Origin of the sequence: Stutzerimonas kunmingensis, from assembly GCF_021432085.1 — a bacterium.
Classification (GTDB): domain Bacteria; phylum Pseudomonadota; class Gammaproteobacteria; order Pseudomonadales; family Pseudomonadaceae; genus Stutzerimonas.
Genome location: NZ_CP090366.1, coordinates 2,148,128 through 2,204,624 on the forward strand (window position 1 = coordinate 2,148,128; position 56,497 = coordinate 2,204,624).

Sequence of the window (56,497 nt, forward strand, 5' to 3'; positions counted from 1 at the left end):
CTGGGACAACTCCGAAGGCGGGCCGACGCCGCTGTTGCTGTTCGGCTGGCCGGACATGGAGGCCGAGGAAACGCGCTACAAGATCGAGATTCCCTATCTCGCCAGCCTGATCCTCAATCACAGCCTGACCGAACCGATTCCGGCGCTGAAGGACTTCCCGCCCGAGGACCGGCCGAACTCGACGATCGTGTTCTGGACGTTTCGCATCATGGTCGCGCTCGGCCTGCTTATGATCGTCACCGGTATCTGGAGTCTGCTGTTGCGGCGGGGCGACCGGATGTACAGCTCACGCGCGTTCCTGCGGCTGGTGTTGCTGATGGGGCCTTCCGGGCTGATCGCCATCTTGGCTGGCTGGTACACCACCGAGATCGGGCGTCAGCCCTGGGTGATATATGGCCTGATGCGCACCGCCGATGCCGTATCCAATCACGGTGCCGGCCAGCTGGGGCTCACTCTGGCGATGTTCGTGGTCGTCTACTTCGCCGTGTTCGGGGTGGGCATGGTGTACGTCCTGCGCCTGGTGCGCAAGGGCCCGGTGATCAGCGAAGGGCGCGAGAAAGGTACCGGTGGGCCCGGCGAGGCGCGCACGCCGATGCGACCGATCTCCGCGGCGGACGAAGCCCTTCCCGAGGGACAAAGCGATCAACTGGGCGAGAGGAACTGAGCCATGGGTATCGATCTTTCACTGATCTGGGCGGTGATCATCATCTTCGGCATCATGATGTACGTGGTGATGGACGGTTTCGATCTCGGCGTCGGCATCCTCTTTCCCTTCGTGCAGGACGCCTCGGAGCGCGACGTTATGATGAACACCGTCGCGCCGATCTGGGACGGCAACGAGACCTGGCTGGTACTCGGCGGTGCCGGGCTGTTCGCCGCGTTTCCGCTGGCCTATTCGGTGGTGCTGTCCGCGCTGTATCTGCCGATCATCTTCATGCTGATGGGGCTGATCTTCCGCGGCGTGGCGTTCGAGTTCCGCTTCAAGGTCGTTCGTGAGCGGCAGCACGTCTGGGATAAGGCGTTCATCGGCGGATCGTTGGTGGCGACGTTTTTTCAGGGCGTGGTGCTCGGCGCGTTCATCAGCGGGTTGCCGGTAGAGGGCAGGGCCTACGCAGGCGGTGCGCTGGACTGGCTGACCCCCTTCTCGTTGTTCTGTGGCCTGGCGCTGATCGTTGCCTATGCGCTGCTCGGCTGTACCTGGCTGATGATGCGCACCGCCGGCGACCTGCAACGGCGCATGCACGACATCGGCATTCCGCTGGTGTGGGCGGTGCTGGTGGTTACCGGCATCGTCAGCCTGTGGACGCCGCTGACCCATCCGGATATCGCCGAGCGCTGGTTCAGCATGCCCAACCTGCTGTATTTCATGCCGGTTCCGGTGCTGGTGCTGCTCTGCGCGTTCGGACTGCTGCGCTCGATTCAGCGCTACGCCAACTACACGCCATTCCTGCTGACGCTGGCGCTGATCTTCCTCGGCTATAGCGGTCTGGGCATCAGCCTCTGGCCAAACATCATTCCGCCGTCGGTGAGCATTTGGGAGGCGGCCGCACCGCCTCAGAGTCAGGGCTTCACCCTGGTCGGAGCACTGCTCATTCTGCCGCTGATCCTGATGTACACGGCCTGGAGCTACTACGTGTTCCGCGGCAAGGTCAGTGCCGAGGATGGGTATCACTGATGGCTGATCTGGATAACAAGCCGCCTGCACAGCCTGAGCAGCGGCCGCTCTGGCAGCGCATGAGCTGGCTGGTGCTGATCTGGAGTGGAAGCGTGCTGGCGCTCGGCATCGTTGCCTGGCTGCTGCGTCTGGCCATGAATGCGGCGGGCCTGTCTTCACCCTGAAGGCGCGCCCCGCTTTGGGGCGTGCCGCTCGCGCATGCCCCGTGATCTGGCCGCGGGCGGGACTCGAAGCACGTCACGATTCCTTCATTTGCCGGTTGTAGCCTGCTGGCATGAACCTTGATGCACAGACAGGCATCAGGCCTTGGGCAACCGCAGACAATTGAGGAATCTAGCGATGGACGACTACCAGGACGAACTACTGGAATGGCACGCCGCTGAGCAGGATCACCCGGACTGTGCCGAGGATGCGGTCGAACTCTGAGCGCCGCTCGCATATGCGCCGTTTACGCGCCGCGCCGCTGCGCCCGGCGATAGTCTCCCGGCGTCTGCCCGCTCCAGCGCTTGAAGGCACGCTGAAACGCTTCGGCTGAGGAAAAACCAAGCAGCCAGGCGATCTCGCCGAAAGCGGATTCGGTGTCGCGAATGTAGGCCATGGCCAGGTCGCGGCGGGTGTCGTTGAGGATCGCGCGATAGCTGCTGTCTTCTTCGGCCAGCTTGCGGCGCAGTGTCCAGGCCGGCATTTGCAGACGTGCAGCGATCTGTTGCAGGTCCGGCTCCTGACCCTTGAGCATCGGTCCGAGAATCTGTGCGACCCGCTCGCGCAGACTGCGGGTGCGGGTGCGCCGTTCCAGTTCTGCTTCACACAGCTCCAGCAGATGCCGCCAGGTGCCGGGGCAATGATCCGGGTTGCGCAACGCCAGGCTGCGCTGATCCAGCTGCAACTGATTCGCTTCGGCGCCGAAGATTACCGGCCGGCCGAACTGCTCGTCGTAGCGCGAGGCGTAGTCAGGGGCTTCGAACTCAATGTGGATCGCCATCGGCACCAGCGGCTGACCGCTCAAGCGGCTGAGCTGCGAGATCCAGCTGGCGAGCACGGTATCGACGACGAAGCGGTTGTAGGCGTTGTAAGGGCTGATGGAATAAAAGCGCAGCCAGGCGCCTGACGCATCTTCGTGAAAACTCGAACTGCCGCGGTAGTTGGATGCGTACAGCGCCTCGTAACGGATCAGCGCCCGTGCCGCTTCGCGCACGGTGGGCGCCTGAGCGGCGGTCAGCCCAGCGAGGCCGAGGTGCCCGGGCTTGCGCAGGCGGCCCATCTCCAGGCCCAGAGCGGGATCGCCAGCCAGCTGGATTGCCGCATGCCCGAGCCGCATGTAACGGGGGATCGAGAGGCGGGCATGCGGCTCAGCGAGCCGCTCGCCATCCAGTCCGTAGGCCAGCAAAAGCGGCTGAGGGTCATGGCCGTACAGCTGCAACGCATCGTTAAGGCTGTGCAGAAAGCCGACCGACAGATCGCCCAGGCGCACCCGTTGCGCATTCATGGGGTGCTGCCGAGCCATTGATTGCGTACCTGGACCGGGACGCCGTGGCCCGGGGGCGCCGGGCGGCGCGGCGAGCCGAGTAGATTCCAGGGCAAGACGAGGGTATGCACGGCCATGTGCGGTCTTGCGCTGAGCGCGTCGGAATGTGTACTGCCACAGCTCGCCTGCGGATCTGCCAGCGCGCCGGGTACAGCCAGCAGTTTCGCTTCGGCAGGCGGTTGCTCGAGGTAGGCATCGCAGCCCAGCAGCACTGCCAGCGAGCCCGCAGGTGTTTCAATCAGCCGTCGACGCTCGGGGATGGGGGCAACGCTGTAACGGCGTTCGTAACGGCTCAACGCCTGCTTGTACTGCAGCGTTCCGAGAGGCTTGCCGCGACCGTCAAAGGTCAGGCTTACCTGGCGCAGCGGGCCATCGCCGATCATCAGCTGATCGTTCTCCAGATAGGGCTCCGGCAGCACGATCGAGCCAGCCACCAAGGTAACGCCGAACTCTCTGGCGAGGCCGCCGAAGACGTTCTGGTATTCCTCTGCCATCTGTCGGGCCTTGAGTCGCAACACCGCACCGGTACGCCGATCGTCGCCCTGATTATCCGGCAGTGCGCGCAGATAGCTGCCGGGATTGCTGAGCGCCATCCACTGCATCGCATCGCGCAGGGTACGGGCCTGCTGCACTTCCGGCTTCTCGCCCAGGGCGAACAGGCCAGTGCCAACGTGTTCGGGGAGCACCACGACGGTTCGCTCGCTGAGCATGCCGGCTTCGGCCGCCTGCTTGAGGTAGGTGCGAAACTTGAGTTGCAGCCGCTCGCGGCTCTGGTAGTCGGCTGGCTGCAGCCGCGTCTCGATGCCCAGCAGGTTGCCTGCGCTTCCGGCCTGCCCGTGGTCCTCGATGGGTAGCGTACGCAGATCGGACAGCAGTGGGCCGCTACGACGGTCTTGCGTCCAGTCGAGGTAGACGGCAAATGAGGCTGCCCCGAGGACGAGCAACAGCACGATATTGATTGAGGTGCGCATGTGAGGCAGGGCAGTGAGGGGTTGCGTCAGCGTAGGTAACGCGGCGCCTGTTGCCAAGCTTTTTGCGCAAAAGGATCAAAAAGTTGTCACTTTGGATCATTGAGTGCAGCACCTTCGCTGTTTATCGTCGCTGCATACCGACCGTAGCCCCATGAGGCTCGGCACTCGTCATGATGAGGATGCTTCGATGACCGCTTTCCCGAAACTGCTGGCTCCGCTCGATCTGGGCTTTACCACCTTGCGCAACCGTACCCTGATGGGATCCATGCACACGGGCCTGGAGGAAATGCCCAACGGCTTCGAGCGGATGGCGGCATTCTTCGCCGAGCGCGCTCGCGGTGGCGTCGGCCTGATCGTCACCGGTGGCGTCGGCCCCAATGAGGAAGGCTCGGTACGCGCCGGGGCGGCCAAGTTGTCCACGCCGGAGGAGGCCGAAGAGCACAAGATCGTTACCCAGGCGGTTCACGAAGCTGGCGGCAAGATCTGCATGCAGATCCTGCATGCCGGGCGTTACGCCTACAGCCCCCAGCTGGTGGCGCCGAGCGCTATCCAGGCGCCGATCAATCCGTTCACCCCGCGCGAACTGGACGAGGAGGGCATCGAGAAGCAGATCCGCGACTTCGTCAACTGCGCGAGCCTGGCCCAGCAAGCCGGTTATGACGGCGTCGAGATCATGGGTTCGGAAGGCTACTTCATCAATCAGTTCCTGGTGGCGCACACCAACCACCGCACCGATCGCTGGGGTGGCAGCTACGAGAACCGCATGCGCCTGCCGGTGGAGATCGTGCGCCGCGTGCGCGAAGCGGTGGGCAGCGACTTCATCATCATCTATCGCCTGTCGATGCTCGACCTCATCGAAGGCGGCAGTGTCTGGGAAGAGGTGGTGCAGCTGGCCAAGGCCATCGAGCAGGCGGGCGCCACGCTGATCAATACCGGCATCGGTTGGCACGAGGCGAGGATTCCGACCATCGCCACCAAGGTGCCACGCGCCGCGTTCACCAAGGTGACCGCGAAGCTGCGTGGCGAGGTAAGCATTCCGCTGATCACCACCAACCGGATCAATACCCCGGAGGTCGCCGAGCAGGTGCTGGCCGAGGGCGATGCGGACATGGTCTCCATGGCGCGGCCGTTCCTCGCCGATCCGGAATTCGTCAACAAGGCCGCCGCCGGTCACAGCGAGCGCATCAATACCTGCATCGGTTGCAATCAGGCCTGTCTGGATCACACCTTCAGCGGCAAGCTGACGACCTGCCTGGTCAATCCGCGTGCCTGCTACGAAACCGAGCTGAACTACATCCCCACTACCGCGGTGAAGAAGATCGCCGTCGTCGGTGCCGGGCCTGCGGGGCTCGCCGCCGCGACCATCGCAGCCGAGCGCGGTCATGAGGTGACGCTGTTCGATTCGTCCGCCGAAATCGGCGGGCAATTCAATGTTGCCAAGCGGGTGCCGGGCAAGGAGGAGTTCTACGAAACCCTGCGCTACTTCAAGAACCGCCTCGAAGAAACCGGAGTCGAGGTTCGTCTGAACACCCGCGCGACGGTGGAAGCGCTGCTGGCCGGTGGCTTCGACGAGATCATCCTGGCGACCGGGATCGCGCCGCGAGTGCCGGCAATTCCCGGGGTCGACCATCCGAAGGTGATTGGCTACCTGGATGCGATTCTGGAGCGCAAGCCGGTCGGCCAGCGCGTTGCGGTGATCGGCGCAGGTGGCATCGGCTTCGACGTGTCGGAATACATCACCCACGACGGCGAATCCACCAGCCTGGATCGTGAAGCCTTCTGGAAGGAGTGGGGGATCGATCTCGGGCTATCGGTGCGCGGCGGTATCGCCGGCATCCAGCCGGCTCCGCATGCGCCCAAGCGTCAGGTCTATCTGCTGCAGCGCAAGAAGTCCAAGGTGGGTAACGGGCTGGGCAAGACCACTGGCTGGATCCACCGTACCGGACTGAAGAACAAGCACGTGCAGATGCTCAATTCGGTCGAGTACTTGCAGATCGATGACGCCGGACTGCACATCCGCGTGGGCGAAGGCGAGCCGCAGGTACTGCCGGTGGATACGGTGATTCTCTGCGTCGGGCAGGAGCCGTTGCGTGAGCTGCAGGAAGGCCTTGAAGCCGCCGGCGCGCGGGTGCACCTGATTGGTGGCGCCGACGTCGCCGCCGAACTGGACGCCAAGCGCGCGATCAATCAGGGCTGTCGTCTGGCTGCGGCGCTCTAGGCCGTCGACACATCCGCAAAGAGGATCACGCATGGAAACTGCAATCGCGCTGCAACCGGGGGCTGCCAATAGCCTGCAGGCCTGGCACCGAATGGTCGCTGAGCGAGACCTGAGCCGGCTGCCGGAGCTGCTGCATCCGCAGGCGGTGTTTCGCTCGCCGATGGCTCACACGCCGTATGAGGGGGCAGCGACGGTGAACCTGATCCTCAACACCGTGCTGCAGGTTTTCGAGGACTTTCGCTACCACCGTGAGCTGGCCAGCGCCCAGGGTGCGGATGTAGTGCTCGAGTTCAGCGCCCGGGTGGGTGACCGTGAGCTCAAGGGCATCGATATGATCCGCTTCGATGACGAAGGGAAGATTGTCGAGTTCGAGGTCATGATCCGGCCCATGAGTGGCTTGCAGGCCCTGGGCGACGAGATGAAGCGACGTCTCGCTGCCTACCGCGGCAAGTGATTTAGCTAAGCTCATCGCAAATCCGCTGGGCGCCTGGTCGAACGGCGTCCGATGCGGCGACTCCCTGCCAACCGAGTCACATTGCCTGCGCGAACATTTCCCCTAAACTTGCGGCACCAACGGGACGACGGCATCGGATGGCCGCTCGTTTCGCTAATCGCTGGCTCGCAGTTGCGGGCGATAAAGGAAATCGAGCATGCAGAACAAACCGCAGATGGTCGAAGCCGTCCTGTTCTTCAATGAGGGCTCCATCTGCAAGGAAATGCTGTATCCCGAATTCGAAGCGGTGCTGGATGGGGTGGTCGCGCTACCGGAGTTCGCAGACCGCCAGATGCATGCTGTCTACGTAATGATCAATCCGCGGCTGCAGGTGCGCGCCGCGGTGTTTTTCTGTCTCGACTTCAATGATGACGGCTCTGCCGACGCCGGTTGGAACATTCCCCTGCGTCAGTTGGCCGAGCGTACCGGGCGTGGTCCGGACATGGGGGCCGGACCGATTCGCCTGGCCTGCCGCAGCCAGTGCCCGGTCTCCTGGCACCAGATGCACATGTGGGATCCCAAGGTCGGTCCCGAACGCAATGATCTGGTTGTGTTGCGCGAGACCATCAAGCGCAACCAGCTCGGCCTGCTGGTCGAAGAGGAGACGCCTCAGGCCGTACCTGCGGAACGTCTGCAGATGGTCGCCGAAGACACCTGGTATGCAGCCGAGGCCGGCAAGGACGCAGCTGCGAAACGTTCCGAAAGCCATGAGCGTGAACAGCGGCAGAAGGCTGCGCTGCTGATCAAGCAACAGCGCCAACGCATTACCAACCTCGAGCGTCTGCGCGAAGAAGACGCGCTCAAGCTCACGGCTGCCGCGGAGAAGGAACGCAAGGCACTGCAGGAGGAGATCCGCACGCTGCAGCAGCAACTGCAACAGCAGACCGAGCTGAACGCCAGCCTGCATGCGCAGATGACCGCCCAGGGCGAGAGTTTCCAGAAAGCGCGTGAGGAAATGAGCAAGCAGCTGCGTACGCTGGAGGTCAGCGGCCGGGTTGAGATCGGCGCCGCCCGGGAGCAGTTCGAGCATGAAGCCCAGGCCCGTATCGCGGCGGCGATTGCGGAGTACAAGGAGCAGGTGGCGATCCGCGATGTCGAGCTGGCCTACCGCAACGAACTGGATGCACAGCTGGAAGAGGAAATCCAGCGGCTCAAGACCGAGTGCGAAACGCTGCGCCACAGCGGTGACCGGGTGCTGGAGGAACTGTCTCGACAAGGGGTCGTGTTCATGGCCTACCACCCGGGTGCAGGGCATCTGACGATCGCATTGCAGGACCTGGCCCGCTACCGCGCCAATCCTCTGGCTTATGCGGCTGCCAAGTGCTTTGTCTCCGAGGAGCAGTACCGACAGTGGCTGGAGCATTATCAGAAGCCGGCCTGCGTCGCGGCGCTTTCCAGCGGTGAGCGTTGCGCGATGCCCCTGGACAAGATCGATGCGCCGAGTCGCTTCGTGATCGGCGAATCCAACTGCTGCGCCCGGCACCGCAAGGAAGACCGGCAGCGCACAGGCAGCTGAGCGGTTTGTCCTCGCTTCAATCCGATCTCGGCTTCGATACTCCGCTGATCCTGCAGCCGCTGTCATTGGACTGGCTCGCGCGCAGCGGGGTCGAGGTTGCGGTGCTGCGGCTCGATCTGCTGGATCCCGAGCTGTCCGGCAACAAGTGGTTCAAATTGGTAAGGCATCTCGATGCAGCGCGTTCTGTCGCTGCGCCGGGGCTGATCAGTCTCGGCGGCCCGCACTCCAATCATCTGCATGCGCTGGCTGCAGCCGGCCGCCGACTCGGCCTGCCTACTGTCGGCCTGCTGCGCGGCCATGAGCAGGTAACGCCAACGGTCGCCGATCTACGTGCCTGGGGCATGCAGCTGCATTGGCTCGGCTACGCAGAGTACCGGGAGCGCAATCTGCCTACCTTCTGGACGCCATGGCGAGCGCGATATCCAGGTTTCTACTGCATCCCTGAAGGTGGCGGCGGTTTGCCCGGCGCCCTGGGGTGCGCCGGACTCGTTCCGAGAGTGGAGTCCGCGCTCGCGTCGCTCGGCTGGAAGGACTACGACGCGCTCTGGCTGGCCGCCGGCACTGGGACGACGCTGGCAGGTCTGGTCATCGGCGAGGCAGGTAGGCATCGGGTGTTCGGCGCGCTGGCAGGGCCGCCTTCCCACGCCGTCGATGCCGGCGTGGCCAACTTGCTCGCGCAAGCCGGCGAGGCGTCCAGCGGCTATGAACTGCTGGACGCCAGTCGTGGCGGATTTGGTCGCTTCGACAGGGAGTTGGCGCAGTTCATTCTCGATACCGAGCGCCAGGGTGGCGTGCCGCTCGATCCGATATACACTGCAAAGACCATGATGGCATTGCGCCTTTATGTCGAGCGCGGTTATTTTCCCGCCGGCACGCGGCTGATATTCGTCCATACCGGTGGACTGCAAGGGCGCCGTGCTGCTCAGGCCCAGCTGCAGAAGCTGATTGACGGATAGACGTTTGGATTTTCTCGGATGAACAAACCGCTGCACCCCGATCAGCTGCGTAATCTGGTCCCGCTCAATGGCTTGTCGCCACGCCAGTTGTGGGAGCTTCGCGTGCGCATAGTGCCCCTCGCGCTTGCGCCTGGGCAGTTGCTCGACCTTGTTGATGAGCTGAGTTCGAAACGTCATTACCTGATGTCGGGCAGCCTGCTGTTGACCGATCACGACGGGCAGCCAACGCGGCTGGTGGCGGGCACATCGGCTGCTCTACACAGCCTTGCTGCGGGTTGCCTGCAGGAGGCAAGGGCGCTGGATGACTGCCAGCTGCTGACGGTGGACAGCGCGGAGTTGGAGCGGCTGCTTTCCTGGCGCCAAGCCCTGCAAGATGTGCTGCTGCAGCTGTCGATGGAGGGCGAGGACGGGGAGTGGCTGGAGCGCCTGCTGGAGAATCCGCTGTTCGCCCAGGTTCCACCGGCAAATATTCGCAGCATGCTCAGCCGCCTCGTGGAGATCGAAGTATCCGCCGGGCAAACCCTGCTACGTGAAGGGGAAGCCGGGGACTGCTGCTATTTCCTCAAGAGCGGCTGCGCGCAGGTCCTGAAGGCCGCCGGCAGCAGCGAGCAGCTGTTGGCCGAGCTGGAACCCGGAGCCTGTTTCGGCGAAGAGGCGCTACTCGAAGAGCGACCCCGCAATGCCAGTGTCGCGATGGTCGAGGATGGTCGGGTGCTCCGCCTGGCGCGGGCGGACTTTCTCGAGCTGCTCAAGGCACCGGTGGTTGGCGAAGTCGATCTGGATGGCGTGGCGGATCTGCTGGCGTGCGGTGCGCAGTGGCTGGATGTGCGTCTGCTTGATGATTACGAGCAGGGCCATGCCATGCAGGCGCTGCACATGCCGCTGCACCTGCTGCGTTTGAAAACCCGTCTGCTGGACCCGCAGCGGCCCTACCTTTGCTATTGCGAAAGCGGCAAGCGCAGCGCCAACGCGGTGTTCCTACTGACGCAGCTCGGCTTCACCGCCTATGCGCTGCGTGGTGGACTCGACGCACTTGGTACCGAGGACCGCGCTGCACTGCTTTGGGAGTGTGGCACGGGTTACCTGGCGCGCTCCGACGGCCGAATCGACCGCAGCCTATGATCCGCACCGCCCCATCCCGACCTTTGTCAGACGGCCGCCCTGCGAAGCGCAGTGTGCCGACGAATCTCGCGTCGGGCGCTGCGGGCCAGGCGCACGCTGAGCAATAGAGCTGCGCAGCTCAGGCCGGCGATCAGGCCTTGCCATAGGCCGGCAGGCCCACTGGCGGCGCCGAGGTGCTCGGTCAGGCCGAGCAGATAGCCCAACGGCAAACCGATCCCCCAGTAGGCGAAGAGGGTGTAGACCATCGTCATGCGGGTGTCCTGATAGCCGCGCAACGCGCCAGCAGCCGTGACCTGAACCACATCGGAGAACTGGAACAGCGCGGCGTAGAGGAACAGGCTGGCAGCGACGGCGACCACGGCCGGATCCGGGGTATAGATTCGCGCGATCTGCTCGCTGAACAGCAGCATGGCGCTGGCGGAAAAGCAGGCATATACCAGGGCGGCGCCGATCCCGACGCCGGCGACAAAGCGAGCGTCGCGTGGAGCGTTGCGGCCCAGCTCCTGACCAATACGCACGGTCACCGCCATACCCAGCGACAGTGGAATCATGAAGATCAGCGACGTGAAGTTCAGTGCGATCTGGTGACCGGCGACGACCGTTGCCCCGAGGGCGCCGATCAGTAGGGCGATCACCGAGAAGATGCTGGCCTCGGCAAACACCGCGACCCCGACTGGTACGCCGACCGAAAGCAGATGACGCAGCATCGGCCAGCGTGGCCATTCGAAGTGGGAAAACAGCTGACTGGCCTGATAGGCCGGTGCGCGCTTAACCCAGAGGCTCATCGCCACCAACATGAACAGCATCACCAATGCCGTGGAAACGCCGCAACCGACGCCGCCCATCGCCGGCACGCCGAACTTGCCGTAGATGAACACATAGTTCAGCGGAATGTTCAGCAGCAGTCCGAGGATACCGATCACCATGCTTGGCCGCGGATGGCCCAGCCCGTCGCTGAAACAGCGCAGCACTTGATACAGAGCGACAGCGGGAAATCCGCAGGCGACAGCGCGCAGGTAGTCCATGGTCGGCTCGACCAGGGCCGGTTCGACACGCATCAGATGCAGGACGGGCTCCGCGTTCCACATCAATGATGCACTGAGCACACCGATGCCGCCGCCCATCCACAACGCCTGGCGAACCAGCGGGCCGATTTCGCCATGCCGTCCTGCGCCGAAGCGCTGCGCGACGTTCGGCGTGGTCGCCAGGGTGATTCCGCAGACGAGCAGATAGACCGGCACCCAGATCGAATTGCCTAGCGCGACGGCGGCCAGGTCCTGCGGGCTTACGCGTCCGGCCATAACGGTATCGACGAAACCCATCGCCGTGCTGGCCAGCTGGGCGATCATCATGGGTAGGGCAAGGGCAAAGAGGGTGCGCAATTCGAGGCGGACCCGTCTGAGTCTGAGCTCAGTGGGCATTACTGGGCGTTCCGGTTGTATACAAGAAGCGCGCTAGTCTACGCCGCGTGGCTACGCTCAGGAAGGCGGCAAAGCAGTGGCAAGCCGTCTAGAATGTGCTCCCCCTCACCGGAGCCGTGCAATGCATATCCTTGCCGATGAAAACATTCCGCTGGTCGATGAGTTCTTTGCCGGTTTCGGCGAGATTCGCCGCATGCCCGGCCGCAGCATCAATCGAGCTGCACTGGAGAATGTCGACGTGCTGCTGGTGCGCTCGGTGACTCGGGTCGACCGCGAGATGCTGGAAGGCAGCGCAGTGCGATTCGTCGGGACCTGCACGATAGGCACCGATCATCTGGATCTGGATTATTTCGAGCAGGCCGGCATCGAGTGGGCCAGCGCACCGGGGTGCAACGCGCGGGGCGTGGTCGACTATGTGCTGGGCAGCTTGCTCGCGCTGTCGGAGGTGCGCGGTGAAGCGCTGGCCAGGCGGCGTTTCGGCGTGGTCGGTGCCGGTGAGGTGGGCGGGCGGCTGCTCGAAGTGCTGCGCGGGCTTGGCTGGGACGTGCGCGTCTGCGATCCACCGCGGCAGGTCCGCGAGGCAGGCGATTTCGTCTCGCTGGATGAGATCCTCGCGGAGTGCGATGTCATCAGCCTGCACACGCCGCTGACCCTGGGGGGCGACTGGCCGACCTTTCACCTGTTCGATCAGGCGCGACTGTCGAGGTTGCGCCCCGGTACCTGGCTGATCAATGCCAGTCGGGGTGCTGTGGTGGACAATGCCGCGCTGCGCGACCTGCTATTGCAGCGGCCGGACCTGGAAGCCGTGCTGGATGTCTGGGAAGGCGAGCCTCAGGTCGACGTCGCACTGGCCGGCTTGTGCCGTATCGCTACGCCGCACATCGCCGGGTACAGCCTGGACGGCAAGCTGCGCGGTACGGCGCAGATATACGCGGCGCTTTGCGCTGCGCGTGGTGTCGAGCCGGCTATCGAACTGGCGCAGCTGATGCCCGGCCCGGCACTCACCGAGCTGGCGTTTGCATCCTCCGCAGAGCCCGCCGAGATGCTGGCCACACTGTGCCGGGCCGTCTACGATCCGCGTCGCGACGATGCCGACTTCCGCCGCAGCCTGCTTGGCGATGAGGCGCAGCGTCGGGCCGGGTTCGATCTGCTGCGCAAACAGTATCCGCCGAGGCGCGAGATCGATGGCCTCAAGGTGCGGATCGGCGGGCACAACCCGGCGCTGGCTACGATAGTCGAGGCGCTTGGTGCGCGATTGCTGGGCTAGCCGGCGGTTCGAGTGCAGCCCGGATGCAATTTCCATCCTGCTCCGCTAGCATTACCCGTCCTCTGCCTTGTCCCCCGCGATGGTGTTATGAGTTATCAGGTTCTTGCACGAAAATGGCGTCCGCGCTCGTTCCGCGAAATGGTCGGCCAGACGCATGTGCTCAAGGCCCTGATCAACGCGCTCGACAACCAGCGCCTGCACCACGCTTACCTGTTCACCGGCACGCGAGGCGTGGGCAAGACGACCATTGCGCGGATCATCGCCAAGTGCCTGAACTGTGAAACCGGGGTCAGCTCGACGCCCTGCGGTGTGTGTTCGGTATGCCGGGAAATCGACGAGGGGCGCTTCGTCGATCTGATCGAGGTGGACGCCGCGAGCCGTACCAAGGTCGAAGACACCCGCGAGCTGCTGGACAACGTGCAGTACGCGCCGAGCCGCGGGCGCTACAAGGTTTACCTGATCGACGAAGTGCACATGCTCTCGTCGCACTCATTCAATGCGCTGCTCAAGACCCTCGAGGAGCCGCCGCCCCACGTCAAGTTCCTGCTGGCGACCACCGATCCGCAAAAGCTGCCGGTCACCATCCTCTCGCGCTGCCTGCAGTTCTCCCTGAAGAACATGCCGCCCGAGCGGGTGGTCGAGCACCTCACTCATGTGCTGGGCGTCGAGAACGTTCCTTTCGAAGACGATGCGTTGTGGCTGCTGGGGCGTGCCGCCGATGGCTCGATGCGCGATGCGATGAGCCTGACCGATCAGGCGATCGCCTTCGGTGAAGGCAAGGTGCTGGCCGCCGATGTCCGCGCCATGCTCGGCACCCTCGATCATGGTCAGGTCTATGGTGTGCTGCAGGCATTGCTTGAAGGCGATGCCAGAGCGTTGCTCGAGTCCGTTCGCCACTTGGCGGAGCAGGGGCCGGACTGGGCTGGCGTGCTGGCCGAAATCCTCAATGTGCTGCACCGCGTTGCCATCGCCCAGGCGCTGCCTGAGGCGGTAGACAATGGCCAGGGCGATCGTGATCGCGTGCTGGCGTTGGCTCAGGCGCTACCTGCCGAAGATGTGCAGTTCTACTATCAGATGGGATTGATCGGCCGGCGCGATCTGCCGCTTGCGCCTGATCCTCGCAGCGGTTTCGAAATGGTGCTGCTGCGCATGCTGGCATTTCGTCCTGCAGGCAGTGATGGCGCGCCGCGAACACCGCTAAAGGCACTGGGAATCAGCCCGGCCACAGCTGATTCCAAGCCCGCAGCGGTGGCCGATTCCGCTCCCGCTGGCGTGTCGTCCGCTCCATCCGCTGCGATTGCCGTAGCAGCTGCGCCAGAGCCCGCTCCCGTTGCGCCGGCCGTTACCATGCCAGTGAACGTGCCGGCTTCCACGCCCTCGGCAGTGACCCCGGTCGCCACTCATGTGGTGGAAGCGCCGCAGGCCGCGCCTGTCATCGATGTGCCTTGGAATGAGCCGCCTGACGTACCGCCCGTCGCGGTCGAGGCTGATGCTGTTTTACCCGAACCTGTGCCGGTGGACGGGGCTGCCGATCACGTGGCGTCCGTGGTACAGGTCGAAGAGCCGGATGATGACGAACCGCCGCTGACGGACGAGGACTACTTCGAGGTCGAGAACCAGGCCGAGGCCTATCTGGACGAACTGGAACACTCAAGGGATGAGCCGGAGCCCGTCGAGCCTCTGCCTGCGGTAGAGCCTGCGACCGGGCTGGCTGCCGAGTGGCTGGAGCTGTATCTCAAGCTCGGCTTGTCCGGTCTTACCGGCAGCATTGCCGCCAACTGTACGTTGATCGCCGTGGAAGGCGACCGTTGGCTGATGCATCTCGATCCTGCGCAGAGCGCACTATTCAACCCCACGCAACAGCGGCGACTCAACGACGCCCTGAATCAATACCACGGGCGTACGCTACAGCTCGAGATCGTGCTGCAGAAGCCGGAGCAGGAAACTCCTGCGCAGGCCGCCCAGCGTCGCCGTGCCGAACGACAGCGTGCCGCGGAACAGTCGATTCACGCAGATCCCCTGGTCCGGCAGCTCATGCAGCAGTTCGCCGCTGTGATCCGCGAAGGCACCATCGAACCCGTAGAACACTCCGAAACCTGATTAATTGAGGTGATTCCCATGATGAAAGGTGGCATGGCCGGCCTGATGAAGCAGGCGCAGCAGATGCAGGAAAAAATGCAGAAGATGCAGGAGGAACTGGCGAACGCCGAGGTGACGGGCCAGTCTGGCGCCGGGCTGGTCAGCGTGGTGATGAACGGTCGCCATGACGTCAAGCGCGTCAGCCTCGACGACAGCCTGATGCAGGAAGACAAGGAAATCCTGGAAGACCTGATCGCTGCCGCCGTCAATGACGCGGTACGCAAGATCGAGCAGAACAGCCAGGACAAGATGGCCGGCATGACCGCCGGCATGCAGCTTCCGCCAGGCTTCAAGATGCCTTTCTAACTCGAACGGCCAATCGGCGCGCATGGGCGCGCTTCTCGAAGGGCGGGGCATCGTCATTTACGCGCAGTAGACTCCGATGTCCCGCTTTCTTGCCTCTGGTCCTGCAAGCCGCCTGAATCCCTGGCACTGTGCTGCCCCTTTGCATAGCGACGCTTAATTTATGAGCTTCAGTCCCCTGATCCGCCAACTCATCGACGCCCTGCGCATTCTTCCCGGCGTGGGCCAGAAAACTGCACAGCGCATGGCGTTGCAGCTACTGGAGCGAGATCGCAGCGGCGGCTTACGCCTGGCGCAAGCGCTGAGCAAAGCGATGGAAGGGGTCGGCTACTGCCGGCAGTGTCGTACCCTTACCGAAGACGACCTGTGCCCGCAATGCGCCGACCCGCGACGCGACGATTCGCTGCTCTGCGTGGTGCAGAGCCCGGTGGACGTTTTCGCCGTCGAGCAGACGGGCTTTCGCGGGCGCTACTTCGTGCTCAAGGGGCATCTGTCGCCGCTCGATGGTTTGGGTCCTGAAGCGATCGGCATTCCCGAGCTTCTGGCGCGTGTTGCAGACGGTGCGTTCACTGAAGTCATTCTCGCGACAAACCCGACGGTGGAAGGCGAGGCAACGGCGCATTACATCGCGCAGATGCTTATTCCAAAGGGGCTGACCATCAGCCGAATCGCTCACGGCGTTCCACTGGGCGGCGAGCTGGACCTGGTCGACGGCGGAACCCTGGCCCACGCACTGGCCGGGCGCAAGACAATCCGCCTATAACCCGAAGTACTGACGATATGCCACCTCGGTAGTGCAGTTTTCTGGGTGATTCAGGTAAAGTTCTAAGCCATCAACGTTAGATAACTAAAACGAATATAGTGCTTCGTTCTGGTTATATGTACTGGCTATCCGAATCGAGGTCGAAATGAAAGCAAAGCATTGGCTGGTTCCAGCTCTGCTGCTGCTGAGCACGTTTGCTCAGGCGCAGGAGAAGTTCAAGGTTGGCTACATCCGTGTGATGGACGATGCCCAGGCCATGGTTGCACACGAGGCCGGTCTGTATAAGAAGCATGGCCTTGACGTCGAGCTGATCGAGTTCAGTTCCGGTACCGACCTGATCAAGGCGATCGTCGGCGGGCAGTTGGATACCGGCGTCCTCGGCTTTACCAATGCGGTGGCCTGGGCCTCCAAAGGTGCTGACCTCAAGGTGGTCGGTGGCGCTCAGCAGGGCTACCACTCCATCGTGGCGCTTGAGGGTTCGGGTATCGAGAAGGTTGCCGACCTGAAGGGCAAGATCCTCGCTTCGCAGAAAGAGGGGAGCACCGCCGATGCAGTGCTGCGTGGCGTGACCTTGAAGAATGCCGAACTCAAGCCGAGCGACGTCAACATCATGGGTGTCAGCCCGGCCGTTGCGGTGCAGTCGCTGGTGTCCGGGCGTGTCGATGCGGCGTTCCTGTTCGAGCCGTATGATCGCATCGCGCAGCTGGTTGCCCCGGTTCAGCAGGTCTACGAGATCGGTGAAGTGTGGCCATTCCCGTGCATGGTGGTGATCACCTCCGGCGATACCCTGGCCAAGCGCAAGGATGCCGTCTGGAAGTCGCTGGACGCCCAGCGCGATGCCATCGAAATGCTCGACAAGCAGCCTGCCGAGGCAGCCAAGCTGATCGCTGACTACTTCATCGCCGAGCCGACGCTGAAGACGCTCAAGCGTGGTGAGCTCGCTCGCGAGGTTGTCATTGAGGAGGCGATCGGAACCCAGACCTTCAGCGCCAAGCTTGGCAAGGACGATCTGGCGCGCATCCAGGAGCTGGCGGACATTCTGCAGGAGCTCGGTTCGCTGAAGACCCGCGATGGCAAGCCGTTCGACACCAGTGCCATCGTCGATCTGTCCTGGCAGGAAGCTCGCGAACTCTGATTGCTTGACTCTGGTTTGAAACTACACGGGTCCGGCCTTTGTGCCGGGCCGTTTGCATCGCCCGCATTGCCGGGCAATTTCGTTTCTGGATTTGCGGATTTTTATGCAACTCAGGTTTGAAGAAGTAGACAAGCGCTTCGGGCAGCTCGAAGTCATCAAGGGCTTCAGCGGTGAGTTCGCCCAGGGTGAACTGGTGGCTCTGGTTGGACCTTCGGGTTGCGGCAAGTCGACCCTGCTGCATCTGGTTGCCGGGCTGGAGAAGCCCAGCGCGGGCCGCGTGCTTGCTGACGAAAAACCGATCACCGAGCCGAGCCCTCGACGTACGCTGGTGTTCCAGGAGCATGCCCTCTATCCCTGGCTCAGCCTGCAGGGCAACGTTGCCATGGCGCTGGAACTGCAGGGCGTGGCCAAGGCCAGCGCATTCGAACAGGCGCAGGCCTGGCTCGAGCGTGTCGGCCTCAATGGATTCGAGCATTACTACCCGCACCAGGTCTCCGGCGGCATGCGCCAACGCACGGCCCTTGCCCGTGCATTCATCGCCAAACCCGAGGTGCTGTTGCTCGACGAACCGTTTGGCGCCCTCGATGCCCTGACCCGAATGGCATTGCAGGACGTGTTGCGTGAACTGATCGAGGAGCATCAGCCGACGGTGCTGTTGGTCACCCATGATGTCGATGAGGCCCTTTACCTGGCCGATCACGTTCTGGTGTTCAGCGCGCGGCCGACTCGCGTGCTGAAAACCTTCAACTTCACCCATTGCGAGAAGAGCCACGACCTGTCCGACTTCGCTGCCGAGCGTAAGGAAATTCTCAGTCTGCTGGGTATCAAGACGGAGGTAGCGCATCCATGAGTCAGGCTCGCCGTCTTACAGGCCCAAAGAAGTACCTTGCGGTCGTTCTGGCCATCCTGTTCATTCTTCTGATCTGGCAGGCCGCAGCATGGAGTTTGCCGGCCTTTCTGATGCCAGGTATCCCGACCGTCTTCGAGCGTCTGTTCAGCACTATCCAGGAGCCAGAGTTCCGCGAAGGGCTTTACGGCAGTATGAGTCGCCTCGGCAGCGGCTACAGTTTTGCGCTGTTGTTCGGGATCGGTTTTGGCCTGGTGGGTGGGGTGCTGTTCTTCTTCCGCGAGATCCTGCGCTCGGCCATCGTCATTCTGCAGTCGATTCCGTCGATCGCCTGGGTGCCGTTGTTTCTGATCGTGATGGGTTTCGGCAATCTGCCGATCATCGTGGTGGTCGCCCTGGCCGCTTTCTTCCCGATGGCGCTGTCGGTGATGAATGCCACCGAGAGCGTGCTGCCGGTGCACGTCGCCGCGGCGCGGGTCATGGGTGCCTCGCGCTGGCAGCTGCTGCGCCGCGTTTATCTGCCCGCCGTGATGCCAGAGCTGATCACCGGCGCGCAGCTGGCCTTCGGTAACGCCTGGCGTGCACTGATCTCCGCCGAAATGCTGATCGGTTTCGGCCAGGGGCTCGGGCGTTCGCTCGCGTACTCGGGCGAGATTGCTGACATGGTTGGCGTGATGATGAACATTCTGGTCATCGCCATTCTCGCCACGCTGATCGATCAGGTTGTACTGGAGAAGTTCAAGCAGCGGATGCTTCGCTATCAGTACGTCTGAGGCCATTGCATGTCTGTTCCCTCGCGCATTGCCATATGGCTCGTCCTGTTGATGCCGGTCGCTGCGATGGCCGAGTCGTTGCGGGTGCAACTGCCCGAACGCAGGGTGCTGTCCAGCAGCGAAACGGAGAGTTTCGAGTCGGCGCTGATCGAGCAATTGGCCGAAGCGCTTGGGCGTTCCGGGTTTTCCGTGGTCAGCGCAGATGACGCTGAAGTGCGCCTGGTCGCAGGCGATCGGGTCGGCCCGGCCACTTACTATCATGCTGTGCCTGCCGCGCTAAGCGCGACGGAAGGTGAGTTGCTTGCCTGGTCCGATCTTCAGGGGCAGACGGTTTGCGTCAATCGCGCGAGTCCATATGGAGCGTTGCTGAGCGAGCGCTTCGCGGCGGCGCCTCGGGAATATCCGAGCGCGGCGCATGCGCTGATCGGACTCAAGCTTGGTGAGTGCGCTGCGGTTGTCGAAGATGATGTGCTGCTGACGGAGATCGCCACCTTGCCCGAGTGGCGGCGTTACAAGCACCTGTTACCGTCGCTTTTCGATGCCGGCTGGCAGCTAAGCCTGACGGTCGCCGATGACGCTAACCTGCAGCAGCAGATCAACGCACTCTTGGCGCAATGGTCGGCAGAAGGGCGGTTGGCGGGGCTGACTCAGCAATGGGTCGATGAGGTGGCATTTCAGGCATACGTGCTGGCCGACACCCTGGACTGCCACTGATTCGGTAATTCGGCTTCGATGGCCAGTTTCAGCGTTCGTTCTCGAGTATCTGCGGCAGCATCCGCTGCAAGCCCTCCAGTTTCAGCGGCGCACGAACATGCCCGCGCAGGCTGCCATCCGGTGCGACCAAGGCCAGATTTCCGCTATGACTGACACTGTAGTCGCCTTCTGTTTCGCGCGCCGGAACGAAAGGGAGACCCAGTGCCCTGGATAGCCTTAGCAGTTGCTCCATGTTGCCGGTCAAGCCGCTGAAGCCGGCGCGGTAGTAGCTCAGGTAGGCCTTGAGTTGTTCCGGCGTGTCGCGCGCGGGATCGGCGCTGACCAATACCACCTGCAACTGCTCGCGAGTCTCGGGCGGTAGCTGGCTGAGCAGCCGACGCATGTCGCTCAGCGTGGTCGGGCAGATGTCGGGGCAGGCGGTAAAGCCGAAGAACAGGATGTGCCAGCGCCCCTGCAGCGACGAAGTACTGAAAGGCTGGCCGTCCTGGTCGATCAGCTCGAACTGGGGAATGGGTCGTTCACGCGGCAGCAGCAGGATATTCGCCTGGTCCAGCAGTGCATCGCGATCGAGTGCGAACCCGGGAGGAGTACAGGCCAGAACTAGGATAAGTAGGCTGCGCCTTAACGTCATTAACACGGGCAGATCCTTTACCTAGCAGCGGCGCGGAGAATTCGCCGTCAGCGGTCGCTTAGGGCGAAGGCGGTCAGAGTGAACGTGGGAATGCCAATGTCCTGAAGTTTCTGCGATCCGCCCAGTTCGGGTAAATCGATGATGGCAGCCGCCTCATGAATGCTCGCGCGCATGCGTCGCACAAGCTGTGCGGCGGCTAGCAGCGTGCCGCCGGTCGCAATCAGGTCATCGAACAACAGCACCGAATCGCCCTCGCAAAGGCTGTCGGCGTGAATCTCCAGATGCGCTTCGCCATATTCGGTGCTGTAGGCCTGCGACAGCACGTCGGCCGGCAGCTTGCCCTGCTTGCGAAACAGCACCAGAGGTTTGTTCAGCTCATAGGCGAGAATCGAGCCGACCAGGAACCCTCGTGCATCAAGCGCGCCGATATGTGTGAAGTCGGCCTCCACATAGCGCTGAATGAAGCTGTCAGCCACCATGCGTAGCGCCTTTGGCGACTGGAATAGCGGGGTGATGTCGCGAAACACCACACCCGGGCGGGGAAAGTCCTGCACCGGGCGGATCAGGGTCTTGATGCTGAACTCGTCGAAGATCATCGGATCTGCTACTCCAAACGCGCTGACTCAGACATCCATTGCGCCGCCGGCTAGGGCGCACAGTCCGATGGAATCCAGAATGCGTACTTCCTTGCCCTCGGCCTCGAGTAAGCCACTCTGCTGAAAACGGGTGAATACACGGGAAACGGTCTCGACCGCCAGGCCCAGGTAATTGCCGATCTCGTTGCGCGACATCGGCAGGCGGAACTGATTGGCCGAGAAGCCGCGTGCGCTGAAGCGTGCAGAAAGGTTGATGAGGAAGGTCGCGATGCGCTCATCGGCGGTCTTTTTCGACAGCAACAACATCATCTGCTGATCATCGCGGATTTCGCGGCTCATGATGCGCATGAGTTGGCGACGCAGCTGCGGCAGCAGGACGCTCAGTTCGTCGAGTCGTTCGAAGGGAATTTCGCAAACCGAGGTGGTTTCCAATGCCTGCGCGGTGACTGGATAGCTTTCGGTATCCATGCCGGAAAGACCGACCAGCTCGCTGGGCAGGTGGAATCCGGTGATCTGCTCCTCGCCGCCATCGGTAACGCTGAACGTCCGCAACGCCCCGGAGCGTACGGCGAATACGGAACTGAACACGTCGCCCTGGCGGAACAAGGTTTCGCCTTTCTTCAGGGGGCGGCCGCGTTTGACGATGTCGTCCAAAGCGTCCATGTCCTGCATGTTCAGCGACAGGGGCAGGCACAGCCCGGACAGGCTGCAATCCTTGCAATGAGCTTGCCGCTGCGCACGGACCTTGATCGATTCGGACATAGAGGGCTTCCTGGAAACCTAGTTATAGCGCGCAAGGTTAACTCAGGACGTCGGCGATGGCCAATCGGCTCAAGGGTCGCAGGCAATGATTGGGACGATAGTCTGAGGCGCTCTAGATCAGGCGCGGCTGGCCTGTCTGACCTGCTCGGGGAGATAGTGGTCGAAGAGCATGCATATCGAGCGAACCAGTAGCCGGCCAGCAGGCTGAATCAGCAGATGGCTCTCGGTGATCTCGATCATCCCATCAGCGGCCATCTGCTCGAGCATCGGCCAGGCTTCGGCGAAGTACTGTCTGAACTCGATGTCATGCTCGCTCTCGATTTTCGTGAAGCTCAGCTCGAAATCGCAGATTAGAGACTGGATGACGGTGCGGCGGATATGGTCGTCCTGTTTGCAGCGTAAGCCTCTGGCGGTGGCTAGCTGATGCTGATCCAGCTGATATTGGTATTGTTCGATGTCGCTGGTGTTCTGGCAGTAGAGATCACCGATCTGGCTGATGGCCGAAACGCCGAGACCCACCAGATCGCAATGGCAATGGGTGGTGTAGCCCTGGAAGTTGCGCTGCAGGCTGCCATCTTCTTGCGCCATGGCCAGTTCATCGTCCGGCAGGGCGAAGTGGTCCACGCCTATGTAGCGGTATCCCGCGTCGGTGAGCAAATGAATGCTCTGCTCCAGCATGGCCAGCTTTTCGGCGGGGGCCGGCAGGTCGTTGGCGTTGATACGGCGCTGCGGCGCGTATTGCTCAGGCAGATGAGCATAGTTGAACAGCGAGAGCCGGTCCGGCTGCAGGTCAATGATCGCCTCAACGGTTCTGGCGAAGCGTGCTGGCGTCTGCAGCGGCAGGCCGTATATCAGATCGATGCTCAGCGAGTGGTACTGCAGCGTGCGGGCCGCCTCGATGATGGTGCGTGTTTGTTCCAGGGTCTGCATGCGATTGATGGCGCGCTGAACGTCCGGGTCCAGATCCTGCACGCCGATGCTGATGCGGTTGAAACCTAGTTCGCGGAGCAGGCCGATGGTTGGCCAATCCGCTTCCCGGGGGTCGATCTCGATACTGAAGTCGCCATGATCATCGTCCTGCAGGTTGAAGTGCTGGCGCAGATGGCTCATCAGCCGACGCAGTTGATCATGGCTGAGAAAGGTAGGTGTGCCGCCGCCAAAGTGCAGCTGCTCGACCACCTGGTCCTTGCCCAGATGGCAGGTGATCAGCTCGATTTCTTTCTCGAGGCGTTCCAGATAGGGCTGTGCGCGTGTCCGGTCGTTGGTCACCACCTTGTTGCGGCCGCAGTAGTAGCAGGCGTTGGCGCAGAATGGCAGATGGACGTACAGCGACAGCGGGCGTGACGCCTGGCGGCTGCCGCGCAATGCGTGCAGCAGGTCGAACGAGCCGACCTTTTCATTGAACTGGGCCGCGGTCGGGTACGACGTATAGCGCGGGCCGGCCTGATCGTAGCGACGGATCAGGTCGGAATCCCAGCGAATGGAGTCGAGCATGTGGCGTTCCCGGTCATGACGGCGGTCGCTGGATTCTAGGGGCAGGGCATTGCGGCGGACTTGACCTGTATCAAACTTGATCCGACCCTAGCGCGCTGGGCCAGATCGGCGCCGACATCCGGAAGGATCGCGCTGATTGGCGGTCAGATGATCACGTCAGCGTCTTATGCTTCAGCAGCGCCTTCATATCGCCAGAGGAGAGATTCATGCACAGCCGCCAGCAGGAAATCGCAACCGCGCTCAACGTCTGCGCACCATTTACCGGGCCGGAGTCGGTACAGGCCGAGATTGATCGTCGGGTGAGCTTCATCCAGACCTGCTTGCGCGAGTCGGGCCTGAAGACCTTGGTGCTCGGGATCAGTGGTGGCGTCGATTCGACCACGGCGGGTCTGCTGGCCCAGCGGGCGGTCGCCGGCATGCGCGAAGCAGGGGAAGGCGACGACTATAGCTTCATCGCCGTGCGCCTGCCTTATCAGGTGCAGCATGACGAGCATGAAGCGCAGCTGGCGGTGGATGCGATCAAGCCCGACGAGTGCCACACCGTGAACATCGGCACCGCGGTGCTGGGCCTGGCTGCCGCCACGCAGGCGCTTGATCCTTTGAGCCCGGCGCAGCGTGATTTCGTGCTGGGCAATACCAAGGCGCGGATGCGCATGGTTGCTCAGTACACGATCGCCAACGCGCGCCAGGGCCTGGTCATCGGTACCGACCATGCGGCAGAGGCGGTGATGGGCTTCTTCACCAAGTTCGGTGATGGCGCGTGCGACCTGACGCCGCTGGCGGGTCTGGTGAAGGATCAGGTTCGGCAGATAGCCGCGGCATTGGGCGCTCCCGATCAGTTGGTGCACAAGGTGCCAACCGCGGATCTCGAAGAGCTGTCACCTGGCAAGCCCGATGAGGCCGCTCATGGTGTCAGCTACCGCAACATCGATGATTTTCTCCAGGGTAAGCCGGTACCGGACGAGGCGGCCCGGATCATCATCGATACCTACGACAAGACTGCTCACAAGCGCCAGTTGCCCAAGGAGCCCTGAGCGCTCGCAAGCCTTCCGCTAGTGCGCGTGTGTCTCGTGAGATGGCGCTGAGCCATGCCCCATCAGCCACTGCTGATGAGGGCCTGGCAGCGTCCAGATACCGAACAGAATCACCATTACCCCGCCGACGACGCGCACGCCACGCTTGCGCAGCAACGCTGTCAATCGCTCGGCAGCAAGGCCGGTGGCAAGCAACACCGGCCAGGTGCCGATGCCGAACGCCAGCATCAGCAAAGCGCTATCCAGTGCATCGCCCTGGCTGGCTGACCACAACAGGGTGCTGTAGACCAGGCCGCACGGTAGCCAGCCCCACAGCGCCCCCAGTATCAGGGCGCGTGGAATGCTCGTTACCGGCATGAATTTGCTAGCGATAGGCTGGATATGACGCCAGAGTCCGCGCCCTAGCGACTCGATGCGTGTCAGCCCGCTCCACCAGCCGGCGAGGTACAGGCCCATGGTGATCAGCAGAAGTGCGGCGACGACTCGTAACGCCATGGCCGCTGGACTGTTGGCAACGGCCAAGCCCGCCAGGCCGATCAGGAATCCGGCAACGGCATAGCTTGATACGCGTCCGAGGTTGTAGGCGACCAGGAGGCGCAGGCGCCTGCCGCGCTGATCCGGTGGAATGGCCATGGTCAGTGCACCCATCAGGCCGCCGCACATGCCGAGGCAATGGCCGCCACCCAGTAGTCCCAAGACCAGTGCTGACAGCAGCAGGGGCAGCAGGTCAGTCACCTTTGCGTTGCTCCGGCTGATCTTCCGAGGATTCCGCTGCATCGACTGCGGAAGGCTTCTGCGGCTCGTCGTCGTCGAACAGGATGCTGTGCGCCGGTCCGTCGAGATCGTCGAACTGCCCGCTGTCCACCGCCCAGAAGAACACCCAGATTGCGACGGCCACCAGGACCACGGCAACAGGGATGAGGATGTACAGAGCGGCCATTAGGACCTCCAGGATCCGAAGCGAAGTCTTCAGCTGCGTAAAAGTGCGCCGCTGCGCCAATGACGTGCGTTGCAGCAGATTCAGCCGTGACTTGCCGGCTGACGTGTCAGCCGCAAGGCGTTCAAAACCACCAGCAGCGAGCTGAGCGACATCCCCAGCGCGGCCCATAGTGGGGTGACCCAGCCAAAGGCGGCGAAGGGCAGAATCAGGCCATTGTACAGGCTTGCCCAGGCCAGATTCTCGATGATGATGCGGCGGCTGCGGCGTGCGACGTCGAATGCCTGCGCCAAGCTGCCTAGGCGGTTGGATAGCAGCACCGCATCAGCACTGGTCTTGGCCAGGTCGGTCGCCGAGCCCATAGCGACGCTGATATCCGCTGCGGCAAGCACCGGGACGTCGTTGACGCCGTCGCCGAGCATTAGCACCCGGTGTCCGGCGGCCTGCAATGCCTGCAATCGGGAGAGCTTGGCGGCAGGGGTCATGCCGCCTTCGGCCTCATCGATGCCCAGTTCCCTGGCAATCTGGCCGACCATCGGTGAGCTGTCACCGGATAGCAGTAGCGTCTGCCAGCCACGGGCGCGGCAGGCCTCGAGGAGTGCCGGGGCATCGTCGCGAAGCCGATCGTCCAATACCAGCCAGGCCAGCGGGCCTTGATCGTCGCCCAACAACAGCCATTGCCCCTGGTCGCCGGGAATAGCGGGTGCCGGTTGGGCGAAGCCTTCGGCGACGAAGCTGGGCTGACCGATCCGCAGGTTGCGACCTTCAACGTTGCCTTGCAGGCCCAGGCCCGGCACCGTTTCGACCGATTCCGCCGCCAGCGGCGCACGTCCGAAGGCGCGGGCAATCGGGTGTTCGGAGCGGTTCTCCAGGGCTGCGGCCAGCGCCAGGCAGGCATCGGCATTCAAAGCTCCGAGCGGGTGCACGGCGCTAAGTGTCAGGCGGCCCTCGGTCAGGGTACCGGTCTTGTCGAACACCACGGTATCGATATGATTCAGGCCTTCGAGCACATGCCCGCGGGTCAGCAGCAGACCGAGCTTGTGCAGCGTACCGGTGGCCGTGGTAAGTGCTGTGGGTGTCGCCAGCGACAGCGCGCATGGGCAGGTCGCGACGAGCAATGCAAGAACGATCCAGAACGCGCGTTGCGGATCGATCTGCCACCAGACCACCCCGACGACGGTCGCAACGAGCAGCACCACCAGCAGAAACCACTGCGCGACGCGGTCGGCCAGCTCGGCAAGCTTCGGTTTGTCTGCCTGAGCACGCTCCAGCAGGCGGACAATGGCGGATAAACGGGTGTCGTCGCCCAAGGCCTGGACTTCCACGGTCAGCGGGCCTTCGACGTTCAGCGTGCCAGCGGTTACTGCATCGTCCACGCCGCGGGGCAGGGGCAGGTACTCACCGGTCAGTACCGATTCATCGACGCTGGACTGACCGCTGATGATGAGGCCGTCTGCCGGAATCAACGCACCGGGTTGCACCAGTACGCGGTCGCCGAGCTGCAGCTCGCTGAGCAGGATGCGATTGCTGTGACCGTCTGCGTCGAGTCTCAGGCAGGACGCAGGCAGCAAATTGACCAGTTGTGCGGTGGCGGCTGCGGTGCGTTCGCGCGCGCGCCGCTCCAGGTAGCGCCCGGCCAGCAGGAAAAGGGCAAACATGCCCACCGCGTCGAAATAGAGTTCACCCTGGCCGGTGATGGTGGACCAGATGCCGGCGACGTACGCACCGCCGATCGCCAGCGACACCGACACGTCCATGGTCAGGTGGCGGGTGCGCAAATCGCGCAGTGCTCCTTTGAAGAAGTCGGTGCAGCAGTAGAAGACGATCGGCGTGGTGAGCAGCAGGGCGGTCCAGCGAAGGGTGACGAAGAAGCTCTCCGACAGGTCCAGGTTGAACTCGGGCCAGGTGGCCATGGTGGCCATCATTACCTGCATCCACAGCAGCCCGGCTACGCCCAGCTGGCGCAGCGAACGGCGGTTCTCGCTGGCCAGGCGCTCGGCAGCCTGGTCGGCCTGGTAGGGGTGTGCTGCGTAGCCGATCCGTCGCAGCTCGCCGAGCAGCTCGCTGAGCGGCAGCTGTGCGTTGCTCCAGCGTACGTTCAGGCGATGATTGGACAGGTTGAGGCTGGCCTCGGCCACGCCGTGCAGGTTGCGCAAGTGGCGTTCGATCAGCCAGCCGCAGGCGGCGCAGCTGATCCCTTCGATCATCAGCGAAGTGCTTGCCAGATCGCCCTGGTGCTGTACGAACGGCTGTTGGACGTCCTCGCGGTCGTACAGCGCCATCTCTTCGCTCAGTTCCTGAGGGAGAGTCTGCGGGTTGATGGCGGTGTCGCTGCGGTGCTGGTAGTAGCTCTCCAGCCCACCCTTGACGATGGCTTCAGCGACGGCCTGGCAGCCTGGGCAGCACAAGGCCCGCGTCTCACCCAGCACGCGGGCCTGGAACGGACTGCCGGCTGGCACCGGCAGGCCGCAGTGGTAGCAGGGGAGAGGCTTTGCCATCAGCGGCTCAAGGCTTCAGTTCGAGGGCGCGGCCGGTTTCGATGGTTTTTTCCCCGTACAGGCGCCAGTCCTGATCACCTTCGCGACCGAGTAGCTCGATGAAGCGGCGGCCACTGATCGATTCCTGCATCTGGCCCTGATAGATGCCTTCACCCTGCGGCTGCAGGATGATGCGACGGTCGCGCTCGGGTTGGGTCGGAGAGATCAGGTTAAGCACCAGTTGTTGCGGGCGGCTTGCGCCGCTCAGCTGCACTTCGGCCAGGCCGCGTTCATCATTGAGGGCGATGCGTGCCTGCATCTCCAGGCGCTCTGCCAGTTTCTCGCGCTCCAGCGACTGGTTGATGCCCTTGCCGGCGTCGTAATAGTTGTCCGCGACCAGGGTGTCGGCATTCTTGATCGCCAACGTCAGCAGGGACAGACCCAGCACCACAGAGCTCAGCAGGATGGCGATGACAAACCAGGCCCAGAACTGGGTGTACCAACGCGTTTGTTCGTTATCAGAGCGCATGCATTACCTTACTTAGCGGATGCTCGGGCCGATGAAACGGCTGTCTGCATCGTCGTTTATCGAGTCGTCGTCTACCGAGCGAATGTGGAAGACGATTTCATTAGTGCTCGAGGGCAGCTTCTCGGCGGCGATGGACAACTCGACCGGGATCGTGACGAGCTCGCCGCCCTCGGCGCGGATCTCGCTACGGCCTTCGTAGACCAGACCGTCGAGGCCGGTCGCTTCGATCACGAAGGTCTGTTCTTGCTGAGCCTTGTTCATCACCTTGAGGGTGTAGACGTTCTCGATATTGCCCTGCTCGTTCTCGCGGTAGAGCACGCGATCCTTGAGCACGTCGAGTTTTACCAGCGGGCGATCATACACGGCGTAGGAGAACAGCCCCATCATGGCCAGGAGCGCGACGGCGTAACCGATCAGGCGCGGGCGCAGCAGATGAGTCTTCTGCCCGGACAGGTTGTGTTCGGTGGTGTAGCTGATCAGCCCGCGCGGGTAGTTCATCTTGTCCATGATGGCGTCGCAGGCGTCGATACAGGCCGCGCAGCCGATGCATTCGATCTGCAGGCCGTCGCGGATGTCGATCCCGGTCGGGCAGACCTGTACGCACATGGTGCAGTCGATGCAGTCGCCGAGGCCCATGGCCTTGTAGTCGGCGTCTTTCTTGCGCGGTCCACGCTTCTCGCCGCGCCGCGGGTCGTAGGAAACGATAAGGGTGTCTTTGTCGAACATCACGCTCTGGAAGCGCGCGTAGGGACACATGTAGATGCACACCTGCTCACGCAGATAGCCGGCATTGCCGTAGGTGGCGAGCGTGAAGAAGGCCACCCAGAACAGGGCCCAGCCGCCAACCTGCAGGGTGAGCAGGTCAGGTACCAGTTCGCGGATGGGGGTGAAGTACCCGACGAAGGTGACTCCCGTCGCGAACGACACGGCGAGCCAGATGCCGTGCTTGCCCAGCTTGCGGATGAACTTGTTGCCGCTCATGGGCGCCTTGTCCAGCTTCATGCGCTGGTTGCGGTCACCCTCGGTGACCTTCTCGGCCCACATGAAAACCCAGGTGAACACGCTCTGCGGGCAGGTATAGCCACACCAGACGCGTCCGGCGAACACGGTGATGAAGAACAGGCCGAAGGCACAGATGATCAGCAGCCATGACAACAGCATGAAGTCCTGAGGCCAGAAGGTTGCCCCGAAGACGTGGAATTTGCGCTCCGGAAGATCCCACCAGACAGCCTGTCGGCCGTTCCAGTTGATCCACGCGGTGCCGAAATAAAGGATGAAGAGAACCGCTCCGCCGACGCGGCGGACATTGCGAAACAGGCCGGAGAAGGCTCGGGTGTAGATTTTTTCACGCGCGGCGTAGAGGTCTGCCGACGCTCCTGCCTTGGACGGGGGGGTTACATCACGAACGGGGATCTGCTCAGTCATCGAGTACGTACCACGGCGGAAGGTGGGTGTCCCGGCCGATACGTGCCAACCGGGATCATTTTTCTGTCCAGCTGCGAATGGTACGCCCGGAGTGTCGGGGTCGGGTGCGACAGGTCGTCACCCCGACCCTCTGTATCACTGCTCCGGCTGCTGCGACAGGCTGTAAACGTAAGCCGCCAGCAAGTGCACCTTGTCGTTGCCAAGGATTGCTTCCTGGGCCGGCATGCGGCCATTGCGACCGTAGCGAAGGGTCTGCTGGATCTGAGCGAAGCTCGAACCATACAGCCAGACATTGTCGGTCAGGTTCGGCGCGCCCATGGCTGCAACGCCCTTGGCTTCCGGTCCATGGCAGACTACACAGTTGGTCGCGAAGATTTTTTGACCCTGCTCAATGTCGACGCTGATACCCTCTGGGGTATCACGACCGGACAGGCTGCGCACATAGCCGGCAACGTTGCGGATGCCTTCTTCGCCGATCACGTCCCGCCAGGCCGGCATCGCCGCCTGGCGGCCGTGCAGGATTGTGGTCTTGATGGTTTCCGGCTCGCCGCCCCACAGCCAATCATTGTCGGTCAGGTTCGGGAAGCCGTAGGCGCCCTTGGCATCGGAGCCGTGGCAGACCGAGCAGTTGGAGGCGAACAGGCGACCGCCCATCTTCAACGCCTGAGCATCCTTGGCGACTTCCTCTACAGGCATGGCGGCGTACTTGGCGAAAAGCGGACCGTACTGCTCGTCCGCCTTGTCCATCTCGCGCTGCCATTCCTTGACCTGAGTCCAGCCACCTTCATAGCCCGGCAGGATGCCTTTCCAGTTGCCCAGGCCGGGGTACAGCACCAGGTAGCCGAGGGCGAAGATGACGGTGCCGACGAACAGCATGAACCACCAGCGCGGCAGCGGGTTATCGTATTCCTCAATACCGTCATAGGAATGGCCAACGGTTTCTTCAGTGCTGTCAGGGCGTTGGCCCTTGCGAGTTGCCAGTAGCAGCCAGACCAGCGCGGCAATGGTGCCGAGGCTCAGCAGGGTGACGTACCAACTCCAAAACGAGGTCATTTATTTCTTACTCCTGGAAGCTTCTTCATCACGCTTCTTGGCGTCGGTCTCGTCGTCCGCGAAGGGCAGGTTGGCGGCTTCGTCGAAGCTATTCTTGCGTTTGCTGCTGTAAGCCCAGAGCACCACGCCGATAAAGGCGACGAATACCAGAATTGTGCCCAAGCCGCGAAGAGTCCCGATTTCCATCATGCGTTACCGTTTGTTGGTGAGTGCAGTGCCGAGTACTTGCAGGTAAGCCACCATGGCGTCCATTTCGGTCTTGCCACGGACGGCATCCTTGGCGCCGGCGATGTCTTCTTCGGTGTACGGCACGCCGAGAGTGCGCAGTGCCGACATCTTCTTGGCGGTGTCCTTGCCGTCGAGGGTGTTCTCGACCAGCCACGGGTAGGACGGCATCTTCGACTCGGGCACTACGTTGCGCGGGTTGTACAGGTGCGCGCGGTGCCAGTCATCGGAGTAGCGGCCACCGACACGGGCCAGGTCCGGACCGGTACGCTTGGAGCCCCACAGGAACGGATGGTCATAGACGCTTTCGCCGGCGACCGAGTAGTGGCCGTAACGCTCGGTTTCAGCGCGGAACGGACGCACCATCTGCGAGTGGCAGCCGACGCAGCCTTCGCGGATGTACAGGTCGCGGCCTTCCAGCTGCAGCGCGGTGTAGGGCTTCATGCCTTCGACCGGCTCGTTGACGGCGTCCTGGAAGAACAGCGGGACGATCTGGGTCAGACCACCGATGCTCACCGCCAGGATCATGAACAGGGTCAGCAGACCAATGTTCTTTTCGAGTACTTCGTGATTCTTCATCTATCCGTTCCTCAAGCGATCTGCGCAGCAGCGTCGTACTGAGCTGCTTTGGCGGCACGCACAGTGCGCCAGGTGTTGTAGGCCATCAGCAGCATGCCGGCGAGGAAGAAGGCACCGCCCAAGGCACGGACGATGAAGCCGGGGTGGCTGGCTTCCAGTGCCTCGACGAAGGAGTAGGTCAGCGTGCCGTCTTCGTTGATTGCGCGCCACATCAGACCCTGGGTGATGCCGTTGACCCACATCGAGGCGATGTAGAGCACGGTGCCGATGGTGGCCAGCCAGAAGTGCGCATTGATCAGGCCGATGCTGTGCATCTGCTCGCGACCGAACACTTTCGGGATCAGGTGGTACATGGAGCCGATGGTGATCATCGCAACCCAGCCGAGGGCGCCGGCGTGAACGTGGCCGATGGTCCAGTCGGTGTAGTGCGAGAGGGCGTTGACGGTCTTGATGGCCATCATCGGACCTTCGAAGGTCGACATGCCGTAGAACGCCAGCGATACCACCAGGAAGCGCAGGATCGGATCGGTGCGCAGCTTATGCCAGGCGCCCGAGAGGGTCATCATGCCGTTGATCATGCCGCCCCAGCTCGGAGCCAGCAGGATGATCGACATCACCATGCCCAGGCTTTGTGCCCAGTCCGGCAGCGCGGTGTAGTGCAGGTGGTGCGGACCGGCCCAGATATAAAGGGTGATCAGCGCCCAGAAGTGAACGATCGACAGGCGATAGGAATACACCGGGCGCTCGGCCTGCTTCGGCACGAAGTAATACATCATGCCCAGGAAGCCGGTGGTCAGGAAGAAGCCCACGGCGTTGTGGCCGTACCACCATTGCACCATCGCGTCGGTCGCACCCGAATAGATCGAGTAGGACTTGAACCAGGACACCGGGATTTCCAGGTTGTTGACGATGTGCAGCATCGCCGTAACCAGGATGAACGCGCCGAAGAACCAGTTGCCCACATAGATGTGCTTGGCCTTGCGCTTCATGATCGTGCCGAAGAACACGCCGATGTACGACACCCACACCAGCGTGATCAGGATGTCGATCGGCCACTCCAGTTCCGCGTATTCCTTGGAGCTGGTGAAGCCCTGTGGAAGCGTGATGACTGCAAGCACGATCACAGCCTGCCAACCCCAGAAGGTGAAGGCCGCGAGTCCGTCGGAGAACAGACGCGCCTGGCAAGTGCGCTGAACCACGTAATAGGACGTGGCAAACAGTGCGCAACCACCGAATGCGAAGATCACCGCGTTTGTGTGCAATGGTCGTAGACGGCCGAAGCTCGTCCACGGCAGGTCGAAGTTGAGCGAGGGCCACACCAACTGCGCGGCGATCAAAACACCCAGGCCCATCCCGATGATTCCCCATACCACCGTCATGATGGCGAATTGGCGAACCACCTTATAGTTATAAGCAGTCTCACTTATTGCTGTGCTCATGCAAGGCTTCCACGCTAATGGCATTTTCGAAGGCAAAAACGGCGGCAAGTATGGAGAAAGCATGGGGGCAATGCAAACGACGCCCGGGCTCTCTTGGCTGGCCAAAACCCTGGTTTAAAGCGTTTTCCATGCGCTGCGCAGGGATTTTTCGCACCAGGCCGGTGCGCGAGAAATACCGAGTTTCGCCTTATGGTTCTAGGTGGTGCGGCGAGTCGGAAGCAAAGCTTAGAAGTGCGTAAGCGGGCGGGGAAGGTCTTCGGTCGGCTGATGATGCGACAGATGGTCGCAGCGCGACAGGAGTTGCCTGAGGACAAGGCGGGAAGGGCGGTACGAGTGTACCGCCCTTTTACGAGTTACTGCTTGGCGAGTTGTTCAGGTTTCTGCGACAAGCTGTAAACGTAGGCGGCGAGCAGGTGAACCTTGTCGTCGCCCAGGTACTGCTGCTGGGCAGGCATCTGGCCGTTGCGGCCGTGGCGGATGGTCTGCTGCAGTTGGCCGAGGCTCGAGCCGTAGATCCAGCCGGAAGCATGCTGAAGATTCGGCGCACCCAGTGCCGCCATACCTTCGCCGCCCTGGCCGTGGCAAACGGCGCAGGTCTGTGCGTAGACCTCCTTGCCTTTGCCCAGATCAGCATCGGTGCCTTCCGGCAGCGGCAGGCCAGCGAGTTCCTTGCGGACGAAGGCTGCAACGTTCTTCACGCCTTCTTCGCCGATGGCCTGACCCCAGGCCGGCATCGCCGCGATACGGCCGTTCAGAATGGTGGTCTTGATCGAGGCTGCATCACCACCCCAGCGCCATTCGCTGTCGGCCAGATTCGGGAAGCCCAGGGAACCCTTGGCATCGGAACCATGGCAGATGGCGCAGTAGTTGGCGAACAGGCGAGCACCCATCTTCACGGCTTGCTCATCCTGGGCGACTTCTTCCACCGACATGGCCGCATACTTGGCGAAGATCGGACCGTATTTCTCGTCAGCTTGAGCGACCTCGCGCTCCCATTGCTTCTCCTGGGTCCAGCCACCCTCGTAGCCTGGCAGAACGCCTTTCCAGTTACCCAGGCCCGGGTAGAGCACCAGGTAAAGGATGCCGAACACCAGCGTGCCGATGAACAGCAGGAACCACCAGCGCGGCAGCGGGTTGTCGTATTCCTCGATGCCGTCGAAGGCATGACCCATCGTTTGATCCGTGGTGCCGGCCGACTCGCCCTTGCGGGTGGCGAAGATCAGCCAGAACAGAGCGACGATGGTGCCCAGCGTCAGCAGGGCGATGTATCCACTCCAGAAAGTGCTCATGTGCTACTCCTGGACAGCCCGAGCAACTCTGGCTGTCCGCGATTGAAGTCCCTGACGGCTGCGAAGCCAGCCGTCATTTTTCTTGGCTGTGCGATTAGCGCTTGTTGGTCAGAGCCGTGCCGAGCACCTGAAGATAGGCCACCATGGCGTCCATCTCGGTCTTGCCATTGACGGAGTCGCGAGCGCCAGCGATGTCCTCTTCGGTGTACGGCACACCGAGGGTGCGCAGTGCCGACATCTTCTTGGCGGTGTCCTTGCCGTCGAGGGTGTTCTCGACCAGCCACGGGTAGGACGGCATCTTCGACTCGGGCACTACGTTGCGCGGGTTGTACAGGTGCGCGCGGTGCCAGTCATCGGAGTAGCGGCCACCGACACGGGCCAGGTCCGGACCGGTACGCTTGGAACCCCAGAGGAACGGATGGTCGTAGACGCTTTCGCCGGCGACCGAGTAGTGGCCGTAACGCTCGGTTTCAGCGCGGAACGGACGGATCATCTGCGAATGGCAGCCGACGCAGCCTTCACGGATATACAGATCGCGGCCTTCCAGTTGCAGCGCGGTGTATGGCTTCATGCCTTCGACCGGCTCGTTGACTGCGTCCTGGAAGAACAGCGGGACGATCTGGGTCAGGCCGCCGATGCTCACCGCCAGGATCATGAACAGGGTCAACAGACCGACGTTCTTTTCTAGTTTCTCGTGCGATTTCATTTACCTAGGCTCCTCAGGCGATCTGCGCGGCAGCGTCGTACTCGGCGGGCTTGGCAGCCTGCACGGTGCGCCAGGTGTTGTAGGCCATCACCAGCATGCCGGCGAAGAAGATCGCACCACCGATCATCCGCACCACGAAACCGGGGTGGCTGGCTTCCAGTGCTTCGACGAAGGAGTAGGTCAGCGTGCCGTCGTCGTTGATCGCGCGCCACATCAGACCTTGGGCGATACCGTTGACCCACATCGAGGCGATGTAGAGCACGGTGCCGATGGTGGCCAGCCAGAAGTGGGTGTTGATCAGCCCGATGCTGTGCATCTGAGCGCGGCCGAAGACCTTCGGGATCAGGTGATACAGCGCGCCGATGGACACCATGGCCACCCAGCCGAGGGCGCCGGCGTGTACGTGGCCGATGGTCCAGTCGGTGTAGTGGGAGAGGGCGTTGACGGTCTTGATCGCCATCATCGGGCCTTCGAAGGTCGACATGCCGTAGAACGCCAGCGAAACTACCAGGAAACGCAGGATCGGGTCGCTACGCAGTTTGTGCCAGGCACCCGAGAGAGTCATCATGCCGTTGATCATGCCGCCCCAGCTCGGAGCCAGCAGAATCAGCGACATCACCATGCCCAGGCTCTGTGCCCAATCCGGCAGGGCGGTGTAGTGCAGGTGGTGCGGGCCGGCCCAGATGTAGACGGTGATCAGCGCCCAGAAGTGGACGATCGACAGGCGATAGGAATACACCGGACGCTCGGCCTGCTTCGGCACGAAGTAGTACATGATCCCGAGGAAGCCGGCGGTGAGGAAGAAACCCACGGCGTTGTGGCCGTACCACCACTGCACCATCGCATCGGTCGCACCGGCATACAGCGAGTAGGATTTCATCGCGCTGACCGGGATTTCCAGATTGTTGACGATGTGCAGGATTGCCACGGTCAGGATGAAGGCGCCGAAGAACCAGTTACCGACATAGATATGCTTGACCTTGCGCGTCGCCAGCGTACCGAAGAAGACGATCGCGTAGGCCACCCAGACGATGGTGATCAGGATGTCGATCGGCCACTCCAGTTCCGCGTATTCCTTGGAGCTGGTGAAGCCCAGCGGCAGGGAGATCGCGGCGAGCAGGATGACCAGCTGCCAGCCCCAGAAGGTGAACGCGGCCAACTTCGGCGCGAACAGTGTGGTCTGACAGGTACGCTGTACCGAGTAGTAGGACGTTGCGAACAGAGCACAGCCGCCGAAGGCGAAGATCACCGCGTTGGTGTGCAATGGACGTAGACGACCGAAACTGGTCCAGGGGAGGTCAAGGTTCAGAAATGGCCAGGCCAATTGTGCTGCGATGAAAACGCCGAGCCCCATCCCGACGATTCCCCACACCACCGTCATGATGGCGAATTGGCGGACCACCTTGTAACTGTAGGCGGTACTGGTTGCTGTGTTCATGTATGGGCTTCCATCCACGGGTAATGAGCAGTTTTTTTCTTTCTAATAGAAAGCGGGGCAAGGATGGGGAAAGGGCAATCTGCCGGTATTGACACGGATCAATACACACAAAGTGACAAAGGGCATCTCGTCAGGTGGAACCAGCCGTCTGGCGGCGCCTGGGTGAGCCTGATCCTGGCGCATGGTGCAGGCGCACCGATGGACAGCCCGTTCATGGAACAAATGGCTGTGCGCCTTGCTGCGCGCGGGATAGCGGTTTGCCGATTCGAGTTTGCCTACATGGCAACGCGACGTGCCGGAGCAGGCAAGCGGCCGCCCAGTCCACAGGCTCAATTGTTGGCCCAATGGCGTGAAGTCCATGCCCTGGTGCGACAGCAGGCCACAGGACCGCTGGCCATCGGTGGCAAGTCGATGGGGGGGCGAATGGCCAGTTTGCTGGCCGATGAGTTGGGCGCGGACGCGTTGGTCTGCCTGGGTTATCCGTTCTATGCCGCCGGCAAGCCGGAAAAGCCTCGGGTGGCGCATCTCGCCACGCTGCAGACACCGACCCTGGTTGTCCAAGGTGAGCGCGACGCCTTGGGTGATCATGAAACGGTGGCACAGTACGCGCTATCCCCGGCGATTGCGCTGCACTGGCTGGCCGCCGCCGATCACGATCTCAAACCGCTGAAACGCTCGGGCCTGAGCCACGACCAGCACCTCGACAGCGCTGCCGATGCGATTGCCGCGTTTCTCCAGGGCGTGATCTCGCACTGAGCGCTGCCTGCAGCCGGATCGAGCGATGCCGGCTGCGGCTTTTCCTAGCGGTTGAAGCGCTCGACTAGGGCGTACTGCCCTTGCGCCGTGGCGGCGAGGTCCTCGCTGAGCAGCGCAGAGCTGCGCGCGTCACCGGTAGTCTGTTCGGCCAGCTGGGCGATGGTGCTGACGTTGTTGCTGATCTCGTCGGCCACCGCGCTCTGCTGCTCCGTCGCGGACGCGATCTGCGTGGTCATGTCGATGATATTGCCCATCGCCTCATTGATCCCGCTGAGGGCCTGATCGGCCTGGATCACCTGATCGACGCCGCGCGTCGCATGCACTCGGCCATCCTCGGTGGTCTGCACGGCGTGGCGCGCCTGCGACTGAAGCTTCTCGATCAGTTGGTGGATCTCACCCGTGGCACTGGCCGTTCGTTGGGCAAGCTGGCGGACTTCGTCGGCGACTACCGCGAAGCCGCGACCACTTTCACCGGCACGCGCAGCCTCGATCGCGGCGTTGAGTGCCAGCAGGTTGGTCTGGTCGGCGATGCTCTTGATCACATCGACCACGCTGCCGATCGCCTCGCTGTCGTTGGCCAGTTGGTTGACCGCCTCGCCCGTCTTGGCGACGGACTCGGATAGCTGCTGAATGGCCTTGCGTGTCTCGGCAGTGACCGCACGGCCCTGATCGGTGAGGCGGCTGGCCTCTCGGGTCGCGTCGGCGGCCAGCGCTACGTTGCCGGCGACCTCCTGCGTCGTCGCGGCCATCTCGTTGATCGCCGTTGCGACCTGCTCGGTTTCCTGATGCTGCTGCATCAGGCCATTGGCGCAGTTCTGTGCCAGCGAGTCGGCCTGTTTGGCTTGGCCCTGCAACTGCACGGCCATGTCCTGCAAGCGCGTGAGGCAGGTCTTCAGGTGCGCATGCTGACTGAGCATCGCCATTTCCAGCTGGGCTTCGACGCCGCTGCTGTCGGTATACATACGCGCGATGAGTGGGTCACTGGTGCTCTCGCTCGCCAGCTGCAACAGGCGCTTTATGCCACGTTGCTGCCAGTGCAGCGCGACCAGGCCGAACGGTACGGCCAGCAGCGCGGCGGCGATGAACCCCAATGCATGATCGAAGCTGGCCCCGACCAGAAACCCGATCTGGCTGATGACCAGAAATGGTAGCCATTTGCTCAATACGGGCAGCCAGGTGTTGCGGCGGGGCACGCCGGACTTGCCGGAATTGATGCGCGCATACAGGGCTTCGGCTCGCTGAACCTGTTCGCGGGTCGGTTTGGTACGCACCGACTCATAGCCTGTTACCTGGCGCTGCTGATCGAAAATGGGCGTGACGTAGGCGTTGACCCAATAATGGTCGCCGGTCTTGCGCCGGTTCTTGACGATGCCCATCCACGGCTTGCCCTGCTTGAGGGTCGTCCACATGTGGTCGAACACGGCCGGCGGCACATCCGGATGGCGCACCAGGTTATGCGGCGCGCGAATCAGTTCGTCACGTGCGAAGCCGCTGACCTCGGCAAATATGTCGTTGCAGTAGGTGATCTGGCCTTTGAGGTCGGTGGTCGAGATGAGGCGTTGCTGGTCAGGAAACGCGTATTCGCGCTGAGTTACGGGTTGATTGTTACGCATCGACTATCACGCCTGGCAGAGGAATCGTAGGGTGTCGCACCCGACCTTATGTTTTTCTAATGGGTCAGGCTGACCAGTTGGTCGGCCGGAGAGGGGCGTTCTTGAGCGAAAGCTGATCCGTGGATCAGCTTCTCCTGCGCACAGGCGACCAGCGGCAGCCATGGCTTAATGGTTCTGTAACGGGTTTTGGGCATTGTCGGTGCGTGTCCGGTGCTTCGCGATGCGAAGCGAACTCAGGGAGCCGGGCAGCGGGCAGGGACGTCAGGGCAGCTGGAAACCAATCGCCGAAGGACCGGCGGACGCCGATGCGAAAGGAATCGCATCGGCGTTTCCGGTTTCGATCAGCTCCCGATCAGCTGGCGCAGCACGTAGTGCAGAATCCCGCCAGCCTTGAAGTACTGCACCTCGTTGAGCGTATCGATGCGGCTCAGCACCTGGAACGAGTCACGCGAACCATCGGCGCGCTCCACATCCACGGTCAGCATCTGGCGCGGCGCGATATCGGCGCCTAGACCGCGGATCGACAACTTCTCCGTACCGTTCAGGCCCAGCGACTGGCGCGTCTGATCATCGACGAACTGCAACGCCAGCACGCCCATACCGATCAGGTTGGAGCGATGGATACGCTCGAAGCTCTCTGCGATGACCGCCTTGACACCCAGCAGATTGGTGCCCTTGGCCGCCCAGTCGCGGCTGGAGCCAGTGCCATACTCCTTGCCGGCGACCACTACCAGTGGGACGCCTTCGGCCTGGTAACGCATGGCTGCATCATAGATCGAAAGCTTCTCGCCACTCGGCTGATGGAGTGTGTTGCCGCCTTCCTCCCCGCCAAGCATCTCGTTCTTGATGCGGATATTGGCGAAGGTGCCGCGCATCATCACCTCGTGGTTGCCGCGGCGGGAGCCATAGGAGTTGAAGTCTTCCGGCGCCACGCCTAGCGACTGCAAATAGGTGCCAGCCGGTGAGCTGGCCTTGATATTGCCAGCAGGGGAAATGTGGTCGGTGGTGATCGAGTCGCCGAACAAGGCCAGCACGCGAGCGTTCTCTACGTCCGTCGGTGGAGTCGGTGGCTGGCCGATATCCTCGAAGTAGGGCGGGTTCTGCACATAGCTGGAGCCAGCGTCCCACGCGTAGGTATCTCCGGCGCTGACTGGAATCTTCTGCCAGTGCTCGTCACCGCTGAACACGTCGGCGTAACGGCTGCGGAACATTTCGCCATCGATGCTCGCCACCGCTTCGGCGATCTCGGCACTGCTCGGCCAGATGTCCTTCAGGTACACCGGCTGGTTCTGCGCGTCATAGCCCAGCGGTTCGCGGTCCATGTCGATGCGTGTGGTGCCGGCCAGTGCAAAGGCGACCACCAGCGGCGGTGAGGCCAGCCAGTTGGCCTTGACCAACGGATGTACGCGCCCTTCGAAGTTACGGTTGCCGGACAGTACGGAAGAAACGATTAGATCGTTATCTGTGATCGCCTGGCCGATGGCATCCGGCAGCGGCCCGGAGTTGCCGATGCAGGTGGTGCAGCCGTAGCCCACCAGGTTGAAGCCGAGTTCGTCGAGATAGCGGGTCAGGCCGGCGCGCTCGAGGTAGTCGGTCACCACCTTCGAGCCCGGCGCCAGAGAGGTTTTGACCCAGGGTTGGCGTTGCAGGCCGCGCTCGATGGCCTTCTTGGCGACCAGGCCGGCGGCCATCAGCACGTTCGGGTTCGAGGTATTGGTGCAGGAGGTGATGGCAGCGATCACCACCGCGCCGTGCTTGAGCTGGAACTGTTCACCAGCGACCGCAAAATCGGTATCAGCCTGTTGCTGGCGCCCGCTGGTCTCCAGCAGCAGATCGAAGTTCGCGCCGATATCGCCGAGGGTCACACGGTCCTGCGGACGTTTCGGTCCGGCCACGGAGGGGCGTACCTGACTGAGATCGAGTTCCAGCGTGGCGGTGAACTCCGGGTCGGGCGAGTTGGTGTCGCGCCACATGCCCTGCGCCTTGCTGTAGGCCTCGACCAGCGCGATGCGCTCTTCATTGCGGCCTGTCAGGCGCAGGTAATCGATGGTCACCTGGTCGACCGGGAAGAAGCCGCACGTGGCGCCATATTCCGGGGCCATGTTGCCGATGGTGGCGCGGTCGGCCAGCGGCAGGTGATCCAGGCCGGGGCCGAAGAACTCGACGAACTTTCCGACCACGCCGTGCTTGCGCAGCATCTGCGTTACGGTCAGCACCAGGTCGGTGGCGGTGACACCCTCGTTGAGCTTGCCGGTCAGGCGGAAGCCGATCACTTCAGGGATCAGCATCGACACCGGCTGGCCGAGCATTGCCGCCTCGGCCTCGATACCACCAACGCCCCAGCCAAGCACACCGAGGCCATTGATCATGGTGGTGTGCGAGTCGGTGCCGACCAGGGTGTCCGGATAGGCATAGGTTTCGCCGTTCTCTTCACGGGTCCAGACCACCTGGCCGAGGTATTCCAGATTCACCTGGTGGCAGATGCCGGTGCCCGGTGGCACCACGGCGAAGTTGTCGAATGCCTGCTGGCCCCAGCGCAGGAACTCGTAGCGCTCGCCGTTGCGCTGCATCTCGATCGCGACGTTCTGCTCGAATGCCTGATCGTTGCCGAAACGGTCGACCATCACCGAGTGGTCGATGACCAGGTCCACCGGCGACAGCGGATTGATCTTCTGCGGATCGCCGCCGGCCTTGGCCACGGCGTCGCGCATGGCTGCAAGATCGACGACTGCCGGGACGCCGGTGAAGTCCTGCATCAGTACGCGGGCAGGGCGGTACTGGATCTCCATCGTGGAGCTGCGCGTGTCCAGCCAGCGCACCAGGGATTTCAGGTCGTCGGCGCGCACCGTCTGGTTGTCTTCCCAGCGCAGCAGATTCTCCAGCAGCACCTTCAGTGACGTGGGCAGGCGGCTGATATCGCCGAGTTGGGCGGCTGCGTCGGGCAGGCTGTAGTAGTGGTAGGTCTTGCCGGCAACTTCGAGGCTGCGGCGGCAATTCAGGCTATCCAGGGAAGGCATTCCTCATCTCCTTGTGCCCACACGGTAAGGGCTGGCTGATGAACGAGCGGTGAAACCCATGGGGCTTCGCTACTGCACTGGACCGGGTCATGCAGGCGAGGGTTCCCGTGGTCGGCTATGATGCGCGGCTTTGGCGCTGGCCCGACCGCTGACAGGATTCGAACATGAACACATTGCTGCTGCATTGCCGCCCCGGTTTCGAGGGCGAGGTATGCGCGGAAATCAGCGAGCACGCCGCCGTCCTGGAAGTGGCCGGCTACGCCAAGGCGCGGCCCGAGAGTGCCTGTGCGGAATTCATCTGCAGCGAAAGCGGCGGCGCCGAGCGGCTGATGCGAAAGCTGCGTTTCGCCGAACTGATCTTTCCGCGGCAATGGGCGCGCGGCGAGTACCTGCAACTTCCTGAAACGGATCGTATCAGCGTATTGCTGGAGTACCTGGCGGCTTATCCAGTCTGCAGTGGCTTGTGGCTGGAAGTGCTGGACACCAACGATGGCAAGGAACTTTCCAACTTCTGCCGCAAGTTCGAGGCGCCACTGCGCAAGGCGCTGATCAAGGCCGGCCGCCTCGACGAGCATGGCAACGGCCCGCGACTGTTGTTGACCTTCAAGAGCGGTCGCGAAGTATTCGTCGGCATCGCCGAGGCGAACAACAGCGCGCTGTGGCCGATGGGCATCCCGCGCCTGAAGTTTCCGCGCCAGGCACCCAGCCGCTCGACGCTCAAGCTGGAGGAGGCCTGGCACCATTTCATCCCGCGTGAGCAGTGGGATACGCGGCTGGCGGCGGGCATGACCGGCGTCGATCTCGGCGCGGCGCCGGGCGGCTGGACCTGGCAGCTGGTCAACCGGCATATCAAGGTCAGCGCGGTGGACAACGGGCCGATGAACGCCGACCTGATGGATTCCGGGCTGGTGGAACATTTTCGCGCCGACGGCTTTACCTTCCGCCCGAAAAGGCCGGTGGACTGGATGGTCTGCGACATCGTCGAGAAGCCGGCGCGCAATGCTGCGCTGCTGGAAACCTGGATCGGCGAGGGCCTGTGCCGCGAGGCGGTGGTGAACCTCAAGCTGCCGATGAAGCAGCGCTATGCCGAGGTCAAGCGGCTGCTGGAGCGCATCGCCGATGGCCTGGCCGCGCGCGGCGTCAAGGCCAGCATCGGCTGCAAGCAGCTGTACCACGACCGCGAAGAGGTGACCTGCCACCTGCGGCGTCTCTGATCAGCCAGCGGATGACCCGCCTGCGCGCATGCGTAACAATGCACGCCAGTTTTCCGGAGCCCAAGATGACCCAATCAGCTGAAATGTCCGTCGATGCCGTGCTCGATGCCAGCGGCCTGAACTGCCCCGAGCCGGTGATGATGCTGCACAACAAGGTGCGCGATCTGGCCGGTGGTGCGCTGCTCAAGGTGATCGCGACCGATCCCTCGACCCAGCGAGATATTCCGAAGTTCTGCATCTTTCTTGGCCATGACCTGGTCGAGCAGCAGGAAGCGGCTGGCACCTACCTCTACTGGATTCGCAAGAAGAGTGAGTGAGCGACGCGGCTGCAGGCTCGTTCGCAGCCTCAGCCCAGCTCCTCCCGGGCAGCACCCGTTTGCTGGCGCCGCCACATGCGGGTCAGCCAGCGCCAGGCGATCCAGCCGCCACCGATCAGATAGATAAGCCCACCGGGTACCCACATGATCAGGCCGGCGAGTTGCTGGTCGTCCACCGAGCGACCTTCGCCATAGAACGAGACGGTGCCGAAGGTGAGCAGGGCGCCCAACAGGCCGGTGTGCATCAGCGTAAGCAACACGGCCATCAACGCCTGGGGCACCTGCTTCGGATTGGCGCGCAGCACCGACCACCAGAACAGCCAGCCGGTGAACAGAAAGCACGCATGTTCGAAGGCGTGCCACCAGAGGTTGTCCAGCGCCAGCACATAGAGCTTCGGCGTGTGCCAGATCCAGATGATCGCACCATGCAGCAGCGCCAGCAGCGTGGGGTAGCGGCCGGCGCGCAGAATGCCGGTCCACAGCGGCTGGGCAAAGCGGCCGGTGACGCCGCGCCATTGCGGCAGCGGCCGGGCCAGCGCCCACAGCGGCGCGATCACGATGATGAACAGCATGTGCTGGGTCATGTGCCAGCTGGTGCTGCTTTCCGCCCAGTCGTCGATGGGGCCGAAAACCGAGAACACCGCCAGCAGCATGGCGCTGTGAAAGCAGAGGGCCTCGCTCCGCCGCGGCGGTACCTTGCGGGCGCCCAGCACATAGAGCAGCCAGGCGGCCGCGACCAGCACCGCCGTGAGCAGCAATGGCGCGCGGTCCAGCAGGTGGGCATCGAAAAGGCCATGGGCCTGCGCCGATACCGGCAGGAAGATGGCGGTCAAGGCTGCAGCGGCTGCCCAGTGCATCGGCGGCCGGATTACAGGCATGGCGGAATCTGCAGCAGCGGAATGCCGACGAACAGGGTGGCCAGCGCGGCAATGAAGTGAATACCGGCAGCCAGCTTGGTGACGAACTGCTGCCGCTCGTTCAGCTCATGCGGTGGTCGCGACAGGCGCCAGAAGTAACGCGCCAGCCAGAACAGTAGTGCAAGGGTAAGCAGGGTCAGCACGCCGAGGCTGCCGTTCAGCCAGTTCCACACCCCGTCCGCGGGGTCCGGTGGGCTTACCTTGCAGATCACCGCCTGGCCACCGTACATCGCGACAAACCACAGGCTCCAGATGATCAGGCCGATCGGGATCTGCACCGGGTGAAAGGGCGACGTGCGTGCATAGGCCATCAGGCACCTCCCCAGGTCGCCGGGAACAACACGATCGCCGCATAGCTGACCCACAGCACACCCAGGTTGTAGTACCAGAGCTGTTCGACCACGATGGGCTCGTATGGCGCTTTGTCGCCCACATAACCGAGGGCTACCCGCCACGCCTGCAGTCCGGTCAGCACGGCTGCCAGCGTGCAGTGAATCAGGTTGTACGCCAGCATCACGAAGATCACCGCATCGTGGGCGGTTTCGGTCGGCGCCAGGCCGGCCGACAGCATCAGCCAGAGCAGCAGCGCCGATTGAACGAAGGCGACGATCGCCAACACGGCAAGTTGCCCCATCAGCCCGTGATGCATACCGGCGCGCAGACGCTTGATCAGCTGGTGCAGCCAGAGCGTGCCGGCAGTCAGTAACACGGTGCTGGCCAGCATCAGCCAACCGTTCAGGTCGCTGTCCGGCACCTGCCATTGCGGCGACACGGTCCACAGGTAGAACCAGCCGAACAGCAGCGAAAGGTACAGCGCGCCATTGGCCAGCAGCGTCACGCCCATGCCCCACAGGCCCGGGCCGTCGAACGTACGCGAGTGCAGCGGTGGCTCGCCCGGTTGGGTATGGGCGTCCGGCGCGGCAGCAGGATGGGCGCCGTTTTCCCAAGACCAGCGCAGCAGCACGATCAGCGTTGCCACGGTGGCGATGATGGCGAGGATGTAGGCCTTGTTCAGCAGGCTCAGGCAGAGCACTGCAAGGAACACCGAGGCAATGAACGGCAGCCAGCTGTTGCCAGGCAAATGAATGATCTCGCGGACCTTGCCCGTCAGCGGATCACTGCCCCAGGTCTCCCGTCGACCGTGGTCGATCACCGTCAGCGCATGTTCGCCGCGGGCGATGCTGTCGGGCAGGTCCGGGTCTTTCCACAGCGGATGACGGTCCGTCACATCGGGCAGGCTGACGAAGTTGTACGCGCTGGGCGGCAGGCTGGTGGCCCACTCGAGGGTATCGGCTTTCCAGGGATTCTTCGGTGCCGGGATGCCGAAGCGGAAATGCAGGATGATGTCCAGCAGGATGGTGGCGACACCCACGGCCATGATGAAGCTGCCGATCGACGACACCAGGTTGGGCATGTCCCAGCCGAGGCCGGTGTCATAGGTGTAGACGCGCCGTGGCATGCCGATCAGGCCCGTCCAGTGCATGATCATGAAGGTCACGTTGAAGCCGATGAAGAACAGCCAGAAGCCCCAGCGGCCGAGCTTTTCCGAGGGCATGCGCCCGGAGAAGTGCGGCAGCCAGTAGTACAGACCGGCCATCAGCGGGAACAACATGCCGCCCACCAGTACGTAGTGCATGTGCGCGACGACGAAATGGGTGTCGTGTACCTGCCAGTCGAACGGCACCAGCGCCAGCATTACCCCGGTCAGGCCGCCGGCGACGAAGACGATCAGAAAGCCCACCAGCCAGAGCATTGGCACTCTGTACACCGGCTTGCCGAGCCAGAGCGTCGCCAGCCAGGCGAAAATCTGCACGCCGGTGGGGATTGCCACCAGCATGCTCGCGGCCGAGAAGAACGCCGTGGCCAGCTGCGGGATGCCCACCGTGAACATGTGGTGTACCCATAGTCCGAAGCTGATGAAGCCGGTGGTCAGTACGCCCAGCACGACCCAGCGGTAGCCCACCAGCGGGCGCTGGCAGAACACTGGAATCAGCGTGGAGACGATGCCGGCGCCGGGCAGGAAGATGATGTACACCTCCGGGTGACCGAACAGCCAGAACAGGTGCTGCCAGAGCACCGGATCGCCACCGCGGGCGACATCGAAGAACGGCATGCCGGCCGCGCGTTCCAGTTCCAGCAGGATGGAGCCGAGGATCAGCGGCGGAAAGCCGACCACGATCATCATCGCCATCACCAGGATGTACCAGGCGTACAGCGGCATCTTGTGCAGCGCCATGCCGTTGGTGCGGGTGCGCAGGATCGATACCACCAGTTCGACACCGGCGGATACCGCGGAAATCTCGACGAAGGTGATGCCCAGCAGCCAGAAATCCGAGTTCACCCCAGGGGTATGTGCCGAGCTGGACAGCGGCGTGTACATGAACCAGCCGGCCTTGGGCGCGACGTCGAGAAAGATGCTCGACAGCAGGATCAGCCCGCCGAACAGGTAGCAGTAGTAGCCCAGGGCGGAAAGGCGCGGGAAAACCAGGTCGCGGGCACCGATCATCTTCGGGATCAGGTAGACCGCCAACCCCTCCATCATCGGCACCGCGAAGAGGAACATCATCACCGTGCCGTGCATGGTGAAGACCTGGTTGTAGACGTCCGGCTCCATCAGCTCGTAGCCGGGGAGGGCGAGCTGGGTGCGGATCAGCATCGCCAGCAGGCCGCCGACGAGGAAGAAGAAGGCTCCGGTGACCAGAAAGCGCAGACCGATGCTGGTGTGGTTGACGATGGTCAGCGCACGCCAACCACGGGGGTTGCCCCAGACCTCGTTGAACTGGTCCTGCAACTGGTCGAGATCGGTAGCGGGCGCGCCGCTCTTCGGGGTCGGTGTCATGGAGCGAGTGTCTCCAGCCAGTCGGCAAGCTGGCCGAGGGTTTCTTCGGGAATGTCGTCGTGCCGCGGCATGGCGTTGCCGTGCTTGAGGCTCTGGTGATCGCTCAGCCAGCGGCGCAGGCCGTCCGCATCGTTGGCGATCACGCCGGCGCCGAGGGTCGGACGGGTGGCGAGATCGCTCAGGTCCGGTGCGCGATTGCCCTCGCTGACGCCCGTGACGCGGTGGCATTGCCCGCAGCGCTCAGCGAAGACGCGACCGGCATCGCCGCTGGGTGGCTGGTGCTGCAGCTCACGGCGGGCCTCGATCCAGCTGGCAAAAGCGTCAGCTTCCAGCGCCTCTACGTGCAGAATCATGTGCGCATGCTGACTGCCGCAGAACTCCGAGCATTGCCCGCGGAAAATTCCGCTCTGCGAGGCCTGCACGCGCAGGGTGTTGGTCCGGCCGGGAACCATGTCCAGCTTGCCACCCAGGCGTGGCACCCAGAACGAGTGGATCACGTCCGCGCTGGTGACCTCGACGTCCACCGGGCGATCGACCGGCAGGATGAACTGGTTGGCTGTCACCACGCCGCTTTCCGGGTAGCGCACCTCCCACCACCATTGGTGGCCGATGACCTGGATGCGCAGCGGTTGCTCGCCTTCGACCGGCAATGGCAGCATGCCGCGCCCGGTGGGAATGCCGAACGCCAGCAGGGCGATGATGGTGACGGTGGGCAGGATCAGGCCGCCGCCGATGATCCAGCGACGATTGATCCGTTTGGCTTCTTCGGCGGTGTGCGTTCGCGGGCGGCGCAGCATCGCGTAGATCCACAGCGCGCTCACTACCAGCAGCACCACCACGGAAAAGCCGAACATCGCCCACCAGACGTTCGCCACGTCGCGGGCCATCGGGCCGGCAGGTGAAAGCGCCGATTGCGGACCGTCGCAGGCCGCGAGTAAAGGAACTGCCAGCGCCAGCGTGGTCCATTTGAAAGGGTTGCCGCCTCGTCTCGACCACCGGGCGGCCCGTTTCACTTCAGTGCCTGGGAGGGCCGGATGGCCACAGAACGCGAGTCGATCAACAGCAACGCCGCCATTGCCGGCCATCCGCTGCACCCGATGATGATTCACTTCCCCGTCGCGGCGTTGATCGGCCTGGTGCCGGCGGATCTCGCCTACCTGTGGACGCTTGACGAATTCTGGTGGCGCGCTGGCCTCTGGCTTTCCGGTGTGGGTGCCATCGGCGGCTGGTTCGCCAGTGTCGCCGGCGTGATTGATCTGGTCACCGTGCAGCAGATTCGCCGCAAGGTGACCGCGTGGTGCCATGCGATCCTGGCGGTGATGATGCTTTCCCTGGCCTCGCTGAACTGGCTGTTGCGCTACCAGGGCATGGATCGCGGTGACGGCGACGCCATGTGGGGTCTCTACCTGTCGCTGCTGACCGCCGTGCTGATCTCGCTGGCGGCCTTTCTCGGCGGGCGCCTGGTCTACGAGCACGCGGTTGGTGTGGACATTGAAGGTGATGGGCCGTAAGCGCGAGTCGCAACGGATCGAGTCGTCTCCTGGCGACCTGCCAGGCTGCGCCGCGCAATGGCGCTGAGGGTATACGAATCGGGCCGGAGAGTCGGTCATGCGAGGCGGTCGTTCCTTGAGGTCAGAAGGGCTTGGCCAGCACCAGCCACAGAGTCAGGGCGATCAGCACGGGCACCATCACGCCCAGGGTGATGCACTGGTATGTGACGCCACGCTCCGGCTCGCGTTCGATGCGCAGGACTAGAACGCCGCACAGCGCATGACAGAGCGCCATCGCCGTCACTACCGTGAGCTTCATGATCAGCCAGCCTGCCAGCGTTCCGTCGCGCAGGAACAGCGCCGTGCCGGAGCCGATCGCCAGCAGCGCAGCCGGGGTGCTGATGAGGGTAAAGACCATGCGGGTGAGGTGTGCATGGTCACGGTAGAAGAGCTGATCGCTACGCTTGGTACCCGCCGCGATAAGCGCCGGAAGATAAAGCAGCGAGCCGCACCAGCAGAGCAGGGCAGCGAAGTGCAGCAGTTTGAGCAAGGGCATGCCGGTCTCCATCCTGCCTGACGCGAGTCAGAGGATGTGACAGCCCTGCTTAAGGGCAGTTCGTCATGCCGTTGGTGATGCAGTGGGGCGGCAACCCAGCCCGCGCGATGGTTGGCTCGCCTCAGTCGCGTGCCTCGCCTTCGCGCCGCTCGAACAGCTGGCTGCCGCAGCGGCTGCAGAAGGCCGCATTGGGCTCGTGGGTGAGCTTGTCGCAGGTCGGGCAGCTGTGGCGCAGGCTGTCCTGGCGCATGGCGTTGGCCAGTTCAGCGGTGAAGATGCCGGTCGGCACGGCGATGATCGAATAACCGGTGATCATCACCACCGTCGCCAGCGCCTTGCCCAGCGGGGTATGCGGGACGATGTCGCCGAAGCCGACCGTGGTCAGCGTGACCACCGCCCAGTAGATGCTCATCGGGATGCTGGTGAAGCCATTGGACGGGCCTTCGATGACGTACATCAGCGTGCCGTAAACGATGATCAGCGTGGTGACGCTGAGCAGGAAGACGATGATCTTCTGCCGGCTGCCCTGCAGCGCCACCAGCAGGAAGTTCGCCTGGCTCAGGTAGGGCGTGAGCTTGAGTACACGGAAAATTCGCAGCATGCGGACGATGCGTACAACCAGCAGGTACTGCGCATCGGGTAACAGCAGGGCGATGAAAGCCGGCAACACCGAGAGCAGGTCCACCGCACCGTAGAAGCTGAAGATGTATTTGCGTGGCTCGGGATGCGTGTAGATGCGCACCAGGTATTCCAGGGCAAATATCGCGGTAAACCCCCACTCCAGAGCGGTCAGCAGCTCGCCGTGGCGCTCGTTGAAGGCGGCGACGCTGTCGAACATCACCACGATCAGGCTGGCGAAGATGACCACCAGCAGCCAGGTGTCGAAACGTTTGCCCGCCGGGGTATTGGTGAAAAAAATGATGGTGTATAGGCGCTCTCGCCAGCCCATCGCTTTCAGGGAGTCGTTATCCATTCGCCGTGGTCTCTCGCATGGGTTGCAGGTCGAGCGGTCGCCTGCCAAAGCGGCTCATTAAAGCATTGCGACCATGAGGCTGCATGCCCGGCAGTGGCGCAGGTCGCTCGCCGTTGGTAACGTCGCTTTGCCTGATTCGCGCTTAGCGCATAGTCTGAATACAGGCGCAGCCAGCAGTTGGAGAGTTCCATGCCCGATTCCCAGTTGGTCGACCCGTTCGGCCGGCGCATCACCTACCTGAGGTTATCGGTAACCGATCGCTGCGATTTTCGCTGCACCTACTGCATGAGCGAAGACATGGTCTTCGCTCCCCGCGCGCAGATACTTACCCTCGAAGAGCTCTATGCCGTGGCCGATGCCTTCATCAGTCTCGGTGTCAAACGCATTCGCGTGACCGGCGGTGAGCCGTTGGTGCGCAAGGGTCTGACCGGCCTGCTGGCGCAACTGGGCGCGCGCAGCGAGCTCGAAGACCTGGCCATCACCACCAACGGTTCACAGCTGCCAAGTCTGGCGCCGGCGCTGCGTGATGCTGGGGTGAAGCGCCTGAACATCAGCCTCGACTCGCTCAAGCGCGACCGCTTCGCCGAACTGACCCGCCGTGACCGCCTCGATCAGGTGCTGGCAGGCATCGAGGCGGCACGCGCTGTTGGCTTCAAGCGGATCAAGCTCAACAGCGTGGTGCAGAAGGGGCGCAACGACGACGAGATTCTCGATCTGGTGGAGTTCGCCATCGAGCGCGGCCTCGATATCAGCTTCATCGAGGAGATGCCGCTGGGCAGCGTGTCCAGTCATCAGCGCCAGATCACCTTCTGCTCGAGCGACGAAGTGCGCGAACGGATCGAGGCGCGGCACACCCTGGTGCGCAGCAGTCACGCTACCGGCGGCCCGTCGCGTTACTGGCAGGTAGCGGGCAGCGAAACACAGGTCGGCTTCATTTCGCCCCACAGCAACAACTTCTGCGGCAGTTGCAACCGCGTCCGCGTGACTGCCGAAGGCAAGCTGGTGCTATGCCTCGGCCATGAGGGTGCGCTGGATCTGAAAAGCCTGATGCGCCGGCATCCGGGCGATGGCGAGCGCCTGCGCAATGCGCTGGTAGACGCACTGCAACTCAAGCCGGAGAAACATCACTTCCGCACTGATGAGCAGGTTCAGGTGGTGCGCTTCATGAGCATGACGGGCGGCTGACGAATCGTCTTTCCAGCCCGAGCGCCGCTTGCAGTTCCGATGCCTTCACCTGCCACACCGTTCTGTGCGCCGCCACGCTGCGAGCGGAGCCAGGCTGCGTGATAAACTCCCTGGCTTCTTGCCAGTACCCATTCGATGCCAGGATTTCCGATGTTCACGGCGACCCCGCTTGTTCGTTCCCACGCTGACTGCCACGGATAGGCCGCATGCGACTGAAAAGCATCAAACTCGCCGGCTTCAAATCCTTCGTCGATCCCACCACTGTCAGCTTTCCGAGCAACATGGCGGCGGTGGTCGGGCCGAACGGCTGCGGCAAATCCAACATCATCGACGCCGTGCGCTGGGTAATGGGCGAAAGCTCGGCTAAGAACCTGCGTGGCGAGTCGATGACGGACGTCATCTTCAATGGCTCGAACACGCGCAAGCCGGTAACCCAGGCGAGCATCGAGCTGATCTTCGATAACTCCGACGGCACGCTGACCGGTGAGTATGCAGCCTTCGCCGAAATTTCCATCCGCCGCCGCGTCACCCGCGACTCGCAGAACACCTACTTTCTCAACGGCGTGAAGTGCCGGCGCCGCGATATTACCGATATCTTCCTCGGCACCGGGCTCGGGCCGCGTAGTTACTCGATCATCGAGCAGGGCATGATCTCCAAACTGATCGAGGCCAAGCCCGAGGACCTGCGCAACTTCATCGAGGAAGCGGCCGGCATCTCCAAGTACAAGGAGCGCCGGCGCGAAACCGAGAACCGTATTCGTCGGACGCACGAGAACCTGGCTCGCCTGACCGACCTGCGCGAAGAGCTGGAACGCCAGCTCGAACGTCTGCACCGTCAGGCGCAGTCGGCGGAGAAATATCAGGAATACAAGGCCGAAGAGCGTCAGCTCAAGGCGCAGCTGTCGGCACTGCGCTGGCAGGCCTTGAACGAGCAGGTCGGCCAGCGCGAGCAGGTCATCGGCGATCAGGAAGTCGCCTTCGAAGCGCTGGTCGCCGAGCAGCGCAACGCCGATGCGAGCATCGAACGCCTGCGTGACGGCCACCACGAGCTGTCCGAGCGCTTCAACCAGGTGCAGGGTCGCTTCTATTCGGTTGGCGGCGATATCGCCCGGGTCGAGCAAAGCATCCAGCACGGCCAGCAGCGCCTGCGTCAGTTGCAGGACGATCTGCGCGAGGCGGAGCAGGCGCGTCTGGAGACCGAATCACACCTCGGTCACGACCGCACGCTGCTGGCCACGCTCGGCGAGGAATTGGCGATGCTCGAGCCTGAGCAGGAACTCTCCGGCGCCGCCGCGGAGGAATCTGCCGTCCAGCTGGAAGAGGCGGAGTCGGCCATGCAGAGCTGGCAGGAACAATGGGAACGCTTCAATCAGCTCAGCGCTGAGCCACGCCGCGTGGCTGAGGTCCAGCAGTCGCGCATCCAGCAGCTGGAGCAGAGTCTGGAACGGTTGGCCGAACGTCAGCGTCGGCTGGATGACGAACGTGCGCTGCTGGCTACCGATCCTGAAGATGTGGCGATTCTCGAGCTGGGCGAGCAGCTTGCCGCCAGTGAACTCGATCTCGAAGCGCTCGCCGCGGCCGGCGATGCGCTCAATGAACGCCTAGAGCAATTGCGTGAAGCGTTGCAGCAGGCGACCCAGACGCAGCAGCAGGCGCAGGGTGATCTGCAGCGTCTGAATGGCCGCATCGCCTCGCTGGAGGCGCTGCAGCAGGCGGCGAAGGATCCCGGCAAAGGCGTCGGCGAGTGGCTGCGTGAGCAAGGGTTGGAAAAGCGCCCGCGCCTCGCCGAAGGGCTGCGGGTCGAGCCGGGCTGGGAACTGGCGGTGGAAACCGTGCTGGGCGCGGATCTGCAGGCGGTGCTGCTGGATGATTTCGCCGAGGTCGAGCTTGCGGGCTTCCAGCACGGCGAGCTAAATCTGGCCAACGCGTCGCGTGGCGGCGTCCGCTGCCCTGGCAGTCTGCTGGAACGGGTCGAGTCGGCGCAGGATCTTTCGCCTTGGCTGAGCCGCGTGCGGCCGGTCGAATCGCTGGAGCAGGCACTGGCCGCGCGCGCGTCGCTGGCCGAGGGAGAGAGTTTGGTCAGCCGCGATGGCTATTGGGTCGGCCGGCATTTTCTGCGTGTGCGTCGCGCGAGCGAGGCGGAGTCCGGCGTACTGGCGCGCGGTCAGGAGCTGCAGCGCTTGCTGGCCGAGCGTGACGAGCGCGAAGCGAGCCTGGCGACGATGGAGGACCGCATCGCCGTGCTGGGTGGCGAGCAGTCCCGTATGGAAGGCGAGCGCGAACAGCAGCGTCGTCAGCAACAGGAAGAAGCACGCAAGCATGGCGACCTCAAGGCCAAGCTGTCGGCCGGCCAGGCACGCCTGGAACAGCTGGCGCTGCGCCGTCGTCGGCTGGACGAGGAGCTGGCCGAGCAGCAGGAACAGCGCGAAATCGAGACCGAACAGCTGGGCGAAGCGCGCCTGCAGCTGCAGGAAGCGCTGGAAGCGATGGCGCAGGATACCGAGCAGCGCGAGACGCTGCTGGCCAGCCGCGACGGCATCCGTGAGCGGCTCGATCGTATTCGCCAGGAGGCGCGGCAGCATAAGGATCATGCCCATCAGCTGGCGTTGCGGGTCGGTTCGCTCAGGGCGCAGCACGAGTCGACTCACCAGGCTCTGGAGCGGTTGGAACAGCAGTTCGAACGCGCCGTCGAGCGCCGCGAGCAGCTGACGCTGAACCTGGAGGAGGGTGAGGCACCGCTGGAAGAGCTGCGCATGAAGCTCGAAGAGCTGCTGGAGCGGCGCATGGGCGTCGAGGACGAGCTCAAGCATGCGCGTCTGGCGCTGGAAGACGCCGATCGCGAACTGCGCGATGCCGAGAAACGCCGTACCCAGGCCGAACAACAGGCGCAGTTGCTGCGGGGGCAACTGGAGCAACAGCGCCTGGGTTGGCAAGAACTGAGCGTCCGGCGCAAGGCGCTGCAGGATCAGCTGCACGAGGACGGCTACGACCTGCACGGCGTGCTCGCCACGCTAGCCGGCGACGCCAGTGAACAGGCCTGGGAAGCTGAGTTGGAGCGCTTGGCTCAGCGTATCCAGCGTCTGGGGCCGATCAACCTGGCGGCGATCGACGAATATCAGCAGCAGTCCGAACGCAAGCGCTATCTCGATGCGCAGAACGACGACCTCGTCGAAGCGCTGGACACGCTGGAAAACGTCATCCGCAAGATCGACCGTGAAACCCGCAACCGCTTCAAGGAAACCTTCGACCAGATCAACAGTGGCCTGCAGGCGCTCTTTCCGAAAGTGTTCGGCGGCGGCAATGCTTATCTGGAACTTACCGGAGAAGATTTACTCGATACCGGGGTGGCGATCATGGCGCGTCCGCCCGGAAAGAAGAACAGCACCATTCACCTGCTTTCCGGCGGCGAAAAGGCATTGACTGCGCTGGCGCTGGTGTTTGCGATCTTCCAGCTAAACCCGGCGCCGTTCTGCATGCTGGATGAAGTCGATGCGCCACTGGACGACGCCAACGTCGGCCGTTATGCGCGACTGGTCAAGGAAATGTCGGAGAAAGTGCAGTTCATCTATATCACCCACAACAAGATCGCCATGGAAATGGCCGATCAGCTCATGGGTGTGACGATGCATGAACCGGGTTGTTCACGGTTGGTGGCAGTCGATGTCGAACAGGCTGTGGCACTGGCCGAAGCATGAGGATTAAGCCGCGCATTTGAGCGTTTTTGATACTGAAGAGCCCATAAAAAGAGAACTACCGCACGGTGCAAATCTACCGTTCGTCGTGCTAGCTTAGGGCACAATTTTTACGATGCGCTGAGAGCAGTCCCAGGTGACCGCTTGTTGCGTCTTTATCATCGAATTCAGAGGTTAATGCATTAATGGATATCGGTCTGCGCGAGTGGCTGATCGTCATCGGCATCATCGTCATTGCCGGCATTTTGTTCGACGGCTGGCGTCGCATGCGCGGTGGCAAAGGCAAGCTGAAATTCAAGCTGGACCGCAGCCTTTCCAACCTTCCCGATGTCGATGATTCCACCGAGCTGTTAGGGCCGGCTCGCGTGGTGGATCGTGAGCATGAGCCTTCGCTGGACGAAGCCGACATGCCGCCGGTGAGCGCCCGCCAGTCTGGTCGCGACGCGGGCAAGAAGCGCCGGCATAGCGAGCCTTACCAGGGCGATCTGCAACTGAGCACTGACGAGCCGGTGCCGACCCTGCTGGATCCGGTCGTCGGCGACGCGGACGATGCCGAGGCGCAGCCGGCGAAAGAGCAGGCACCGGTGGAAGAAGTGCTGGTCATCAACGTCATCTGCCGCGATCCGCACGGCTTCCGTGGCCCGGCATTGCTGCAGAATATCCTGGAAAGCGGTCTGCGCTTCGGTGAGATGGACATCTTCCACCGCCACGAAAGCATGGCCGGCAATGGTGAGGTGCTGTTCTCCATGGCCAATGCGGTCAAGCCCGGCACCTTCGATCTGGACGATATCGATCACTTCACCACGCCGGCCGTGAGCTTCTTCCTCGGATTGCCGGGGCCGCGTCATCCCAAGCAGGCCTTCGATGTCATGGTCGCCGCGGCGCGCAAGCTGTCCCAGGAGCTCAACGGCGAGCTGAAGGACGACCAGCGCAGCGTGCTGACCGCCCAGACCATCGAACACTACCGCCAGCGCATAGTCGAGTTCGAACGCCGACAGATGACCATCAAGCAACGCTGATAATTCACCGCGCCGGGCCTCGCGCCCGGTGCTGCGTTTGATTGGGCAGGCTCGCTTTCACTGGCCTGCCGCCTCGCTCTGCAGACTGTCGTAGGGTGGGCTTCAGCCCACCGGCACTTCGCTTCAGCGCATCGTCACGCAACGCTGCCTGCCCAGTCCGACCCCAGCCAACAGAACCCGCAGACTGCCTTCGGACTCGCATTCGGCTAGAATCCGACGCCTTCCATATCAACCAAGGCGCGCTGATGCGGTCTGAACCAGCACAGCCCCAGTCACGGCTCCGTCCTTATGCCTTCCGCCCAAACCGCCGCCGAGCGCATCGCCGAACTGCGCAGCGAAATTGACGCCCACAACTACCGCTACTACGTGCTCGACGAACCCAGTGTTCCCGATGCCGAGTACGACCGTCTGTTCAATGAACTCAAGGCGCTCGAGGCGGATCACCCGGAGCTGGTGA

General features: G+C 62.9%; 52 protein-coding genes (2 of these 52 cut by a window edge). 25 read left to right on the top strand and 27 right to left on the bottom strand.

Annotation, left to right across the window (positions count from 1 at the left end; all coding sequences use genetic code 11):
- The 3 genes in view from LW136_RS10230 to LW136_RS10240 are tightly spaced (at most 3 nt apart) and all read left to right on the top strand, a layout consistent with a single transcriptional unit that may run on beyond the window.
- A protein-coding gene (locus LW136_RS10230) for a cytochrome ubiquinol oxidase subunit I (protein WP_003301388.1) crosses the window boundary here: on the top strand, positions 1-664 show its end. Its footprint begins 776 nt before the window's first position; only the last 664 of its 1,440 coding nucleotides appear in the window; its start codon lies beyond the left edge, outside the window; it ends in the stop codon at positions 662-664.
- Positions 665-667: 3 nt separating this feature from the next.
- Positions 668-1,675, top strand: a complete 1,008-nt coding sequence (gene cydB / locus LW136_RS10235; RefSeq protein WP_044315776.1) for a cytochrome d ubiquinol oxidase subunit II — start codon at positions 668-670, stop codon at positions 1,673-1,675.
- The gene (locus LW136_RS10240; RefSeq protein WP_023446339.1) at positions 1,675-1,839 is read left to right on the top strand and encodes a DUF2474 domain-containing protein; all 165 of its coding nucleotides are present in this window, start codon (positions 1,675-1,677) and stop codon (positions 1,837-1,839) included. The genes cydB and LW136_RS10240 overlap by 1 nt, the downstream gene beginning before the upstream one ends.
- 284 nt (positions 1,840-2,123) lie before the next feature.
- Here the strand turns inward: LW136_RS10240 and LW136_RS10245 are convergent, their stop codons facing one another.
- Positions 2,124-3,161, bottom strand: a complete 1,038-nt coding sequence (locus tag LW136_RS10245) for an AraC family transcriptional regulator (RefSeq protein ID WP_041014199.1) — start codon at positions 3,159-3,161, stop codon at positions 2,124-2,126.
- A complete protein-coding gene (locus tag LW136_RS10250) occupies positions 3,158-4,171 on the bottom strand; it encodes a carbon-nitrogen hydrolase family protein (RefSeq protein WP_234175123.1) in 1,014 nt (337 codons plus the stop codon). Before LW136_RS10250 ends, LW136_RS10245 begins: the two co-directional genes overlap by 4 nt.
- A 187-nt stretch (positions 4,172-4,358) precedes the next feature.
- On the opposite strand from LW136_RS10250, the gene LW136_RS10255 reads away from it, so the two are divergent.
- The 5 genes from LW136_RS10255 (at position 4,359) to LW136_RS10275 (ending at position 10,476) form a co-directional block, all read left to right on the top strand.
- Positions 4,359-6,389: an NADPH-dependent 2,4-dienoyl-CoA reductase gene (locus tag LW136_RS10255; protein WP_234175124.1), complete on the top strand. Its 2,031-nt coding sequence runs from the start codon at positions 4,359-4,361 to the stop codon at positions 6,387-6,389.
- Positions 6,390-6,420: 31 nt separating this feature from the next.
- A complete protein-coding gene (locus tag LW136_RS10260; protein WP_234175125.1) occupies positions 6,421-6,843 on the top strand; it encodes a nuclear transport factor 2 family protein in 423 nt (140 codons plus the stop codon).
- A gap of 196 nt (positions 6,844-7,039) precedes the next feature.
- Positions 7,040-8,398 carry a chromosome partitioning protein ParA gene (locus LW136_RS10265; protein ID WP_234175126.1) on the top strand — a complete coding sequence of 453 codons (1,359 nt, stop codon included), beginning with the start codon at positions 7,040-7,042 and terminating at the stop codon, positions 8,396-8,398.
- A 5-nt stretch (positions 8,399-8,403) separates the two neighbouring features.
- The gene (locus LW136_RS10270; RefSeq protein WP_234175127.1) at positions 8,404-9,354 is read left to right on the top strand and encodes a 1-aminocyclopropane-1-carboxylate deaminase/D-cysteine desulfhydrase; all 951 of its coding nucleotides are present in this window, start codon (positions 8,404-8,406) and stop codon (positions 9,352-9,354) included.
- A gap of 18 nt (positions 9,355-9,372) precedes the next feature.
- Positions 9,373-10,476: a cyclic nucleotide-binding domain-containing protein gene (locus LW136_RS10275; RefSeq protein WP_234175128.1), complete on the top strand. Its 1,104-nt coding sequence runs from the start codon at positions 9,373-9,375 to the stop codon at positions 10,474-10,476.
- Positions 10,477-10,502: 26 nt separating this feature from the next.
- On the opposite strand, the gene LW136_RS10280 is transcribed toward LW136_RS10275, so the two are convergent.
- Positions 10,503-11,897, bottom strand: coding sequence for an MATE family efflux transporter (locus tag LW136_RS10280; RefSeq protein WP_234175129.1), 1,395 nt, complete (start codon positions 11,895-11,897; stop codon positions 10,503-10,505).
- Positions 11,898-12,018: 121 nt separating this feature from the next.
- On the opposite strand from LW136_RS10280, the gene pdxB reads away from it, so the two are divergent.
- The 8 genes from pdxB to LW136_RS10320 all read left to right on the top strand — a co-directional run bounded on the left by pdxB (position 12,019) and on the right by LW136_RS10320 (position 19,838).
- On the top strand, positions 12,019-13,164 hold the full coding sequence (gene pdxB, locus LW136_RS10285) for a 4-phosphoerythronate dehydrogenase PdxB (RefSeq protein ID WP_023446330.1): 1,146 nt from the start codon (positions 12,019-12,021) through the stop codon (positions 13,162-13,164).
- Positions 13,165-13,251: 87 nt separating this feature from the next.
- Positions 13,252-15,264, top strand: coding sequence for a DNA polymerase III subunit gamma/tau (gene dnaX / locus LW136_RS10290; protein WP_125898253.1), 2,013 nt, complete (start codon positions 13,252-13,254; stop codon positions 15,262-15,264).
- Positions 15,265-15,282: 18 nt separating this feature from the next.
- The gene (locus tag LW136_RS10295) at positions 15,283-15,609 is read left to right on the top strand and encodes a YbaB/EbfC family nucleoid-associated protein (RefSeq protein ID WP_003294866.1); all 327 of its coding nucleotides are present in this window, start codon (positions 15,283-15,285) and stop codon (positions 15,607-15,609) included.
- A 160-nt stretch (positions 15,610-15,769) separates the two neighbouring features.
- Positions 15,770-16,369, top strand: coding sequence for a recombination mediator RecR (gene recR, locus LW136_RS10300; RefSeq protein WP_014820524.1), 600 nt, complete (start codon positions 15,770-15,772; stop codon positions 16,367-16,369).
- 145 nt (positions 16,370-16,514) lie between these two features.
- The gene (locus LW136_RS10305; RefSeq protein ID WP_125898254.1) at positions 16,515-17,504 is read left to right on the top strand and encodes an ABC transporter substrate-binding protein; all 990 of its coding nucleotides are present in this window, start codon (positions 16,515-16,517) and stop codon (positions 17,502-17,504) included.
- A gap of 103 nt (positions 17,505-17,607) precedes the next feature.
- Positions 17,608-18,354, top strand: a complete 747-nt coding sequence (locus tag LW136_RS10310; protein ID WP_014820522.1) for an ABC transporter ATP-binding protein — start codon at positions 17,608-17,610, stop codon at positions 18,352-18,354.
- Complete coding sequence (locus LW136_RS10315; protein ID WP_234175130.1) at positions 18,351-19,124, top strand: ABC transporter permease; 774 nt, start codon at positions 18,351-18,353, stop codon at positions 19,122-19,124. The genes LW136_RS10310 and LW136_RS10315 overlap by 4 nt, the downstream gene beginning before the upstream one ends.
- A gap of 9 nt (positions 19,125-19,133) precedes the next feature.
- Positions 19,134-19,838 (top strand): type 2 periplasmic-binding domain-containing protein, encoded by a 705-nt coding sequence (locus LW136_RS10320; RefSeq protein ID WP_234175131.1) that lies wholly within the window; start codon positions 19,134-19,136, stop codon positions 19,836-19,838.
- 28 nt (positions 19,839-19,866) lie between these two features.
- Here the strand turns inward: LW136_RS10320 and LW136_RS10325 are convergent, their stop codons facing one another.
- From LW136_RS10325 to hemN, 4 genes are all read right to left on the bottom strand, one after another.
- Complete coding sequence (locus LW136_RS10325) at positions 19,867-20,469, bottom strand: SCO family protein (protein WP_272886509.1); 603 nt, start codon at positions 20,467-20,469, stop codon at positions 19,867-19,869.
- A gap of 47 nt (positions 20,470-20,516) precedes the next feature.
- A complete protein-coding gene (locus LW136_RS10330) occupies positions 20,517-21,065 on the bottom strand; it encodes an adenine phosphoribosyltransferase (RefSeq protein WP_014820518.1) in 549 nt (182 codons plus the stop codon).
- 27 nt (positions 21,066-21,092) lie between these two features.
- Positions 21,093-21,827 (bottom strand): fumarate/nitrate reduction transcriptional regulator Fnr, encoded by a 735-nt coding sequence (gene fnr, locus LW136_RS10335; protein WP_014820517.1) that lies wholly within the window; start codon positions 21,825-21,827, stop codon positions 21,093-21,095.
- A gap of 117 nt (positions 21,828-21,944) precedes the next feature.
- A complete protein-coding gene (hemN, locus tag LW136_RS10340; RefSeq protein WP_234175133.1) occupies positions 21,945-23,321 on the bottom strand; it encodes an oxygen-independent coproporphyrinogen III oxidase in 1,377 nt (458 codons plus the stop codon).
- A gap of 206 nt (positions 23,322-23,527) precedes the next feature.
- On the opposite strand from hemN, the gene nadE reads away from it, so the two are divergent.
- A complete protein-coding gene (nadE, locus tag LW136_RS10345; RefSeq protein WP_125898259.1) occupies positions 23,528-24,355 on the top strand; it encodes an ammonia-dependent NAD(+) synthetase in 828 nt (275 codons plus the stop codon).
- 18 nt (positions 24,356-24,373) lie between these two features.
- On the opposite strand, the gene LW136_RS10350 is transcribed toward nadE, so the two are convergent.
- The 12 genes from LW136_RS10350 to ccoN (LW136_RS10405) all read right to left on the bottom strand — a co-directional run bounded on the left by LW136_RS10350 (position 24,374) and on the right by ccoN (LW136_RS10405) (position 36,452).
- Complete coding sequence (locus LW136_RS10350) at positions 24,374-25,090, bottom strand: sulfite exporter TauE/SafE family protein (protein ID WP_234175134.1); 717 nt, start codon at positions 25,088-25,090, stop codon at positions 24,374-24,376.
- Complete coding sequence (gene ccoS / locus LW136_RS10355) at positions 25,083-25,295, bottom strand: cbb3-type cytochrome oxidase assembly protein CcoS (RefSeq protein WP_023446318.1); 213 nt, start codon at positions 25,293-25,295, stop codon at positions 25,083-25,085. Before ccoS ends, LW136_RS10350 begins: the two co-directional genes overlap by 8 nt.
- Before the next feature lie 80 nt (positions 25,296-25,375).
- A complete protein-coding gene (locus LW136_RS10360; protein ID WP_234175135.1) occupies positions 25,376-27,790 on the bottom strand; it encodes a heavy metal translocating P-type ATPase in 2,415 nt (804 codons plus the stop codon).
- Between the two features lie 7 nt (positions 27,791-27,797).
- The gene (locus LW136_RS10365; protein WP_014820511.1) at positions 27,798-28,298 is read right to left on the bottom strand and encodes a FixH family protein; all 501 of its coding nucleotides are present in this window, start codon (positions 28,296-28,298) and stop codon (positions 27,798-27,800) included.
- A gap of 12 nt (positions 28,299-28,310) precedes the next feature.
- Positions 28,311-29,723 (bottom strand): cytochrome c oxidase accessory protein CcoG, encoded by a 1,413-nt coding sequence (gene ccoG, locus LW136_RS10370; protein WP_234175136.1) that lies wholly within the window; start codon positions 29,721-29,723, stop codon positions 28,311-28,313.
- 135 nt (positions 29,724-29,858) lie between these two features.
- Entirely contained in the window at positions 29,859-30,776 is a 918-nt protein-coding gene (gene ccoP / locus LW136_RS10375) for a cytochrome-c oxidase, cbb3-type subunit III (protein WP_023446314.1), read from the bottom strand.
- Entirely contained in the window at positions 30,777-30,962 is a 186-nt protein-coding gene (locus LW136_RS10380) for a CcoQ/FixQ family Cbb3-type cytochrome c oxidase assembly chaperone (RefSeq protein WP_003301805.1), read from the bottom strand.
- A 6-nt stretch (positions 30,963-30,968) separates the two neighbouring features.
- Positions 30,969-31,580 carry a cytochrome-c oxidase, cbb3-type subunit II gene (gene ccoO, locus LW136_RS10385; protein ID WP_041014125.1) on the bottom strand — a complete coding sequence of 204 codons (612 nt, stop codon included), beginning with the start codon at positions 31,578-31,580 and terminating at the stop codon, positions 30,969-30,971.
- An 11-nt stretch (positions 31,581-31,591) separates the two neighbouring features.
- The gene (gene ccoN / locus LW136_RS10390; protein ID WP_003301808.1) at positions 31,592-33,019 is read right to left on the bottom strand and encodes a cytochrome-c oxidase, cbb3-type subunit I; all 1,428 of its coding nucleotides are present in this window, start codon (positions 33,017-33,019) and stop codon (positions 31,592-31,594) included.
- Between the two features lie 353 nt (positions 33,020-33,372).
- Positions 33,373-34,308 (bottom strand): cytochrome-c oxidase, cbb3-type subunit III, encoded by a 936-nt coding sequence (gene ccoP, locus LW136_RS10395; RefSeq protein ID WP_003301809.1) that lies wholly within the window; start codon positions 34,306-34,308, stop codon positions 33,373-33,375.
- A 94-nt stretch (positions 34,309-34,402) separates the two neighbouring features.
- Positions 34,403-35,014 carry a cytochrome-c oxidase, cbb3-type subunit II gene (ccoO, locus tag LW136_RS10400; RefSeq protein ID WP_044316406.1) on the bottom strand — a complete coding sequence of 204 codons (612 nt, stop codon included), beginning with the start codon at positions 35,012-35,014 and terminating at the stop codon, positions 34,403-34,405.
- Positions 35,015-35,027: 13 nt separating this feature from the next.
- On the bottom strand, positions 35,028-36,452 hold the full coding sequence (gene ccoN / locus LW136_RS10405; RefSeq protein WP_003301812.1) for a cytochrome-c oxidase, cbb3-type subunit I: 1,425 nt from the start codon (positions 36,450-36,452) through the stop codon (positions 35,028-35,030).
- Between the two features lie 63 nt (positions 36,453-36,515).
- On the opposite strand from ccoN (LW136_RS10405), the gene LW136_RS10410 reads away from it, so the two are divergent.
- A complete protein-coding gene (locus LW136_RS10410; protein WP_234175137.1) occupies positions 36,516-37,208 on the top strand; it encodes an alpha/beta family hydrolase in 693 nt (230 codons plus the stop codon).
- A gap of 44 nt (positions 37,209-37,252) precedes the next feature.
- Here the strand turns inward: LW136_RS10410 and LW136_RS10415 are convergent, their stop codons facing one another.
- Entirely contained in the window at positions 37,253-38,821 is a 1,569-nt protein-coding gene (locus LW136_RS10415) for a methyl-accepting chemotaxis protein (protein WP_234175138.1), read from the bottom strand.
- Positions 38,822-39,162: 341 nt separating this feature from the next.
- Entirely contained in the window at positions 39,163-41,838 is a 2,676-nt protein-coding gene (gene acnA / locus LW136_RS10420) for an aconitate hydratase AcnA (protein ID WP_234175139.1), read from the bottom strand.
- Positions 41,839-42,002: 164 nt separating this feature from the next.
- On the opposite strand from acnA, the gene rlmM reads away from it, so the two are divergent.
- Both rlmM and tusA read left to right on the top strand, forming a co-directional pair.
- A complete protein-coding gene (gene rlmM, locus LW136_RS10425; RefSeq protein WP_234175140.1) occupies positions 42,003-43,052 on the top strand; it encodes a 23S rRNA (cytidine(2498)-2'-O)-methyltransferase RlmM in 1,050 nt (349 codons plus the stop codon).
- A 65-nt stretch (positions 43,053-43,117) separates the two neighbouring features.
- Positions 43,118-43,369 carry a sulfurtransferase TusA gene (tusA, locus tag LW136_RS10430; RefSeq protein ID WP_014820499.1) on the top strand — a complete coding sequence of 84 codons (252 nt, stop codon included), beginning with the start codon at positions 43,118-43,120 and terminating at the stop codon, positions 43,367-43,369.
- 29 nt (positions 43,370-43,398) lie between these two features.
- Here tusA and LW136_RS10435 read toward each other — a convergent pair whose 3' ends face one another.
- From LW136_RS10435 to coxB, 4 genes are read right to left on the bottom strand one after another with little or no spacing between them, the layout of a single operon-like run.
- Positions 43,399-44,226, bottom strand: coding sequence for a cytochrome c oxidase assembly protein (locus tag LW136_RS10435; protein ID WP_234175251.1), 828 nt, complete (start codon positions 44,224-44,226; stop codon positions 43,399-43,401).
- 11 nt (positions 44,227-44,237) lie between these two features.
- A complete protein-coding gene (locus tag LW136_RS10440; protein WP_041014116.1) occupies positions 44,238-44,597 on the bottom strand; it encodes a hypothetical protein in 360 nt (119 codons plus the stop codon).
- Entirely contained in the window at positions 44,597-47,125 is a 2,529-nt protein-coding gene (gene ctaD / locus LW136_RS10445) for a cytochrome c oxidase subunit I (protein ID WP_102831583.1), read from the bottom strand. The genes LW136_RS10440 and ctaD overlap by 1 nt, the downstream gene beginning before the upstream one ends.
- A complete protein-coding gene (gene coxB / locus LW136_RS10450) occupies positions 47,122-48,012 on the bottom strand; it encodes a cytochrome c oxidase subunit II (RefSeq protein WP_125898482.1) in 891 nt (296 codons plus the stop codon). The genes ctaD and coxB overlap by 4 nt, the downstream gene beginning before the upstream one ends.
- Before the next feature lie 147 nt (positions 48,013-48,159).
- Between coxB and LW136_RS10455 the strand changes: the two genes are divergently transcribed.
- Positions 48,160-48,636 (top strand): DUF2231 domain-containing protein, encoded by a 477-nt coding sequence (locus tag LW136_RS10455; protein WP_125898481.1) that lies wholly within the window; start codon positions 48,160-48,162, stop codon positions 48,634-48,636.
- Positions 48,637-48,757: 121 nt separating this feature from the next.
- On the opposite strand, the gene LW136_RS10460 is transcribed toward LW136_RS10455, so the two are convergent.
- Both LW136_RS10460 and LW136_RS10465 read right to left on the bottom strand, forming a co-directional pair.
- On the bottom strand, positions 48,758-49,171 hold the full coding sequence (locus LW136_RS10460; RefSeq protein ID WP_003285474.1) for a CopD family protein: 414 nt from the start codon (positions 49,169-49,171) through the stop codon (positions 48,758-48,760).
- Between the two features lie 121 nt (positions 49,172-49,292).
- A complete protein-coding gene (locus tag LW136_RS10465) occupies positions 49,293-50,144 on the bottom strand; it encodes an ion transporter (protein WP_234175141.1) in 852 nt (283 codons plus the stop codon).
- A gap of 189 nt (positions 50,145-50,333) precedes the next feature.
- Between LW136_RS10465 and moaA the strand changes: the two genes are divergently transcribed.
- From moaA to ligA, 4 genes are all read left to right on the top strand, one after another.
- Positions 50,334-51,329, top strand: coding sequence for a GTP 3',8-cyclase MoaA (moaA, locus tag LW136_RS10470; RefSeq protein ID WP_234175142.1), 996 nt, complete (start codon positions 50,334-50,336; stop codon positions 51,327-51,329).
- 206 nt (positions 51,330-51,535) lie between these two features.
- Positions 51,536-55,024, top strand: a complete 3,489-nt coding sequence (smc, locus tag LW136_RS10475) for a chromosome segregation protein SMC (protein ID WP_234175143.1) — start codon at positions 51,536-51,538, stop codon at positions 55,022-55,024.
- Between the two features lie 182 nt (positions 55,025-55,206).
- Positions 55,207-56,040: a cell division protein ZipA gene (zipA, locus tag LW136_RS10480; RefSeq protein WP_102841293.1), complete on the top strand. Its 834-nt coding sequence runs from the start codon at positions 55,207-55,209 to the stop codon at positions 56,038-56,040.
- 288 nt (positions 56,041-56,328) lie between these two features.
- Positions 56,329-56,497 carry the 5' end (the start) of an NAD-dependent DNA ligase LigA gene (gene ligA / locus LW136_RS10485; protein ID WP_234175144.1) on the top strand. It continues 2,201 nt past the right edge of the window, so 169 of the gene's 2,370 nt are visible here — the first part of the coding sequence; the start codon lies at positions 56,329-56,331; the stop codon falls past the right edge of the window.

Bases quoted from the DNA above. Each gene is read 5' to 3' on its own strand.
- cydB (WP_044315776.1), top strand. From the start codon at position 668: ATGGGTATCGATCTTTCACTGATCTGGGCGGTGATCATCATCTTCGGC.
- LW136_RS10240 (WP_023446339.1), top strand. From the start codon at position 1,675: ATGGCTGATCTGGATAACAAGCCGCCTGCACAGCCTGAGCAGCGGCCG.
- LW136_RS10245 (WP_041014199.1), bottom strand. From the start codon at position 3,161: ATGAATGCGCAACGGGTGCGCCTGGGCGATCTGTCGGTCGGCTTTCTG.
- LW136_RS10250 (WP_234175123.1), bottom strand. From the start codon at position 4,171: ATGCGCACCTCAATCAATATCGTGCTGTTGCTCGTCCTCGGGGCAGCC.
- LW136_RS10255 (WP_234175124.1), top strand. From the start codon at position 4,359: ATGACCGCTTTCCCGAAACTGCTGGCTCCGCTCGATCTGGGCTTTACC.
- LW136_RS10260 (WP_234175125.1), top strand. From the start codon at position 6,421: ATGGAAACTGCAATCGCGCTGCAACCGGGGGCTGCCAATAGCCTGCAG.
- LW136_RS10265 (WP_234175126.1), top strand. From the start codon at position 7,040: ATGCAGAACAAACCGCAGATGGTCGAAGCCGTCCTGTTCTTCAATGAG.
- LW136_RS10275 (WP_234175128.1), top strand. From the start codon at position 9,373: ATGAACAAACCGCTGCACCCCGATCAGCTGCGTAATCTGGTCCCGCTC.
- LW136_RS10280 (WP_234175129.1), bottom strand. From the start codon at position 11,897: ATGCCCACTGAGCTCAGACTCAGACGGGTCCGCCTCGAATTGCGCACC.
- pdxB (WP_023446330.1), top strand. From the start codon at position 12,019: ATGCATATCCTTGCCGATGAAAACATTCCGCTGGTCGATGAGTTCTTT.
- dnaX (WP_125898253.1), top strand. From the start codon at position 13,252: ATGAGTTATCAGGTTCTTGCACGAAAATGGCGTCCGCGCTCGTTCCGC.
- LW136_RS10295 (WP_003294866.1), top strand. From the start codon at position 15,283: ATGATGAAAGGTGGCATGGCCGGCCTGATGAAGCAGGCGCAGCAGATG.
- recR (WP_014820524.1), top strand. From the start codon at position 15,770: ATGAGCTTCAGTCCCCTGATCCGCCAACTCATCGACGCCCTGCGCATT.
- LW136_RS10305 (WP_125898254.1), top strand. From the start codon at position 16,515: ATGAAAGCAAAGCATTGGCTGGTTCCAGCTCTGCTGCTGCTGAGCACG.
- LW136_RS10310 (WP_014820522.1), top strand. From the start codon at position 17,608: ATGCAACTCAGGTTTGAAGAAGTAGACAAGCGCTTCGGGCAGCTCGAA.
- LW136_RS10315 (WP_234175130.1), top strand. From the start codon at position 18,351: ATGAGTCAGGCTCGCCGTCTTACAGGCCCAAAGAAGTACCTTGCGGTC.
- LW136_RS10320 (WP_234175131.1), top strand. From the start codon at position 19,134: ATGTCTGTTCCCTCGCGCATTGCCATATGGCTCGTCCTGTTGATGCCG.
- LW136_RS10325 (WP_272886509.1), bottom strand. From the start codon at position 20,469: ATGACGTTAAGGCGCAGCCTACTTATCCTAGTTCTGGCCTGTACTCCT.
- LW136_RS10330 (WP_014820518.1), bottom strand. From the start codon at position 21,065: ATGATCTTCGACGAGTTCAGCATCAAGACCCTGATCCGCCCGGTGCAG.
- fnr (WP_014820517.1), bottom strand. From the start codon at position 21,827: ATGTCCGAATCGATCAAGGTCCGTGCGCAGCGGCAAGCTCATTGCAAG.
- hemN (WP_234175133.1), bottom strand. From the start codon at position 23,321: ATGCTCGACTCCATTCGCTGGGATTCCGACCTGATCCGTCGCTACGAT.
- nadE (WP_125898259.1), top strand. From the start codon at position 23,528: ATGCACAGCCGCCAGCAGGAAATCGCAACCGCGCTCAACGTCTGCGCA.
- ccoS (WP_023446318.1), bottom strand. From the start codon at position 25,295: ATGGCCGCTCTGTACATCCTCATCCCTGTTGCCGTGGTCCTGGTGGCC.
- LW136_RS10360 (WP_234175135.1), bottom strand. From the start codon at position 27,790: ATGGCAAAGCCTCTCCCCTGCTACCACTGCGGCCTGCCGGTGCCAGCC.
- LW136_RS10365 (WP_014820511.1), bottom strand. From the start codon at position 28,298: ATGCGCTCTGATAACGAACAAACGCGTTGGTACACCCAGTTCTGGGCC.
- ccoG (WP_234175136.1), bottom strand. From the start codon at position 29,723: ATGACTGAGCAGATCCCCGTTCGTGATGTAACCCCCCCGTCCAAGGCA.
- ccoP (WP_023446314.1), bottom strand. From the start codon at position 30,776: ATGACCTCGTTTTGGAGTTGGTACGTCACCCTGCTGAGCCTCGGCACC.
- LW136_RS10380 (WP_003301805.1), bottom strand. From the start codon at position 30,962: ATGGAAATCGGGACTCTTCGCGGCTTGGGCACAATTCTGGTATTCGTC.
- ccoO (WP_041014125.1), bottom strand. From the start codon at position 31,580: ATGAAGAATCACGAAGTACTCGAAAAGAACATTGGTCTGCTGACCCTG.
- ccoN (WP_003301808.1), bottom strand. From the start codon at position 33,019: ATGAGCACAGCAATAAGTGAGACTGCTTATAACTATAAGGTGGTTCGC.
- ccoP (WP_003301809.1), bottom strand. From the start codon at position 34,308: ATGAGCACTTTCTGGAGTGGATACATCGCCCTGCTGACGCTGGGCACC.
- ccoO (WP_044316406.1), bottom strand. From the start codon at position 35,014: ATGAAATCGCACGAGAAACTAGAAAAGAACGTCGGTCTGTTGACCCTG.
- ccoN (WP_003301812.1), bottom strand. From the start codon at position 36,452: ATGAACACAGCAACCAGTACCGCCTACAGTTACAAGGTGGTCCGCCAA.
- LW136_RS10410 (WP_234175137.1), top strand. From the start codon at position 36,516: ATGGGGAAAGGGCAATCTGCCGGTATTGACACGGATCAATACACACAA.
- LW136_RS10415 (WP_234175138.1), bottom strand. From the start codon at position 38,821: ATGCGTAACAATCAACCCGTAACTCAGCGCGAATACGCGTTTCCTGAC.
- acnA (WP_234175139.1), bottom strand. From the start codon at position 41,838: ATGCCTTCCCTGGATAGCCTGAATTGCCGCCGCAGCCTCGAAGTTGCC.
- rlmM (WP_234175140.1), top strand. From the start codon at position 42,003: ATGAACACATTGCTGCTGCATTGCCGCCCCGGTTTCGAGGGCGAGGTA.
- tusA (WP_014820499.1), top strand. From the start codon at position 43,118: ATGACCCAATCAGCTGAAATGTCCGTCGATGCCGTGCTCGATGCCAGC.
- LW136_RS10435 (WP_234175251.1), bottom strand. From the start codon at position 44,226: ATGCACTGGGCAGCCGCTGCAGCCTTGACCGCCATCTTCCTGCCGGTA.
- LW136_RS10440 (WP_041014116.1), bottom strand. From the start codon at position 44,597: ATGGCCTATGCACGCACGTCGCCCTTTCACCCGGTGCAGATCCCGATC.
- ctaD (WP_102831583.1), bottom strand. From the start codon at position 47,125: ATGACACCGACCCCGAAGAGCGGCGCGCCCGCTACCGATCTCGACCAG.
- coxB (WP_125898482.1), bottom strand. From the start codon at position 48,012: ATGGCCCGCGACGTGGCGAACGTCTGGTGGGCGATGTTCGGCTTTTCC.
- LW136_RS10455 (WP_125898481.1), top strand. From the start codon at position 48,160: ATGGCCACAGAACGCGAGTCGATCAACAGCAACGCCGCCATTGCCGGC.
- LW136_RS10460 (WP_003285474.1), bottom strand. From the start codon at position 49,171: ATGCCCTTGCTCAAACTGCTGCACTTCGCTGCCCTGCTCTGCTGGTGC.
- LW136_RS10465 (WP_234175141.1), bottom strand. From the start codon at position 50,144: ATGGATAACGACTCCCTGAAAGCGATGGGCTGGCGAGAGCGCCTATAC.
- moaA (WP_234175142.1), top strand. From the start codon at position 50,334: ATGCCCGATTCCCAGTTGGTCGACCCGTTCGGCCGGCGCATCACCTAC.
- smc (WP_234175143.1), top strand. From the start codon at position 51,536: ATGCGACTGAAAAGCATCAAACTCGCCGGCTTCAAATCCTTCGTCGAT.
- zipA (WP_102841293.1), top strand. From the start codon at position 55,207: ATGGATATCGGTCTGCGCGAGTGGCTGATCGTCATCGGCATCATCGTC.